The organism is Pseudomonas sp. ES3-33, from assembly GCF_000952175.1.
GTDB classification, from domain to species: domain Bacteria; phylum Pseudomonadota; class Gammaproteobacteria; order Pseudomonadales; family Pseudomonadaceae; genus Aquipseudomonas; species Aquipseudomonas gregormendelii.
Genome location: NZ_JZRI01000114.1, coordinates 1 through 52,769 on the forward strand (window position 1 = coordinate 1; position 52,769 = coordinate 52,769).

At 59.3% G+C, this 52,769-nt stretch carries 74 protein-coding genes and 1 pseudogene (1 of these 75 running past the window's edge); 49 read left to right on the forward strand and 26 right to left on the reverse strand.

Annotated features, from left to right (window positions below; all coding sequences use genetic code 11):
* Positions 1 to 401 precede the first annotated feature (401 nt).
* The 11 genes from UB23_RS19145 to UB23_RS19195 form a co-directional block, all read right to left on the reverse strand.
* A complete protein-coding gene (locus UB23_RS19145) occupies positions 402 to 1,553 on the reverse strand; it encodes an MFS transporter (RefSeq protein ID WP_045060872.1) in 1,152 nt (383 codons plus the stop codon).
* A 107-nt stretch (positions 1,554 to 1,660) separates the two neighbouring features.
* Entirely contained in the window at positions 1,661 to 2,905 is a 1,245-nt protein-coding gene (codA, locus tag UB23_RS19150; RefSeq protein WP_045060873.1) for a cytosine deaminase, read from the reverse strand.
* A gap of 13 nt (positions 2,906 to 2,918) precedes the next feature.
* Positions 2,919 to 4,190 (reverse strand): cytosine permease, encoded by a 1,272-nt coding sequence (gene codB, locus UB23_RS19155; RefSeq protein WP_045060874.1) that lies wholly within the window; start codon positions 4,188 to 4,190, stop codon positions 2,919 to 2,921.
* A gap of 71 nt (positions 4,191 to 4,261) precedes the next feature.
* On the reverse strand, positions 4,262 to 5,086 hold the full coding sequence (locus tag UB23_RS19160) for an alpha/beta fold hydrolase (RefSeq protein ID WP_045060875.1): 825 nt from the start codon (positions 5,084 to 5,086) through the stop codon (positions 4,262 to 4,264).
* 223 nt (positions 5,087 to 5,309) lie between these two features.
* Positions 5,310 to 5,666: a 6-carboxytetrahydropterin synthase QueD gene (queD, locus tag UB23_RS19165; protein ID WP_028621713.1), complete on the reverse strand. Its 357-nt coding sequence runs from the start codon at positions 5,664 to 5,666 to the stop codon at positions 5,310 to 5,312.
* A gap of 63 nt (positions 5,667 to 5,729) precedes the next feature.
* The gene (locus UB23_RS19170) at positions 5,730 to 5,942 is read right to left on the reverse strand and encodes a helix-turn-helix transcriptional regulator (protein ID WP_045060876.1); all 213 of its coding nucleotides are present in this window, start codon (positions 5,940 to 5,942) and stop codon (positions 5,730 to 5,732) included.
* A 37-nt stretch (positions 5,943 to 5,979) separates the two neighbouring features.
* The gene (locus tag UB23_RS19175) at positions 5,980 to 6,714 is read right to left on the reverse strand and encodes a metallophosphoesterase (RefSeq protein ID WP_045060877.1); all 735 of its coding nucleotides are present in this window, start codon (positions 6,712 to 6,714) and stop codon (positions 5,980 to 5,982) included.
* Positions 6,715 to 6,763: 49 nt separating this feature from the next.
* The gene (locus tag UB23_RS19180; protein WP_045060878.1) at positions 6,764 to 7,117 is read right to left on the reverse strand and encodes a hypothetical protein; all 354 of its coding nucleotides are present in this window, start codon (positions 7,115 to 7,117) and stop codon (positions 6,764 to 6,766) included.
* A gap of 52 nt (positions 7,118 to 7,169) precedes the next feature.
* Complete coding sequence (locus UB23_RS19185; RefSeq protein ID WP_045060879.1) at positions 7,170 to 7,631, reverse strand: hypothetical protein; 462 nt, start codon at positions 7,629 to 7,631, stop codon at positions 7,170 to 7,172.
* 54 nt (positions 7,632 to 7,685) lie between these two features.
* Positions 7,686 to 8,354, reverse strand: coding sequence for a hypothetical protein (locus tag UB23_RS30355; RefSeq protein ID WP_236695872.1), 669 nt, complete (start codon positions 8,352 to 8,354; stop codon positions 7,686 to 7,688).
* Positions 8,351 to 9,274 carry a DNA cytosine methyltransferase gene (locus UB23_RS19195; RefSeq protein ID WP_045060880.1) on the reverse strand — a complete coding sequence of 308 codons (924 nt, stop codon included), beginning with the start codon at positions 9,272 to 9,274 and terminating at the stop codon, positions 8,351 to 8,353. Before UB23_RS19195 ends, UB23_RS30355 begins: the two co-directional genes overlap by 4 nt.
* A gap of 88 nt (positions 9,275 to 9,362) precedes the next feature.
* Here UB23_RS19195 and UB23_RS19200 point away from each other — a divergent pair, with 88 nt between their 5' ends.
* Positions 9,363 to 9,680: a hypothetical protein gene (locus UB23_RS19200; protein ID WP_045060881.1), complete on the forward strand. Its 318-nt coding sequence runs from the start codon at positions 9,363 to 9,365 to the stop codon at positions 9,678 to 9,680.
* On the opposite strand, the gene UB23_RS19205 is transcribed toward UB23_RS19200, so the two are convergent.
* The gene (locus tag UB23_RS19205) at positions 9,677 to 10,534 is read right to left on the reverse strand and encodes a phosphoadenosine phosphosulfate reductase domain-containing protein (protein WP_045060882.1); all 858 of its coding nucleotides are present in this window, start codon (positions 10,532 to 10,534) and stop codon (positions 9,677 to 9,679) included. The genes UB23_RS19200 and UB23_RS19205 overlap by 4 nt on opposite strands.
* Positions 10,535 to 10,827: 293 nt before the next feature.
* Between UB23_RS19205 and UB23_RS19210 the strand changes: the two genes are divergently transcribed.
* Positions 10,828 to 11,109: a hypothetical protein gene (locus UB23_RS19210; RefSeq protein ID WP_152644300.1), complete on the forward strand. Its 282-nt coding sequence runs from the start codon at positions 10,828 to 10,830 to the stop codon at positions 11,107 to 11,109.
* A gap of 116 nt (positions 11,110 to 11,225) precedes the next feature.
* Here UB23_RS19210 and UB23_RS19215 read toward each other — a convergent pair whose 3' ends face one another.
* The 11 genes from UB23_RS19215 to UB23_RS19265 all read right to left on the reverse strand — a co-directional run bounded on the left by UB23_RS19215 (position 11,226) and on the right by UB23_RS19265 (position 16,682).
* A complete protein-coding gene (locus tag UB23_RS19215) occupies positions 11,226 to 11,564 on the reverse strand; it encodes a hypothetical protein (protein WP_045060884.1) in 339 nt (112 codons plus the stop codon).
* Between the two features lie 72 nt (positions 11,565 to 11,636).
* The gene (locus UB23_RS19220; RefSeq protein ID WP_045060885.1) at positions 11,637 to 12,161 is read right to left on the reverse strand and encodes a hypothetical protein; all 525 of its coding nucleotides are present in this window, start codon (positions 12,159 to 12,161) and stop codon (positions 11,637 to 11,639) included.
* Between the two features lie 7 nt (positions 12,162 to 12,168).
* Entirely contained in the window at positions 12,169 to 12,732 is a 564-nt protein-coding gene (locus tag UB23_RS19225) for a siphovirus Gp157 family protein (protein ID WP_045060886.1), read from the reverse strand.
* Positions 12,729 to 13,442, reverse strand: coding sequence for a hypothetical protein (locus UB23_RS19230; protein ID WP_045060887.1), 714 nt, complete (start codon positions 13,440 to 13,442; stop codon positions 12,729 to 12,731). Before UB23_RS19230 ends, UB23_RS19225 begins: the two co-directional genes overlap by 4 nt.
* 169 nt (positions 13,443 to 13,611) lie before the next feature.
* On the reverse strand, positions 13,612 to 13,806 hold the full coding sequence (locus UB23_RS19235) for a hypothetical protein (RefSeq protein WP_045060888.1): 195 nt from the start codon (positions 13,804 to 13,806) through the stop codon (positions 13,612 to 13,614).
* Positions 13,803 to 13,997 (reverse strand): hypothetical protein, encoded by a 195-nt coding sequence (locus UB23_RS19240; protein ID WP_045060889.1) that lies wholly within the window; start codon positions 13,995 to 13,997, stop codon positions 13,803 to 13,805. Before UB23_RS19240 ends, UB23_RS19235 begins: the two co-directional genes overlap by 4 nt.
* The gene (locus tag UB23_RS19245; protein WP_045060890.1) at positions 13,994 to 14,407 is read right to left on the reverse strand and encodes a hypothetical protein; all 414 of its coding nucleotides are present in this window, start codon (positions 14,405 to 14,407) and stop codon (positions 13,994 to 13,996) included. The genes UB23_RS19240 and UB23_RS19245 overlap by 4 nt, the downstream gene beginning before the upstream one ends.
* Positions 14,408 to 14,429: 22 nt before the next feature.
* On the reverse strand, positions 14,430 to 14,690 hold the full coding sequence (locus UB23_RS19250) for a hypothetical protein (protein WP_045060891.1): 261 nt from the start codon (positions 14,688 to 14,690) through the stop codon (positions 14,430 to 14,432).
* Positions 14,691 to 14,939: 249 nt separating this feature from the next.
* Complete coding sequence (locus UB23_RS19255) at positions 14,940 to 15,212, reverse strand: hypothetical protein (protein ID WP_045060892.1); 273 nt, start codon at positions 15,210 to 15,212, stop codon at positions 14,940 to 14,942.
* Positions 15,213 to 15,642: 430 nt separating this feature from the next.
* Positions 15,643 to 15,936, reverse strand: coding sequence for an outer membrane protein assembly factor BamE domain-containing protein (gene bamE / locus UB23_RS19260; RefSeq protein ID WP_045060893.1), 294 nt, complete (start codon positions 15,934 to 15,936; stop codon positions 15,643 to 15,645).
* Between the two features lie 44 nt (positions 15,937 to 15,980).
* Complete coding sequence (locus UB23_RS19265; RefSeq protein WP_236695873.1) at positions 15,981 to 16,682, reverse strand: LexA family transcriptional regulator; 702 nt, start codon at positions 16,680 to 16,682, stop codon at positions 15,981 to 15,983.
* Between the two features lie 67 nt (positions 16,683 to 16,749).
* Between UB23_RS19265 and UB23_RS19270 the strand changes: the two genes are divergently transcribed.
* The 43 genes and pseudogenes from UB23_RS19270 (at position 16,750) to UB23_RS19475 (ending at position 48,028) form a co-directional block, all read left to right on the forward strand.
* Positions 16,750 to 16,968: a helix-turn-helix transcriptional regulator gene (locus tag UB23_RS19270; protein WP_045060894.1), complete on the forward strand. Its 219-nt coding sequence runs from the start codon at positions 16,750 to 16,752 to the stop codon at positions 16,966 to 16,968.
* A 31-nt stretch (positions 16,969 to 16,999) separates the two neighbouring features.
* Positions 17,000 to 17,200 (forward strand): hypothetical protein, encoded by a 201-nt coding sequence (locus tag UB23_RS19275; protein ID WP_045060895.1) that lies wholly within the window; start codon positions 17,000 to 17,002, stop codon positions 17,198 to 17,200.
* Between the two features lie 19 nt (positions 17,201 to 17,219).
* Positions 17,220 to 17,432 (forward strand): hypothetical protein, encoded by a 213-nt coding sequence (locus tag UB23_RS19280; RefSeq protein ID WP_045060896.1) that lies wholly within the window; start codon positions 17,220 to 17,222, stop codon positions 17,430 to 17,432.
* 70 nt (positions 17,433 to 17,502) lie between these two features.
* Positions 17,503 to 18,276: a phage antirepressor KilAC domain-containing protein gene (locus UB23_RS19285; RefSeq protein ID WP_442963635.1), complete on the forward strand. Its 774-nt coding sequence runs from the start codon at positions 17,503 to 17,505 to the stop codon at positions 18,274 to 18,276.
* Positions 18,273 to 19,058: a YdaU family protein gene (locus UB23_RS28735; protein ID WP_082069216.1), complete on the forward strand. Its 786-nt coding sequence runs from the start codon at positions 18,273 to 18,275 to the stop codon at positions 19,056 to 19,058. Before UB23_RS19285 ends, UB23_RS28735 begins: the two co-directional genes overlap by 4 nt.
* On the forward strand, positions 19,048 to 19,854 hold the full coding sequence (locus tag UB23_RS19295) for an ATP-binding protein (protein ID WP_045060898.1): 807 nt from the start codon (positions 19,048 to 19,050) through the stop codon (positions 19,852 to 19,854). The genes UB23_RS28735 and UB23_RS19295 overlap by 11 nt, the downstream gene beginning before the upstream one ends.
* Positions 19,854 to 20,354, forward strand: a complete 501-nt coding sequence (locus UB23_RS19300) for a hypothetical protein (RefSeq protein WP_045060899.1) — start codon at positions 19,854 to 19,856, stop codon at positions 20,352 to 20,354. Before UB23_RS19295 ends, UB23_RS19300 begins: the two co-directional genes overlap by 1 nt.
* Before the next feature lie 82 nt (positions 20,355 to 20,436).
* A complete protein-coding gene (locus UB23_RS28065; protein WP_052673013.1) occupies positions 20,437 to 20,907 on the forward strand; it encodes a hypothetical protein in 471 nt (156 codons plus the stop codon).
* Positions 20,908 to 21,031: 124 nt separating this feature from the next.
* Positions 21,032 to 21,502, forward strand: coding sequence for a hypothetical protein (locus UB23_RS19310; protein ID WP_045060900.1), 471 nt, complete (start codon positions 21,032 to 21,034; stop codon positions 21,500 to 21,502).
* Positions 21,499 to 21,777 carry a hypothetical protein gene (locus tag UB23_RS19315; protein ID WP_045060901.1) on the forward strand — a complete coding sequence of 93 codons (279 nt, stop codon included), beginning with the start codon at positions 21,499 to 21,501 and terminating at the stop codon, positions 21,775 to 21,777. Before UB23_RS19310 ends, UB23_RS19315 begins: the two co-directional genes overlap by 4 nt.
* Entirely contained in the window at positions 21,777 to 22,373 is a 597-nt protein-coding gene (locus tag UB23_RS19320) for a recombination protein NinG (RefSeq protein WP_045060902.1), read from the forward strand. Before UB23_RS19315 ends, UB23_RS19320 begins: the two co-directional genes overlap by 1 nt.
* The gene (locus UB23_RS19325; protein WP_045060903.1) at positions 22,358 to 22,939 is read left to right on the forward strand and encodes an HNH endonuclease signature motif containing protein; all 582 of its coding nucleotides are present in this window, start codon (positions 22,358 to 22,360) and stop codon (positions 22,937 to 22,939) included. The genes UB23_RS19320 and UB23_RS19325 overlap by 16 nt, the downstream gene beginning before the upstream one ends.
* A gap of 73 nt (positions 22,940 to 23,012) precedes the next feature.
* On the forward strand, positions 23,013 to 23,594 hold the full coding sequence (locus UB23_RS19330) for a hypothetical protein (protein WP_045060904.1): 582 nt from the start codon (positions 23,013 to 23,015) through the stop codon (positions 23,592 to 23,594).
* Positions 23,595 to 24,013: 419 nt separating this feature from the next.
* Positions 24,014 to 24,337, forward strand: coding sequence for a phage holin, lambda family (locus UB23_RS19335; protein ID WP_045060905.1), 324 nt, complete (start codon positions 24,014 to 24,016; stop codon positions 24,335 to 24,337).
* Entirely contained in the window at positions 24,334 to 24,711 is a 378-nt protein-coding gene (locus tag UB23_RS19340) for a hypothetical protein (RefSeq protein WP_045060906.1), read from the forward strand. The genes UB23_RS19335 and UB23_RS19340 overlap by 4 nt, the downstream gene beginning before the upstream one ends.
* A gap of 13 nt (positions 24,712 to 24,724) precedes the next feature.
* Positions 24,725 to 24,874: a hypothetical protein gene (locus UB23_RS29525; protein WP_177328576.1), complete on the forward strand. Its 150-nt coding sequence runs from the start codon at positions 24,725 to 24,727 to the stop codon at positions 24,872 to 24,874.
* 16 nt (positions 24,875 to 24,890) lie between these two features.
* Positions 24,891 to 25,085: a DUF7940 domain-containing protein gene (locus tag UB23_RS19350; RefSeq protein WP_045060908.1), complete on the forward strand. Its 195-nt coding sequence runs from the start codon at positions 24,891 to 24,893 to the stop codon at positions 25,083 to 25,085.
* A 57-nt stretch (positions 25,086 to 25,142) separates the two neighbouring features.
* Positions 25,143 to 25,277, forward strand: coding sequence for a hypothetical protein (locus tag UB23_RS30530; RefSeq protein WP_269082910.1), 135 nt, complete (start codon positions 25,143 to 25,145; stop codon positions 25,275 to 25,277).
* Positions 25,277 to 25,465 carry a hypothetical protein gene (locus tag UB23_RS19355; RefSeq protein WP_045060909.1) on the forward strand — a complete coding sequence of 63 codons (189 nt, stop codon included), beginning with the start codon at positions 25,277 to 25,279 and terminating at the stop codon, positions 25,463 to 25,465. Before UB23_RS30530 ends, UB23_RS19355 begins: the two co-directional genes overlap by 1 nt.
* Positions 25,466 to 26,083, forward strand: a complete 618-nt coding sequence (locus UB23_RS19360) for a phage protein (RefSeq protein ID WP_045060910.1) — start codon at positions 25,466 to 25,468, stop codon at positions 26,081 to 26,083.
* Position 26,084: 1 nt separating this feature from the next.
* Positions 26,085 to 27,572, forward strand: a complete 1,488-nt coding sequence (locus tag UB23_RS19365; protein WP_045060911.1) for a terminase — start codon at positions 26,085 to 26,087, stop codon at positions 27,570 to 27,572.
* A 7-nt stretch (positions 27,573 to 27,579) separates the two neighbouring features.
* The gene (locus UB23_RS19370; RefSeq protein ID WP_045060912.1) at positions 27,580 to 29,046 is read left to right on the forward strand and encodes a DUF4055 domain-containing protein; all 1,467 of its coding nucleotides are present in this window, start codon (positions 27,580 to 27,582) and stop codon (positions 29,044 to 29,046) included.
* Positions 29,039 to 30,082 carry a phage minor head protein gene (locus UB23_RS19375; protein ID WP_045060913.1) on the forward strand — a complete coding sequence of 348 codons (1,044 nt, stop codon included), beginning with the start codon at positions 29,039 to 29,041 and terminating at the stop codon, positions 30,080 to 30,082. Before UB23_RS19370 ends, UB23_RS19375 begins: the two co-directional genes overlap by 8 nt.
* 82 nt (positions 30,083 to 30,164) lie before the next feature.
* Entirely contained in the window at positions 30,165 to 30,860 is a 696-nt protein-coding gene (locus UB23_RS19380; RefSeq protein ID WP_045060914.1) for a hypothetical protein, read from the forward strand.
* A gap of 14 nt (positions 30,861 to 30,874) precedes the next feature.
* The gene (locus UB23_RS19385) at positions 30,875 to 31,903 is read left to right on the forward strand and encodes a hypothetical protein (RefSeq protein WP_045060915.1); all 1,029 of its coding nucleotides are present in this window, start codon (positions 30,875 to 30,877) and stop codon (positions 31,901 to 31,903) included.
* Positions 31,904 to 31,963: 60 nt separating this feature from the next.
* A complete protein-coding gene (locus UB23_RS19390; protein WP_045060916.1) occupies positions 31,964 to 32,176 on the forward strand; it encodes a hypothetical protein in 213 nt (70 codons plus the stop codon).
* Positions 32,177 to 32,216: 40 nt separating this feature from the next.
* Positions 32,217 to 32,606: a hypothetical protein gene (locus UB23_RS19395; protein WP_045060917.1), complete on the forward strand. Its 390-nt coding sequence runs from the start codon at positions 32,217 to 32,219 to the stop codon at positions 32,604 to 32,606.
* Between the two features lie 3 nt (positions 32,607 to 32,609).
* Positions 32,610 to 32,990: pseudogene (locus UB23_RS19400) on the forward strand (glutamate 5-kinase).
* Between the two features lies 1 nt (position 32,991).
* On the forward strand, positions 32,992 to 33,381 hold the full coding sequence (locus UB23_RS19405) for a hypothetical protein (protein WP_045060918.1): 390 nt from the start codon (positions 32,992 to 32,994) through the stop codon (positions 33,379 to 33,381).
* Positions 33,378 to 33,776, forward strand: coding sequence for a phage tail terminator-like protein (locus UB23_RS19410; protein WP_045060919.1), 399 nt, complete (start codon positions 33,378 to 33,380; stop codon positions 33,774 to 33,776). The genes UB23_RS19405 and UB23_RS19410 overlap by 4 nt, the downstream gene beginning before the upstream one ends.
* Positions 33,777 to 33,810: 34 nt before the next feature.
* Positions 33,811 to 34,980, forward strand: coding sequence for a phage tail tube protein (locus tag UB23_RS19415; RefSeq protein ID WP_045060920.1), 1,170 nt, complete (start codon positions 33,811 to 33,813; stop codon positions 34,978 to 34,980).
* Positions 34,981 to 35,025: 45 nt separating this feature from the next.
* Positions 35,026 to 35,541, forward strand: a complete 516-nt coding sequence (locus tag UB23_RS19420; protein ID WP_052673014.1) for a hypothetical protein — start codon at positions 35,026 to 35,028, stop codon at positions 35,539 to 35,541.
* Positions 35,542 to 35,576: 35 nt separating this feature from the next.
* A complete protein-coding gene (locus UB23_RS19425; RefSeq protein WP_201777875.1) occupies positions 35,577 to 35,807 on the forward strand; it encodes a hypothetical protein in 231 nt (76 codons plus the stop codon).
* Positions 35,808 to 35,858: 51 nt separating this feature from the next.
* Entirely contained in the window at positions 35,859 to 36,215 is a 357-nt protein-coding gene (locus tag UB23_RS29960) for a hypothetical protein (RefSeq protein WP_045060921.1), read from the forward strand.
* 57 nt (positions 36,216 to 36,272) lie between these two features.
* Complete coding sequence (locus UB23_RS19435; RefSeq protein WP_052673015.1) at positions 36,273 to 39,179, forward strand: phage tail length tape measure family protein; 2,907 nt, start codon at positions 36,273 to 36,275, stop codon at positions 39,177 to 39,179.
* A 10-nt stretch (positions 39,180 to 39,189) separates the two neighbouring features.
* The gene (locus tag UB23_RS19440; RefSeq protein ID WP_045060922.1) at positions 39,190 to 39,684 is read left to right on the forward strand and encodes a DUF1833 family protein; all 495 of its coding nucleotides are present in this window, start codon (positions 39,190 to 39,192) and stop codon (positions 39,682 to 39,684) included.
* The gene (locus tag UB23_RS19445) at positions 39,681 to 40,064 is read left to right on the forward strand and encodes a hypothetical protein (protein ID WP_045060923.1); all 384 of its coding nucleotides are present in this window, start codon (positions 39,681 to 39,683) and stop codon (positions 40,062 to 40,064) included. Before UB23_RS19440 ends, UB23_RS19445 begins: the two co-directional genes overlap by 4 nt.
* Positions 40,061 to 43,132, forward strand: coding sequence for a host specificity factor TipJ family phage tail protein (locus tag UB23_RS19450; protein WP_045060924.1), 3,072 nt, complete (start codon positions 40,061 to 40,063; stop codon positions 43,130 to 43,132). The genes UB23_RS19445 and UB23_RS19450 overlap by 4 nt, the downstream gene beginning before the upstream one ends.
* 9 nt (positions 43,133 to 43,141) lie before the next feature.
* Positions 43,142 to 43,597 (forward strand): hypothetical protein, encoded by a 456-nt coding sequence (locus tag UB23_RS19455; protein ID WP_045060925.1) that lies wholly within the window; start codon positions 43,142 to 43,144, stop codon positions 43,595 to 43,597.
* Between the two features lie 49 nt (positions 43,598 to 43,646).
* Positions 43,647 to 45,773: a hypothetical protein gene (locus UB23_RS19460; protein ID WP_045060926.1), complete on the forward strand. Its 2,127-nt coding sequence runs from the start codon at positions 43,647 to 43,649 to the stop codon at positions 45,771 to 45,773.
* Between the two features lie 19 nt (positions 45,774 to 45,792).
* Positions 45,793 to 46,047, forward strand: coding sequence for a hypothetical protein (locus UB23_RS19465; protein WP_045060927.1), 255 nt, complete (start codon positions 45,793 to 45,795; stop codon positions 46,045 to 46,047).
* A 129-nt stretch (positions 46,048 to 46,176) separates the two neighbouring features.
* The gene (locus UB23_RS19470; protein ID WP_045060928.1) at positions 46,177 to 47,328 is read left to right on the forward strand and encodes an acyltransferase family protein; all 1,152 of its coding nucleotides are present in this window, start codon (positions 46,177 to 46,179) and stop codon (positions 47,326 to 47,328) included.
* Between the two features lie 274 nt (positions 47,329 to 47,602).
* Positions 47,603 to 48,028 (forward strand): cell wall hydrolase, encoded by a 426-nt coding sequence (locus tag UB23_RS19475; protein ID WP_045060929.1) that lies wholly within the window; start codon positions 47,603 to 47,605, stop codon positions 48,026 to 48,028.
* Here the strand turns inward: UB23_RS19475 and UB23_RS19480 are convergent.
* From UB23_RS19480 to UB23_RS19490, 3 genes are all read right to left on the reverse strand, one after another.
* Complete coding sequence (locus UB23_RS19480; protein ID WP_045060930.1) at positions 48,012 to 48,347, reverse strand: hypothetical protein; 336 nt, start codon at positions 48,345 to 48,347, stop codon at positions 48,012 to 48,014. The two genes, UB23_RS19475 and UB23_RS19480, sit on opposite strands and share 17 nt — an antisense overlap.
* Positions 48,348 to 48,427: 80 nt before the next feature.
* Positions 48,428 to 49,600 (reverse strand): tyrosine-type recombinase/integrase, encoded by a 1,173-nt coding sequence (locus UB23_RS19485; protein WP_045060931.1) that lies wholly within the window; start codon positions 49,598 to 49,600, stop codon positions 48,428 to 48,430.
* A gap of 257 nt (positions 49,601 to 49,857) precedes the next feature.
* A complete protein-coding gene (locus tag UB23_RS19490) occupies positions 49,858 to 50,937 on the reverse strand; it encodes a hypothetical protein (protein WP_045060932.1) in 1,080 nt (359 codons plus the stop codon).
* Between the two features lie 149 nt (positions 50,938 to 51,086).
* Between UB23_RS19490 and UB23_RS19495 the strand changes: the two genes are divergently transcribed.
* The 4 genes in view from UB23_RS19495 to UB23_RS19510 are tightly spaced (at most 3 nt apart) and all read left to right on the forward strand, a layout consistent with a single transcriptional unit that may run on beyond the window.
* A complete protein-coding gene (locus UB23_RS19495; RefSeq protein WP_045060933.1) occupies positions 51,087 to 51,395 on the forward strand; it encodes a PepSY domain-containing protein in 309 nt (102 codons plus the stop codon).
* Complete coding sequence (locus UB23_RS19500) at positions 51,395 to 51,718, forward strand: PepSY domain-containing protein (RefSeq protein ID WP_045060934.1); 324 nt, start codon at positions 51,395 to 51,397, stop codon at positions 51,716 to 51,718. Before UB23_RS19495 ends, UB23_RS19500 begins: the two co-directional genes overlap by 1 nt.
* 3 nt (positions 51,719 to 51,721) lie before the next feature.
* Complete coding sequence (locus tag UB23_RS19505; RefSeq protein ID WP_045060935.1) at positions 51,722 to 52,390, forward strand: response regulator transcription factor; 669 nt, start codon at positions 51,722 to 51,724, stop codon at positions 52,388 to 52,390.
* Positions 52,387 to 52,769: the 5' portion of a sensor histidine kinase gene (locus UB23_RS19510; protein WP_045060936.1), read on the forward strand. Its footprint extends 931 nt past the window's final position; only the first 383 of its 1,314 coding nucleotides appear in the window; the start codon lies at positions 52,387 to 52,389; its stop codon lies beyond the right edge, outside the window. Before UB23_RS19505 ends, UB23_RS19510 begins: the two co-directional genes overlap by 4 nt.

The following is a 52,769-nucleotide window of genomic DNA, read 5'->3' on the forward strand; positions in this document are numbered from 1 at the left end:
CACCGAGCCTAGGCGAGGTGCCGAGTGGTGGGGCAGAAAGCGCTTGGTTACTTGGCGCTTTTCCAAGTAACCCGCTGTAAGAGCGGAACCATAACCCGCCGTTACCGCAGCAACGGATATGTACGCAGAGCAAGATCAAAAGATCGCAGCCTCGTTTCACTCGACAGCTCCTACAGAAGAAACGGTGTAACCCGCCGTAAGGGCGGAACCATAAGCCGCCCTGACCGCTTCAATGGATATGTACGCAGAGCAAGATCAAAGGATCGCAGCCTCGTTTCACTCGACAGCTCCTACGACAGCTCCTACGACAGCTCCTACAGGAAACATCAGATGCCGTAGGCGCGGAGCCATGAGCGCCGAGACCGCAGAAACGGATATGGGCCCAAACCTGAAAACAGCAGTCAAACCTTCAACACCTTCCCGCCAATAGCCACCGCCACCAGCAACACCGCCATCAACCCAAACGCAAAGCTCAAACTGCTGCCATGGGCGATAAACCCGATCACCGCCGGCCCCGCAAGGATCCCTGCGTAACCCAGGGTAGTGATAGCCGGCACCGCGACGCTCTCGGGCATCACTGTCTGCTTACCGACCGCGGTGTAAAGCACCGGCACAATGTTCGAACAACCCGCGCCCAGCAGCGCATACCCCACCAGGGCAAACTCCCAGTTGGGTGCAAAGGTCGCCAGGAACAACCCCGCTGCCGCCGTCAGCCCGCCAAACACAATCACCCGGGTGGCGCCCAGATGCCGGACAATTCGGTCACCGGTCAAGCGGCCCACGGTCATGGTCAAGGCAAACGCCGCGTAACCCAACCCGGCATAGGCCGTGTCGATGCCGCGCTCCTGCGCCAGGAACACCGCGCTCCAGTCCAGCGCCGCGCCCTCGGCGAGGAACACGATGAAGCACATCCCGCCAATGAACAGCACGATGCCATGAGGAATGGCGAACGCCGGACCGGAGCTTTCGCTGCCGTAAGGCAGCATGTGAGGGGCAGCCTTGCACAGCGCGACCAGCAGCATCACCACCACCACCAGCATCGCCGTCAGCGGCGTAAGGCCAAAGCCGAGCAGGGCACTGACCCCTGCTGCGCCGACGATCCCGCCCAGACTGAACAACCCATGGAACCCCGACATCATGGTCTTGCCGCTGGCGCGTTCGACGATCACCGCTTGCAGGTTGACCGTCGAATCCACCGTGCCCAGGCCTGCGCCAAACATGAACAGGGCGGCGATCAGCGCCGGTATCGACGTCACCGTTGCCAGCAATGGCAGCGCCGCACAAATCAGCAGCGTGCCGCCGACCGCCACTCGCCGACAGCCGAAGCGCGTGGCCAGGATCCCGGCCATTGGCATCGCCAGGATCGAGCCCACCCCCAGGCACAACAGCAGCAGCCCCAGCGTGCCCTCATCCAGCCCGGCCCTGGCCTTGGCATAGGGCACCAGGGGCGCCCAGGCGGCGATGCCAAAACCGGCGATGAAAAAAGCGACCCGCGTGGACATCTGCTCCAGGCGTCCGGGGATGAAGGTGGTGGGGGTGTTGAGGTTACTCATTGCAATCCTTGGTTAAAACGTCGCGTCCCCAAGGGACAGCGACTGTCCTGTGAGGTTCGGTCAGGCAGGGGCACATCGTGGCGCAGGCGTTGCAGTCAACCCATCACTCAACGCGGACCAAACAACTCAACCTGCGGCATCGTCCGCTTCATCAGCACCTTGCCATTGCGCACCGAATACAAAGGCAAACCCTGGCTGCGAATCACCTCGTAGTCGCTGTCTGACGACAGGATCAGCAGGTTCGCCGGCCTCCCGCGTTCCAGGCCGTAGCGGTCACCCAGGGCCATCGCTTTAGCACTGTTGTCGGTCACCAGGTCCAGGGCGCTTTGCAGGTTGCGGTAGCCGAGCATGTGACAGATGTGCAGCCCGGCCTCCAGTACCCGCAGGATGTTGCCATTACCCAGCGGATACCAGGGGTCGACGATCGAGTCCTGGCCGAAGCACACGTTCATGCCCGCTTCGAGCAGTTCGTTGACCCGTGTCACCCCGCGACGTTTCGGGAAGTTGTCGTAGCGGCCTTGCAGGTGAATGCTTTCGGTCGGGCAGGAAACAAAACTGATCCCCGAATGGCCCAGCAGGCGGAACAGCTTGGCGCAGTAGGCATTGTCGTAGGAGCCCATGGCCGTGGTGTGACTGGCCGTGACGCGCGACCCCATGTCGCGGCTACGGGCCTCTTCGGCCAGCACTTCAAGGAAGCGCGAATGCGGGTCGTCGGTTTCGTCGCAGTGCACATCCACCAGGCAGCCGGTGCGCTCGGCCAGGTCCATCAGGTACTTCACCGAGCTTACACCCTGGTCCCGGGTGTACTCGAAATGCGGAATGCCGCCCACCACGTCGGCGCCCATGCGAATGGCTTCTTCCATCAACTCGCGACCGTTGCGATAGGACTCGATGCCTTCCTGGGGGAACGCGACGATTTGCATGTCCACCAGGTGCCGGCTTTCCTCGCGCACTTCGAGCATCGCCTTCAGCGCAGTGAGCTGCGGATCGGTGACATCGACGTGGGTGCGCACATGCTGGATGCCATGGGCTGCGAGGGCCTGCAGGGTTTTGCGGGTGCGGGTCTTGGTATCTTCTTCGGTAATGGTGACCTTGCGCTCGCTCCAGCACTCGATGCCTTCGAACAGCGTGCCACTCATGTTCCAGCGCGGTTCGCCGGCGGTGAGGGTGGCGTCGAGGTGAATGTGCGGTTCGACAAAGGGCGGGATCACCAGGTTGCCGCCAGCGTCTAGGTCTTCGGGGCCCAGGGTCGGGGCTTCGGTCTGCCGGGCGATATTGCTGATCAGGCCGTTTTCCAGGTGCAGCTCATGCAGGCCTTCTTGGTTGCGCAGGCGGGCGTTGATGATATGCATCAGGCGAATCCTTCTAGAGATCTTGTAGTGGTGCGTTGGCGACTCGGGCGCCAAGTACACTGGTCATTAGCACATACGTTAGCGCGGCAGCGGCAATCCCTACCAGAGGCGCGACCCACGGCGAACTGAAAGCGGCCACGGTGCCGACCGCATAAGCGCCCAGCCCGGGCCAGTTGAACGCCGGCAGGCGCGCTTCGGCCAGTCGTGGATATTGACCGCGATAGCGGAAGAAGAAGTCCGCCATGATCACCCCGCCTATCGGCGGAATCACCGTGCCGAGCAGGATGAGGTAGGGCACCAGCATGTCGTACATGCCCAGCAGGGCCAGCGCCGTACCGATCACTGCGCCGGCCAGGGTCACGCTCTTGCGTCGACCGGTGCGCAGCAGGTTGCAGCCGGCAACCGCGAAGTTGTAGATGGTGTTGTCCTGGGTGCTCCAGATGTTGAGCAGCAGCATCGCCATTGCGGCCATGGCAAAACCTTGCAGCAACAGCACTTCGACCACGTCCGGTTGCTGGTAGACGATGGCCCCGTAGGCGCCGATCAACACCATTAGACCATTGCCGATGAAAAAACCGATCAGGCTCGCCAGCACCGCCACTCGCGCCGAGCGCGAGAAGCGTGTCCAGTTGGTCGCCTGGGTAGCGCCGCTGACGAAGGTGCCGAACACCAGCGTGATGGCGGTCGACCAATCCAGCGTGCCCGTGGGCACGACGGCCAGCAGGCCGTCGATGCCGCCAACTTCCACCGTGGCCACCCACATCGACAGCATCAGAAGCAGCATCATGGCGGGCACGGCGATGTAGGAAAGAATTTCCAGGCCGCGATAACCCACATACGCGGTGGCGCAGAAGGCCAGGCCGAACAGCACCATCAAGCCCAGCACGGGGCCGTCGCCCAGACCGAAGTATTTGCCCAGCACCACGGCGGCGGTCGCGGTGCCCCAGGCGTACCAGCCGATCTGGGTAAATCCCAGGATCAGGTCGCTGAGCTTGCTGCCCACTTCGCCAAAACAGAAACGCCCCATCAGCACCGAATTGAGACCGCTCTTGAAGGCGATGTATCCCAGGGCTGCGGCGTATAGCCCCAACAGCAGGTTACCGACAAGAATCACCGCCATCATCTCGCCGAAACTGAACGCCACGCCAAGCTTGCCGCCGGCGAACATGGTAGCGGTGAAAAAGGTGAAGCCCAGTAACACCATGGCGGTGGAGGCCAGGCCTTTGCGCGCGTGCAGGGGGACTTCGCTGAGGGGATAGTCGTTGCCGGGGGCGTTTTGCGTCATGAGGCGTTCCTTTGCTGGAGGGAGGACGCGAGGAGGGTTGCAGTGGTCGTGCCAATGTCGCGGGTCTGGGCTCAGGGGAGTAATGGCAGGAAACGTAATAGCGCCGCGACGATGGCCTCCGGGGCATCTTCCTGCATCAGGTGCCCGGCATCGGCGATCGGATGAAACTGCGACCCTGGAATCATCTGGTGCAGCGCACGCCCGCGGTCGATGGGGATCCACTGATCGTCCTCGCCCCACAGGATCTGCACGGGACACCGAACGTTCGGGTACTGGTTTTCGACTTCTTGGGTATAACGCTCGTCCATCTGCGCTATTTGTCGATAGAACGCTGCCTGCCCCGGATCGCCCAGCCACGGCTTTACATAGGGCGCGAGTTCCTCATCGGGGATATCACGCTTGATCGCTCCACGGATATAAGCCGGCACGATGGCGCGCTGGATGTAATCGGGCAAGCCACTGAACGCTGCTTCATGCTGGCGCACGTGCTGCACGAAAGGTGAGCCCCAGGGCGTGAGCGCCACCGGGTCGATCAGCGTCAAGCTGCGGTAATCCTTGCCGTTGAGCAAGTGCGCGCGCAACGCGGTGGCGCCGCCGAAGTCATGGGCAACCACATCCGGGCGGTCCAGCCCCCAATGTTCCAGCAGTCGCGCCAGCAGCTCGTTCTGAATGCCCAGTGACACATCGCCGTCGATCTTCTCCGACTGCCCGTAGCCCATAAGGTCGAAGTAGTGCACACGGTGGGAGGCAATGAAATGCGGCGCGATGCGGTGCCAGACATGGGACGAGAAGGGCGTGCCATGCACGAACACCAGCGGCGGGCCGTCGCCGCGTACGGCGAAGCGGATGGCGTGTCCGTTGAAGCGATAGGTTTGGGGCAGCGGCCAGTCAGTCATGCCCATGTCCTCCTGGTGGGAAAGAGGCCAAAAGCATAGGCATAAAAAAACAGCCCAGGGGGCTGTTCGGGTGTTTCACTGACGAAACGCATGTCGTCAATCTGTAGGAGCGAGCTTGCTCGCGATGGTCTTCAACGATAACGCTGGAAGCCTGGCACCCAGCGGCGCTCTCAGGTTTTTCGCGAGCAAGCTCGCTCCTACAGCAGGGATGTGTTGGTCGGGGTTATTCGCCGCGATAGATGCAGCCACTGGTACAGGTTTCATGGATGCGGATCGCGCTGAGTTCCGGCAGCAATGGCTTCAACTCACCCCAGATCCACTTGGCCAGCACTTCACTGGTCGGATTCTCCAGGCCAGGAATGTCATTGAGGTAGTTGTGATCCAGTCGCTCATACAGCGGCTTGAAGATCGCCTTGATCTCGGAGAAATCGCGAATCCAGCCGGTATGCGGATCAAGGTCGCCACTGAGGTGAATCGCCACCTTGAACGAGTGACCGTGCAGGCGGCCGCATTTGTGGCCGTCCGGGACATGGGGCAGGCGGTGGGCGGATTCGAACGTAAACTCTTTGAAGATTTCCACGGTATGACCTGTAGGGCTTGATATACGGGGGTTTTGTTGGATGGTCAGTCGCTGGTGTACTGATCAATGTACTGATTGGTCGTTGCTGGGGGTCACAGCGGTCATCCATTGCGAGATTGCCGACTGGCGCCAAGCGACCGAGTTGGGTCCTATTCTAACCTGTTTTGGGAAGGTGCCCTCCCTGATGCGACGATAAACCGTGTTACGGCCCAGGCCGGTGGTGTGAAGCACCTCGTCGAGGCGCAGGAAGCGATCAATTTGTTCTGCTACTGCCATGATGATGCTCCGGGCCGCGCGTGGCGGCAGAAGGTGGTTAATCCCAGTCGTGACTGAGTTCGGGGTTGATTGGCGGGATGCACTCGAGCGTGGCGAGATTCAGCAGGGTGAAATGGCCGTCCATCCATCCAGCTGTGTCTATGTGGTGGACGTTTCCGAGCACAGCAGGCTGGCGCAGCGGCGTATGGCCGACCACAAGGGCGCGCAGGCCTTCGACGCCGCATGTGTCGCCGTCCTGAATTCGGCTGCGCGACCACATGCAGCTGTTCTGCACCTGCTTCAGCCGCTTGCCGCTCTCGGGTGATTCAAGTTCAGCGCGCAACTGGCCCCAAGACTGGAAGGGACAATCTGCGTGGACGATGCCGATCAGGCCCTTGGCCGTCTCAACCTCGATCGCAATCGGCAAGTCCTGGAACATCACCTGGTAGTTCTGTTGCTCGGTCAGTGGCAGACCGACGAACCACGTCCCGCCGTTGTACATCCAGTTGCCGATGTCGCAGGTATCGAACCGGCAGACGTAGTCGTCATGGTTGCCGCGCACCGGGTGAAACCATGGCTTGTTCAGCCACTTGATGACGTCCTCGCACTCAGGCCCGCGGTCGACCAAGTCGCCGACGCTGAACAGTCTGTCAGCGGCAGGATCAAAACCTGCAGCATCCAGCGCCGCCTGAAGCCGGGTGAAGTGGCCGTGAATGTCGCCGACCGCGAAATCCCGGCCAGCCGTGTTTGCGGCGAAGCGCTTCACGCGCGACACCTCGATAGTTTCGAGCATGGGTAGGCCTCGCCCGCCGTTCACCGGCAGGCTGGTAGGTGGAGGAGGGTTAGGCTGATGCTTTAGATATCAGCTCGCAGTCGGCGGCCAATTTCAGGAGGTTGCGAGTGGTCGGCCTGAATCGTCCGGTATCCGGATAGCACTCGAACTCATGGCCTTCGGGGAATGCTTCGAAGGGTCCATGCCAGGGCCAGCAGCTTTTCCAATCAGCCCATACGGTGTATGCGTCTTGGCCTTCGCCCCAGTAGTCGGTGCCGCCGCCCACGCTCGGGCAGTGGCGGACGGAGGAATTCTGCTCATAGGCCAGCTCGGAATGGTCGTCATCGATCCATGCGCGGCGATACAGCGATGGGTGCAGGCGAACCAGGCGCTTGCTGAGCTTCTTCTCTATGCGAGCCTTCATCACCGTGGCCCCGAGTAGATGAGCCAGGCCATGTAGGCGAGGGCGGGGATGATCATGGCGCAACCTCGCGATTGCCGAAGCGTTCCAGCAACTCCTGCTCAAGCTGAACAGCCAGTTTGTCGTAGTCGCTCAGGCGAATGGTCCTCATGCGTTTGTTGACTTCATCGAAGCCGCTCGGCACCCCACGGTCTGCCCACCAGTTCCGTGCATAGCGGAAAACAGCCATGGCCGTTTCGGTTCGGAACTCGTAGGCGTTCCCGGGGCGGCCGCACCAGTGCAAGGTGTCGCCGTCGATCAAGGCTTTGAGGCGTCGCGCCAACTGGCCCTTGCTAAGCTGGATGCCGAGACCTCCGCGACTGATCATGCTCTGGTACTGGGCGAAGTGACGATCTTGGTCGCGCTCGCCTGTGAGCCCCTTGCTGCCGCCGACGTAGTTGGTGATCACGCCACGGGCTGTTCGCCTCACCTGAGCGAGCCAGACGGCTTGCAGGATTTCTGCATCGGTTACTTTCATCAGGCAATACCTGTCCTTTACCGCTATAGCGGCTGACTTTGAAGTGGGAGGGAGTTACGGCTTCGTATGAACTTCGAGAAGGTGCTCGACTTGATTCGACATCTGTCCGCCGTCCTGCGCGGCCTCGACAAGTTCAAGCGCCCAGTCTTCCAGCCAGTTGCGCGGAACGCCGATAATTTTCGTGTCCGGTGCGTCGGAACAATCCAGCGGCCAGGCCCTCAGGACTTTGTCACCGCGATAAGCCAGCAGAGCGTCACCAGATTCTTTGTCAGTCCATTTGCCGTCGGCGTCCAGCATGGCGAAAGTCAGCGCTACATCGCGCTCGCCATCCCAGTTGTCGATGTGGCGCACGGCGTAGAGGCCTGGCTTGTAGGTCGGCGGTTCGCTCTCGGCGCCGTTCTGCGCGATAGCGGTCAGCTGATCAATCCGCTGATCCGCTGCGTTCAGTCGTTTCTGCAGTTCGTTGATCTTCAACTGCTGAGTGTTCCAGGCCAAGTTAGCGTTATCGCATTCCTCCGGATCTACTTGATCGCAGTGGGGGCAGCGGGCGTCCTCGTAGTCACCGGTGTCGGCTATCTGTCCACCGCCAAGGCAATGGAAGCTGGGGTAGACCTCGCCGCAACCTTGGCACTCGACGACGAACGGGCCGCCGGTGTTGTCATGCGTCACTAGGCCCAGGTTCTTGCGCTGTGGCAGGGTGTTGCAATGCGCTTCGCTCATCATGCCGCCTCCATCATTGCTTCGATAATTCTCTGGCCCGCCAGCGGCGGTACCGCGTTGCCAGCCATGTGCATGGTTTGCCGATGGTTGTCTGGGCGCTTGGTGTCCGCCGGAAACGACATGGCGGCAAGCGCTTCATTCGCCGAGAGCATCCGCATCTCATCGCCGCGCACCAGGGCCCAGCGGTCAAGGGTGGTGATGGTCCCGATCGGCCGCTCCAGGCATCGCCCGGTCAGGCCGGAGCCCGATCCGTAATAGGGCATGATGAAGCGATCGCCGAAACGCTCCCGGCCATTCTTCACGCGAAGCAGGGTCGACTGGGCGCGCCCAGGCTTAACAACCTTGCTCCACTTGCCGGCGTCGAAGTCGATGAAGGATGAGGCCGGAACATGCCGGCGCTGGTGCAGTTGAAGGTTCAGCGGGGCCTTGCTTCGAGTGCAGACCAGGAACAGGCGCACCCGGTGCTGAGGCACGCCGAGGTCAGCGCAGTCGACGACGTGCGGCGCGATCATGTAGCCGAGCGCCGCCATTGCCTGTGACCAGGCCGGGTACAAAGCCCAGGCCGTGAACTCTTCAACATTCTCGACCAGCACCACTTCCGGCCGGTGGAATTCCGCCGCAGACACAACGGCCCAGGCTGTGGACCGGGATGCATCGTGCTGCGCGTTGCCCGACGCTTTGCCGCGGGCTTTCGAATGCCCCTGGCAGCATGGCGAGGCCAGCATAATGTCGTGTGCCGGAACCTTCGACCAATCCGCTTGGTGCAGGTCCTGGCAGATGTGAATCGCTTCCGGGTGGTTGGCGCTGTGCCACTCAACCGCAACAGGCCAGTGGTTTGCGGCCCAGAGAACGTCGATGCCGGCATTGCGGGCACCGGTTGACCATCCGCCGAGACCGGCGAACAAATCGATTGCTGTAGGCATGGGTAGACCTTGCCGGGCCATGCCCGGGTGGTGGAGTGTGGTGAGAGATCAGCTACAGTTCAGCGATCAGCCAATGTAGGAGGTAGTGATGTCCGAATGGAGTGAAGTTATTGCAGGAGTCGCGGGTGGGGGGCTGGTGTTGGTGTACGAATCGCTGAAGTCGAAATTCGTCGACCGCCGGGACCGTAACAAGATCTTTGAGTGGCTAGATGCAGAATCCAAAAAGGCCGGAAAGTATGAGCATCGATCGACCAGGGCGATTTCTAAAGCCGTCAGTCTTATGCCAGACCGCGTTTACTACCTTTGTCACACCGATATCCGTATTAACCCTGCGCTTGGGGAGCGAGATGATTTGTGGAATCTCAGCGGTGAAGACCAGGTGAAGCAGAAAGGTTTATGGGGTTAGTCACCACAGAAGCAGTCGATGGCTTCGTCGTGGTCGGCGAACATGTCGAATTGGGTGTCGGAGTAGTCGAGCATCTGCTGGTAGCTTGGCCGGTCACTGCGGAACCTAGCACCGTCACCGGTGAACTTGCCGCCGGACACTACTGAGCTTTCCATGCGTGCCCACCACTCAGCCTTAGGCCGGTCGCTGGCGATAATTGAGTAGACCTGCTTGGCTCCCTTCAAGAAGCAAAGGTCGCAGTTGCCTTCCAGCGTTCGCCCGTTGATGGTTGGAAGCATCAGGTCGAATGGTTGGTCGCCCCAGAAGGCCGTCACGTCCTGCACGCCAACACCTGCATCTGCCAGCGGCATCACCATCGTGGCCCACTTGCTTTCGCTGGTGCTCTTCCGGTGTCGTATCTTCACCACCCTGCGCGGCTCATCGGCGCGGATGCCGGTCATCATATCCACCGGCGTTTCTTCGGTCGACAGACCCAGGCTGCGGAGATACTTGTGAATGATCCGAATCTTCAGGTCTATGGTGCAGAACCTGGTCACCGGGTTGGGCAAGTATTTCCGCTTGCGGATCAGCGCCTCGAACGGTTCTCCATGGCGGCTGGCGCTGGCGAAGTCCACGACCTCAAATCCTGTTTCGTTGTCCCGAAACTCAAGCCAGATGATCGGCACCGCCCAGCGCTCAGCGCACTCCCGGACAAACTCCAGGGTGGCTGGATGTTCTTTTCCTGTGTTGGCGAAGGTGACGACCAGATCGCTCAGGTCATCGTTGGTGTCCAGCACCTGGCGCAGCATGTAGGCGCTGGTGCGACCGCCGGAGAAGCTGACGACCGTCGTCCCGGACAATTGGTAGGGAGACATAGAGGATCCTCGCCGGCTGGCGTGATTCGGTGAAAAGGGGTATTTGTGTGACCGGCATAAGCCGACCAGGGAAATCAGCGATGTATCAGGAGCAGTATTGGAATGAAATGGTTGGAATCAGGGCTCACCAGAATTACCTGGTGCTCTATCAACTGAGCTCCGAACGGTGGGATCTTGGCTTCAGGATATTTTTGGCCTTAGTCTCCAGCGGAGCGATAGGTGCGTGGGCGGTATGGAGCGAGTAGCCCAAGGTATGGGCCTCACTTATCGCGTTGTCTCAGGTCATCTCTGTCTTGTCTTTGCTGATGCCGTTCAAGGCTCGCATTAAGGCTTTGGGCGCCTCAGCTTTGGCAATGGGCGCGCTTGCTGATAAAGCAGAACGTGGTTGGTTTGACGTCGCAGAAGGCGCCTTGTCGGATAAGCAGGTAAACAAGGCCAGGCACGACATAAAGGAACAGAAACAAAAAATCATGACCGATAAATTCGGAAGCATGGTAATACCGGTGCGCAAGGGCAGGATGCTTAACGCATCGACCCAGGCAGCCGAATATTTCTCAGCCCACTACGGAGTTTGATATGACCGATAAAGTAAATCGTCCTACAGGCACAAAGCCAGACGGGCGCCCGCAAGTGAACGAGCGCAATCTGCCGCCCATGCAGATCAAAGTTCCTATGCCGGCCGTGAAGCCTACTAAAAAGGACTGATCGCCGGGTTGATGACCTCATCCCCTGGATCCTGCTGAATCATCTGCAGGCTCTTCCGGTGAAAAGCCAGCGACACGTTTTGGGATACCTCAATAACGTGTCGCGGCGGATCAAGCATCGGCAGGCACTTTTGAGGCCCTAACTCATGTAGCCGGTGAATCATCAGCGTGATCGCCTCGCCCTGTTCCTCGATGCCGCTCCAGGCCATCAGCTCAGCGAGTGCTTGGCGTGTTCCGGCCATGCAGTGCAGCCTGATTTCTTCCTCGCCGCGAGTCTTTCGCCTCGCCGCAGTCTTTGCCGATCGTTCTTTCTGCGCGGCTGCCATGGTTTACCTCTTCTATTCCGCTGGCCGGGATCGCCATCCAGGCTTGTCGTTTCCGCTGCTGGACTCGGTGCTTCATCGAAAGGCGGGCTTCATCTTCGGATAGTCGATGCTGTAGTCGTTGATCAGCCTGAGGAGCAGCGTGGTGCTGATGCTCAGGGCCTTAGCGCACTGGCTCCGGTTGATGCCCTTAGCCATGCAATCCTTCACTCGAATGACGAGCAAGGCCTCTGACTCAGCCGTTGCCTTGTTCGGCGCGAAGGCCTTCTTCGGCCCGACCTTGAATTCGATGTTGTAGCGCCTACCGATCCCGCGCAGCACGCCGAGCGATATGCCTTCCTTCTCGCAGATCTCGCTGCGATTCAGGGTCTTGGCCAGCGCTCGAATGCGCACCACTTGCTCGCCGGAAGCGACCTTTGCTGGCTCGCCCTGGAAATTCGGCGTCATGCTTCGGTTGTAATTCGGCGGGCGGTGGATGATTCCGAAACTGGGAAGCTCCTCAATAGTCCCGCCTTTGAGGATGAAGGCGTCTTGAAGCATTGCCAGCTCATGACGGAGCGGGTTGAGCATTTCAATCATGCTGAGTTCGGTACTGATCATGAGGGCCTCACTTAATCCTGATTGAGCTGTCGCCGCGCTCGAGGTGAGCCCAAACAGGCTCTTCCAGCAGTTCGGCTTCGGCGTCTTCGCCTGCTTCCATGCGCTTGCGAACGGCAGCGTTATGGTCGCGAATCTCTTTGAGCTTTGCGGCAATGGCGGTTTTGTCCGGCGCGATGCTGGTTTTCACCGCTGTCAGCTCGTCCGGCACCGCGTCCTCGTTGTCCACGATGACTTTCTCTTTGCCCAGCGCCAGGGTGATCGTGAACAGCGGCCGCTTGATCGACTTCAGATTGGCGGCTTCCATGTTGCGGCGCAGGTAGTCGCTGATTTGCGCAACGCTGTTGGTCTTGATGCGCTTGAGTTCAGCCAGCCGCTCGATTTCATTCTCGATCGCGCTTACGTCGCTTTCGATGTTCCGGCGCAGCATGACGATGTTGTCGGCTTTCACTTCGAACTCGCCATGGATCTCGTCCATAGCGTGCTGGAGGGCCTCCTTTAGGCCCTCATCGTCGGTGTCGGCCATTTCCTGCAGTTCTGCCAGCTTCCCGGTGAGTGCGTAGAGTTGCGTCATGCTGCTGACTCCTGTTTCGGCTCAGAGAGTTTTTTCCATTCTAGGGAGATTCGCGCCGCGCCTTTCTCATCCTTGCGCAGCGTGAGCTGACGGACCGCGACGTCGTGAATCTTCTTGAGTTCGTGCGGGGTTTGGGCGCCCTGCATGTTGTCGATGACTGACTTGATGTAGTCGAGGCGGTCCTGCTGCTGCTTGGCGATCTCGGCGTCCTTGTCGACTGCCTGCTCAATCGCCTGCTCTTCTTGGCGCTGCTGGACGTAGTCGCGATCGTCGAACATGCCGAGGAACACGTCAGCGCTGAAGCCAAGCATCGATAGGGACTTCTTGATGGCATCCGTCAGCGACTTCTTAGGCGCCTCGCCGTCGGTGGTCGTTCCGTACTTCGATTTGTACAAATAAGGCGTGCACCCGTACTGCTCGAATTGGCCTCGCTCGCCGTCGACCTTCGCCCAGAACAGAATTTTCACGGTGTGATTTAGTTCGAACCCCAGGCTCGCGCGCTTATCGCCTTCGCCAACGAACATCTCGGCACCCTTGTCGAAGCGTTCTTCGATCACGGTCCAGCCGAAGCCAAATCCTGCCGGCCCGAACACCTCGGTGGCCTTCATGATCATGGCCGTGCCGTTTAGGCTGGTTATCTGCTGGCCGCCGACCTTGGCGTCTTTGGTGTAGCGGGTGTCAGTCTTGTCGACCTGGTCCCAGATCCGCATATTCGTGGACACGAAGAAATCCTTGCCGCGATGCACGCAGCGTTTGAAGGTGTGGGTTATTGGGTGAGCTGAGAGCAGTAGGAGCTGGCGAGCATCACGAATGTGGCGCCGATCAGGACGAGGGCTGATCCGCGAAGGATGTAGATGCGCTTGGCGCGCTGGTACCCGGTCAAGGCCGAACCCTTACCGCGATGCGACCGCCTTTCATGGTTGCCGCCAGGCGCCGAGGGAGGCTGGAGACCAGTGCGTCCCGTGGCCTGCCGATGACCTCGTTGAATGGCAGCCCGAAGCCCAGCAGAACCAGCTTCGATTCGATCTCGTCGAGCTGATCATCAATCAGCGATTTCACGATTGGCGTGCTCATGCAGATCTCCTTGGCCGACGCGCAACAACGTCGTTCAGCCTTTTGCAGTAGTGGTGGAACTCTTCGATGCTGATTTTCTGGGCCTGCAGGAAGGCGGTGATGTTGCGCAGCACCAGCACTTCGTAGCCTTCGGGACATCCAGCATGTGAAAGCTCGTCGAGGTCCTGGTCTATCAGGATGTGAGGGCTCATTGGCCGGCCTGGGCCTTGATGGCGTCGTCAGCCATCGGTGCGAGCAGTTCCTCGGCAATCTCACCAAGCTTGCCCAGCGGGTGGTCGCTTCGGCCCAGCAGCTCGGCGGTGGACGTCTTGTCTGCCTGACCGCGCTCGGCGGAGATAAGCAACCAGCCCAGCGCCGAGGTTTCAATCTCGCAATCCGCTAGGCGCCTGTTGACGTGCTCATCAACCGCCAGGGCGAACTGTGCAGCGGTCACGCCTTGCGGCTTGCGCATACGGCGCTGGAAAGACACACCACAGCCTCTGAGCAACTCTTCGGCGGCGTTGTACAGCCATTCGGCCCGCACCTCATCCTTAGGGCTCTCGCTCACTGGAGGCGGCGTCCGGCTTTCGTAGTTCAACTGAGCAATCAGTGCTGCGTTCATGGTCGCCTCCAGAGTGGCGGGGTTAGTCGAAGTAGTCTTGGTCGGCCAGATACTCGGAATGCTCATTCACAAGCCATTCCTCCATCGAGGAGATCTCGCCTTCGGTCATGTGGCTGGTGTCTTCCTCTGCTTTCCACTCGATTTCGCAGCCGCCGTAGTACTCATCCGGGTCGGCTGCCTGAGAGCTGAAGGTTCCTTTCGAGCCAGAGAACGACACAACGGTCAGGTTGATGGAGACGTCCTCGCCATCCTTGACCATCCAATACTCATAGGTGCGGGCCATGCCGACCTCCAATCTGTGGTTGATCCAGCAAAACTCGGCTGCACTCATCCATTCCGCTGGTTGCCGTTGGGCGCGGAGGGGAGTGCATGCGAGCTGTGTCGGTGGGTAATGTAGAAAGCAGTGAGCCTTAAATTTCATAAGGCTCACCGTGATGCGTTTAATCGTTGATGCAGGGGGCCGCGTTGCGCGGTGCAGAATCATCCACATCCTTCTGCCCACTCATTGAATGGGCAGAGGTGATGCTTTCAATCAGTCGTCTTCGCCCTGGGCGAGCATCTTTTCAATGTCCGCTGCAGCAGGCTTCTTCCAGTTTTTGATCTGGCCGGTTGCCAGATCGATGTTGAGGATCAGGTAATCGCCGTAGTGCGTACCCGGGAAGAAGTCCGGAACGTAGCCTTCGTAGTCACCCACTTCTTCGCCCTGCGCATCCTTGAGGCCGGCCGTGAACTGGTCGCGCACCTTGATGTGCAGGTGCAGTTCGGTCACGTCGACCTGCACCGTCTTCTGCTGATTGATTTGCATGCTGTTGTCTCCGGTTGATTTCCCGTCTGGCCCTGTTGCCAAGGCCAGCCAGTGAAATCTGTTGTCTCCACCACGCGCATCGCCGGATTCATATCTCTGGCCGGGTCACACATTTCGTGTTCGGTGTTCTTCCCGGCTGGCTTGCGTGGTTTCGCGTACTCACATGAGGGAGTACGGCAGCTGTCCAGAGGCTGCATGGACGACGGTTTAGCTTTCTCACCACCGGGTTGGCCGGTACGTCGTTGGGTCACGTCAAGTTGTGTAAAGAGCGGCGGGCTCTTCAGAGGCCCTTCGCAGGGACTGTGTCGCTGCGATGGGTGAACATTACGAAATGTAATTATCACGGTCAATACTTACCGTAATATATTTTTCGGCGGGCACAAAAAAACCCGCTCAGTGGCGGGCTTCCTTGGTGCTGCTTGGTCAGGGCCTATTCGGTAGAAGACTCAGGCAGGAAGGATTTCGGGATGGTAGGGAGGGTGGCCACCTTGCCATCCTTGAACTCGAATGAAACCGACTTGGCCCCGCCAAACGCCGTGGCATGGCTCCAGACCCACATCTGAGAATCCGGCTTGCTCACCACGGAGTAGGGGTTTCCCATGATTTCGTAGACCTGATCCTCAGTCATGCCGATCTTGACCTTGTTGGCCTGACCGAAAGTGAAAGGGGTTCCTGCGCACGCGGCCAAAAGCAGTGCGGCTGCGATGATAAGTGCTTTCTTCATTATTCGTCCCTGGTGTGATTTTCCGCGTTTCAGTATTACAGATATTACCCGACGCCGCCGCCACGCCATATGACGCGCCCGAGGATAGGCATCGAGTGAATCGACGTATCGGAAACTGGCTCGTCCGGGTTCTCTGCCTTGTCCGGACTGTCGCTCCGAATAAGCCAGGCGCCCGAGAGCTGCTGGATTAGGCGCTTGATGCTGTTGCCGCCATCCGGGCGCCGAATCACATAGACCTGCTTGTCTCTCGGCTCTGTCTCGGAGGTGTCGAAGAGGACCACGTCGCCCTGAAATATATAGGGCTCCATGCTGTCGCCGTCGGCGTATATGACATACAGATTTTCAGGCTTGGCGCCAATGCGTCGTAGCCAATCCCTTTTGAAAACAAGCCCATCAGTCAGTTCTACGTGATCGTTGAGGTAGCCGTCACCACACGATCCTCGAGCCTTGAATTGAGGTATCAGCGCGTAATCCTTTTCGTTTGGTGAGCCCGGCACATAGCTGCTTGGCTCGTAACCAACGCCCAATAAGGGCAGCTGCAAATAGGCAAGCACCTTATTGATGGTTTCAAGGTCCGGCTCACGCCTTCCGCTGAACCAATGAGCGATCGCCCCCTGGGTAATGCCGAGGTGCTCGGCAAGTTTTTCCTGGGTGATCTTACGCTCTTTCATCCTGGCTTTAGCCAGCTCATACCATTTAGTCATCCCGAGAATATTACGCCGCGTATTTTCTGCATCCAGTGACATATCGTAATTTTCCTTGCTGGATAAAATTACTATGCGTAATATCCGGATAAGTAAATGGAGAACCGCTATGTCCAACATGAAGACGATTCGCGAAAAGATCGGGATTACCCAATCTGAGCTGGCTAAAGCCGTAGGCCTGACCCAAGGCGCTATCGCTCATTACGAGAACGACCGCCGCAAGCCTGGCCTGGATGAGTGCCGTCGCATTGTTGCTGCGCTCAACGCCAGCGGCGCGACCGTCACTCTGGACGACGCGTTCCCGCCTGCACTCATTCAAGCCGCTTAAACCAATTTCATCAGCCGCAAGGAAAACAAGCATGTACATGGATCCCAATCAAAAGCGCGCCATTCCGGTGAAGGTTCGATTCGAACCAGTGCTGGATCGGATTCTGCGCAAAGCCGCCACCAAAACCCGCATGCAGCACGCGACCTATCTCTACGAAATCATCGAATGGGCGGTCGCCAATGGCGTCATCCAGGAACTGATGCAGGACAAACAAGAAGATATCGCGGGCTGACGGGCCTATGGAGTCCCGAATGACCATTGAGCTGGAAAAACTGCCTCCGCTAACACGGAAAAGGGTTGAGGAGTTGATGCGTCATAACGGTTGGAGTTTCAACCAGGCAGTCAACGAAATGATGGAGAGCGCTATCGCCAGCGGTGCGCTCTCGGAGGTTGGCAGGAAGAAGGCACAGGTCCTTCAACTGGTGACCCCAATGAGGGCCTCAGGCAGGGACTCTTCCGGGTAACCGAGAGGGCCTCTGCCAAATCCCAGACGAAAAAAAGCCGGGGTAGTGACCCGGCTCTCTTAATAACGCTGTGGAGCAAATCATGCACCATCCCAACCAAACGATCAATACCCCGGCCAATGTCGCGACACATTTTGGCAATCGAGAAAACGTGTCGCGCACTATGACCAGCGTCGAACTTCGAGACATGATCAACGATGCGCGACTACATGCTGGAGAGCCGAAGGTTCGTAATGACCAGTTCCTTTCTCGAGTCGAGGATGAGCTGGGTGACGAACTGGAGGGGGTGCAAAAATATTGCACCCTTGTTCACGGCAATCAGGTCGACACCTACAGCCTGACTCTCGACCAATGCATGTTGGTGGGGATGCGCGAATCGAAGGCGGTCCGCCGCTCAGTCCTTCAAAAGCTCAAAGAGCTTGAAGGCCCGCGGGTAATTGCAACCCTTCCTGACTTCTCCAATCCAGCAGCTGCTGCCCGTGCCTGGGCAGAGCAATTTGAACTCCAGCAGATCGCCAGCCAGGCCCTCATTGAGGCCGCGCCGAAGATCGCCTTCGTGGACAACTACGTCGACTCGAAAGGCCTCAAGGGTTTCCGCCAGACCGCGAAGCTTCTCAAGGCCAACGAGTCACGGTTCCGCGAGTTCCTGATCGACAAAAAGATCATGTACCGCATGGGCGGTGAGTGGCAGGCCTACCAGCCTCACATCGACGCAGGGCGCTTTGAAGTGAAAGCCGGTACCAGCGACAGCGGTCACGCCTTCAATCAGTCCAAATTCACTCCCAAGGGCGTCAACTGGGTTGCTGGCTTGTGGGCTCAGTACAAACTTCAGGAGGCCGCATGATGGCCGCGCTCCCTTACATGCAGTTTTACGTTGCCGATTACCTGGCGGACACCACGCACCTGACTGCCGAGGAGCATGGCGCATACATGCTCCTGCTGTTCAGCTACTGGCAGACAGGCAAGCCGCTGCGCATCGATCGCCTGGCTACCGTTGCACGGATTCCCAACGAACGTTGGCCTTCTGTTGCCGATACGTTGAGCGAATTCTTCCATGTGACTGAAACGCACTGGGTCCAGTTTCGCGTTGAGGCAGACCTTGAGGCGGTCAACAGCAAAGTAGTGACTGCCTCCAACGCTGGGAAGGCTTCTGCACGCGCAAAGGCCCTCAAAAAGCAACAGGAACTCAACGACCGTTCAACGACCGTTGACGATCCGTTGCAACGGAATGGCAACCATATAGATACAGATACATATACAGATAAGAACATAAAGAACACTCCACCGATGGCGGAGGACTTGTTCCCTGTTTTCTGGAAGCTCTACCCGAACAAGGTAGGAAAGGCTGCAGCGCAGAAGGCCTGGGCAAAGCTCAAGGTGACTGACGAGCTGTTCACCGCGATCACCGATGGCCTCGCCAAGCAGGTCATGTCGGAAAGCTGGGTGAAGGACGGCGGCAAGTTCATACCGCACCCATCTACCTGGCTTAACGGCAAGCGCTGGGAGGATGAGGTCAAGCAGTCAAGCAACGTCCACCAATTCCCCGCATCCCGCCACACAGGCTTCGCTGACCGCGACTACACCGCCGGCTTGATTGCGCGGGAGGACGGCACCTATGCGTTCTGAAAAAGTCGTTTCAATGCCAACCGCCACCCCGGCACCGCAGAAAACCACCGGCATCTGCGATGACCACGGGCAATTCCCTCAAACGGTCAATGTGATCTTCGGCAAGGAGTTCAAGACGGCTTGCCCTGAGTGCCAGCGCATTCGCAGCGAGGAAGAGGCCGCGCGCACGCAGGCTCACAACGCCCAGGTCCTTCGCATGCGCATGGCTGAAAAGCTGGGCTCCGCACTGATCCCGAAGCGATTCGCGGGCAAGACGTTCGCGGGCTATGTGGCCACCAATGCTGAGCAGCACAAGGCGCTGAATACTTGCCGCCGCTATGCCGCCGAGTTCTCGCAGATCGCCGAATCGGGCCGCTGCCTGCTGCTGCTGGGCAAGCCAGGAACAGGGAAGACCCACCTGTCCGTGGCGATCGCCAACGAGATCATGGCCAAGTCCAGCTCGACTGCCGTGTACCGCACTGTCGGCTCCGTCCTGCAGGCGATACGCGCTACCTACGACCGGACCAGCGAGCAGAGCGAAAGCCAGATCCTGTCGAGCCTCATCAGTCCGTCGCTGCTGATCCTCGATGAGATCGGCGTCAGCAAGGAAAAGCCTAGCGACTTCGAGCTGACCACTCTGTTCGCAATCATCAACGGTCGTTACGAGGAGCAGCGGCCGACGGTGATCGTCTCCAACCTGGACGCGAAGGCATTGCCGGCCGCCATCGGCGAACGCTGCGCAGATCGTCTGCGGGAGGGAGGGGTGATCGTCATTCCGTTCGAGTGGGAATCTCAGCGCGGCAAGGAGGGCTTCTGATGAACGAGTCCAGACAATCTCAGATCCTCGCCGGCCAGACCGCCCTGGCTGGCAAGGTTTTCGATTTCGTTCCCATCCAGACCAACTGGAGCAGCCAGAACATTCACGCGAGCATGGTCGGCTCCAAAGCAACCGGATCAGCACTGCCAGCAATACGGCGCGCCCTGCACGAACTGAAAGACGCGAGCCTGATCCGCGAGCCGGTCAGTGGTTGTTTCCAGCGCTCCATCGCCACCCCAAAGCCATCGAGAGAGCCACTTATGAAAGCCGTGAGCGCCGTACCAACACTGAAGAAGCCAGAAGTCGGCGCGCTGGATGCCTTGGCCTCCCTTTCTGCCGAAGTGATGGGCCTGGCCGATGATCTGCATCGGCGCATGAAGTCGCTGGCCGGTCGCATCGAGGAGGTGGCGCTGTCCGTGGCTGCAGAGCAGGAGGTCAACGCCGAGTCGTTGGGCAAGCTCAAGCAATTGCAATCGCTGCTGAAGGGGATCGCACAATGACCATCCCAATCACAGCAGCCTGCACCCTTGCTGGTTTCTCCGTCGGCGTGTTCTGCGTCCTGATCACAATGGCGGTGACGGCATGAGCGATCACAGCGAACTGAAGAAACTGGCCGAAGCTGCGCCTGAGGGTCCGTGGTTCGGACCTGAATATGCTCCGGGAACAAGCTACGTGTTCGACGTTGATCTCGGAACCCTCTTGGCATACGAGAGCATCGACTCGGAGAAGGATGCATGCCTCCGCTACGTGGCCGCCGCGAACCCTGCCGCTGTCCTGGCCCTGATCGCCGAGATCCAGCTTATTCGATCTGGCGATCTGTTCGCTGCTGGCGTGAAACATTCCGATGAGGCTGCACAGAAGTACATCGACGAACACTGGCGGCCTCAGCGCGACCAGCTCAAGGCTGAGAACGAGGCGCTGCGCAAGGATGCGGAGCGGTATCGCCGGATGCGAACTGCAGCCCTAAAGCAAGCTGACGTGCTCGCCGATGAATTCGACGCCGAGTTCGATCTCCAGCTCGACGCGGCCATCGGCAAGGAGGCGCAGTCATGAATCGCGCAAGCATTTGCATAGTCGTGATGGGGGCCTGCCTGATCTGTGGTCCTTGTTTGCCAGGCACATGGCTTGGACGGCCAAGCTATTGCCGTCCGGCCAGCGCATTCGCAGGGTGGTGTGTATGACTGACAAGATCAGCGTCAACTGCCAGGCGAAGCTCACGGAAGCCATCACCTGCCTCAACACGATGTTCCGCGAGAAGAAGTTCGTCGTCGTGTCGCTGCGCCCAGGCAAAGACCGCACGCTCGACCAGAACGCCCTGTGGTTCGCCCTGTACCAGCGCATCGCACAAATGACCCAGATCGGCGACGTGGACGATGCACGCAAGTACTGCAAGTTGCATTTTGGCGTGCAGATCCTGTTGAACGAGGACGACGAGTTCCGGAACGGCTGGTACCGGACCATGCGTCACCTGACCTACGCGGAAAAGCTGGACCTGATGGGGGGCTGCTCGCTGTTCGGTCCGGATGGGTTCCCGGTCACCCGCCTGTTCAGTCGGGCCCAGGGCATCGCTTACACCGATCGCATCGTGGCCGACTTCACAGAGCGCGGCGTGGTGTTCACGGATCTGCTGGGCGAGGTGGCGGCATGAGCCAGAAATTCACCATGCGCTACATCGCTTGGCAGGTAGCAACCGGGATGTTCGACCGCGACATGTACCGGGAGGCTTGGAAAGGTCTCTGCCGGCTGGCATTCGCCGTAACCGCGTTCGTTCTTCGGCTGCTGATGCTTGCCACTTTACCCGTGTCAGTGCCATTCCTCTGGGGCTTCTTTCGCGTGATGGAGCCAATCAACCAGAAGCGGCGCAAGGCCAGAAACGAGAAAGCCATGCAAGCCTACCGCCAGCGCTTGCAGGAGGAGGACTGATGCTCGCCACCAAGCAGCCCAAGCCCAAGACCTGCAGTAACCAAGCATGCAGGGCCTCATTCGCGCCTCAGCGCCTCGGGCAGAAAGTGTGCAGCCCGGCGTGCGGACTCGCCACCAAGGACGTGAACCAGGAGAAGGCGCGCAAGTCGCTGGCCCAGGTCGAACGCCGCGAGATCAAGGTCCGCAAGGAGAAGCTGAAGAGTAGGGCGGATCATGCCCAAGAGGCGCAGGCCGTCATAAACCGCTATGTCCGTCTTCGCGACGCTCATCTCGGCTGCATCAGCTGCGACAAGCCGGCCAGTTGGGGAGGGCAATGGCATTGCTCGCACTTTCGCAGCGTTGGGGCCGCCGCCCATCTGCGCTTCAACCTCTGGAACATGAACAAGTCCTGCTCCCAGTGCAATGCCCACCTGAGCGGAAACATCATGGTTTACCGGCCACGACTGGTCGAGAAAATAGGTTCGGAGAAGGTGGAGTGGCTGGAGTGCAATCAGGAATTGGTTCGCCATGAGATCGACTACCTGAAGCGCGTCAAGGCAATTTTCACTAAAAAGTGCCGTCGTCTGGAGGTTCGAATCCAATGCAATGCAGCGTAGAAGATTGCGGCCGCGCCGCCATGTACAAGACCGCCCAGCTTTGCCAGAAGCATTACTTCCGGGTTATGCGGAATGGGACAACCGACAAATTACCGACAAGCCGGCAGCAGCGGGTAATTACCCCTAACGGCTATGTCCGAGTCTTCGAGCCGGGGCACCCGCTCTCGGACAAAGGTGGCTACGTTTTCGAGCATCGCCATGTCATGTGGGCCGAGATTGGGCCGGGCGGCAGGGATTGCGAGCTGTGCGGGAAGCATGAGACCTGGCTTACCTGTCACGTCGATCACATAGACGAAAACCGCCAGAACAACGTCCGGAGCAATCTCAGGATTCTCTGTCGCGGCTGCAACGTGAAGCGCGGAGTCACGCCAGAAAGCCATGCGCTTCGCAGCGGCCTTGAGCTGGTCGAGTTCGAAGGGAAGCGGCTTACCGCAGAACAATGGGCTCGTGATCCTCGGGTTCTGGTCAGCGGAGCAACGATCCGGGCAAGGAAGAGGGCAGGCAAATCAGACTTCGACGCGTTGTTCGCAGCCAAGATCACCCATAACGGGAGGCGCCGGGCATGAGCACCGTCGAAGAGCTGAAGGCGATGACCGCCGACTACCGGGCAAAAACAAGAGAGCTGAAGGGGAGAGCAGCATGAATATCAACTCTGCACGTCAAGCGTGGCACGACTGCACCTACAACCCAGCACCAGGCCAGACATCTGACGTTGTCCAGCTTGGAGTGGTTGTTCAATCGACGGAGCGCGGCCCGACAGCGAACCATGCAATGCATAGCGCACTGGCTGGGCACATCCAGTCGGCAATCGCCAGGCTCCACCCGCAGGTCCGCCTGTTCGGCGAGTACATGTACGCCGCAAATCGCGACGACGATATCCGGGAAGCCGCCGAGGAGATGATCTTTGGCATGGTGATTTCGAAGTCCAAGCGAATGACCGCGGCGAAACGAGAAAAGCTCGAGTACGTGGTGAAGGGCGTTATGCGCCGGTACCGGTACATGCACCAGGGCGGTCAGTCGGCAAACGATGACCCAATGATCAAGCCGGAATCGTTCCGCGCCTGGCTGCTCGCCGAGTACGGAGTGCGTCTCGAATCGTTCAATTGGGATCGCGACTGGGAGACGGTTGTGCGCCTCACTTTCGACTGCTGCGAAGACGTCGACAGAATGGCTCTAAGCCCAATTGGTGCGGTTATCTACGAGATGAAAAAGGCCGCTTGACTTCCCGTGCGGCTGAGGGCATCATTTTGCCATATTGAGTATTTTGCCTACGGCAACTTGCTCCACAAACCCGGCCTCGCGCCGGGTTTTTTCGTTTTCGGCTCCACCACACCCATCGCTCTGAGCTGGGAGTGCTGCTGGAGCTGACTCATTCACCGCAGCCAGGGCGGCCTCACGGAAGGACTGGACACTGATAAGCCGGCAAGTGCAGTGCTACGAAAAAACACCGGCAGCCCGCGTACCCCGTCCTCACCATGCTTACGGGGTGGCGCGAGACTGGATCTGCGAGATCGATGCATTAGGGCGTCGACGTGGAGAGGGTCTTTGGCTGACAGCGTGGAAAGACATGCGCACCTATTCAGGGCCTCAGAATGATCTGGGGCCTTTTTTGTTCATGCTCCCCAAGGGGAGAACACCGGATGCCTGCCATGCCAGACAGACCTGAGAGCTGGGCCAAGTTCTGGGAGGCAATGAGCAATCCGCTCCTACAGGGCGCAATCATGGCGATCCTCATCTGCCTCCTTCGTGTCTTGTACGACGCCAAAGAAACCAGCAAGCGCCGGATCGTCTTCGAAGCGCTGATCTGCGGAGGTCTGAGCTTGTCCGCCAGTAGCGTTATCGCCTGGATGGAGTGGCCCTCGAATCTTTCGGTTGCTGCCGGAGGGGCTATTGGGTTCCTCGGCGTGACAGCCATCCGCGAAATGGTGATCCGTTTCCTGGGCCGCAAGGCTGATGCGCTATGAAGGCATTCGCAGTCGCCGGAATCATCGCCCTGTTCGCCTTCCTCCTGGTGGGCATTCAGCATTATCAGGTCGTGGCCCTGCGCGCTGACGTCAAGTTCGAGGCCGGCGAGAAGAAGAAGGCCGTCGACGCGAACGCTGTCAGCCTGGCCACCATCACCACCCTGCAAGCCGAAGCTGCCCGTAACGCGGCCTACAGCGCAGACCTGGCCAAGCGCATCAAGGTCAGCGAAGACAAAGCCAAGAGGGCGGAGCAGAACTTTGAAAACCTCAAGCGCAACAGCAAGCCTGTTCGTGATTGGGCTGCTCAGCCTCTCCCTGACGGCCTGCGGGGCAAAGCCCGGACTGGTAACAAAGACGTCCACCCTAAGAATTGAAGCGCCTTCACTGGTGCCATGCGAGCGAATAGACGCGGCAGAAGCTGAAGCCGGTCTGCGCCTGAATGGCGATGTGTGGGAGCTGAAAGACCAAGCCATCAAGCTGCTCGACACCTGTGCCGACCAAGTCGACGCGCAGATCGTACGCAGCAAGAGCAAATAAACCCGAGGTGTTCGCAATGCAGCTTATCGACAACTGGAAACAAGCACTGAAGATGCAGAGCTTTCAGGTGGGCGGCGCTATTGCTGTCCTGGGTATCGCTGAGCAGCTGATGCCATCGCTACAGGCCATCCTGCCACCACTGGCCTACGCATTGCTGGGCGGCCTGGTGATGATCGCCCGGGTGATCCTGCAGCCGAAGCTGACGAAGTAACCGAATCCGCGACACGTTTCGCGAGCAAGCAAATTGTGTCGCGCATTGGAGATTGGCATGGCCAAGCGCAACTGGTCCGTATCGGTCGAAGGCTACAAGCCATTCCCGATGCTGACCCTGGATCAAGCGCTGAGCCATGACGATGCATTGGCGTTCGCCCGGTCGATCTGGCCGACATGTGAGGTTTCCTGATGAGCAACGTAACGAACATCCGCCACGCAATGCCGCTCAGCCCGGATATCACCAGAGCCATTGTCGAGCTCGATAGCGTCATCGCCAAGGCGGTTGATGCAGCCAGAGCGGCCGGCCTTCCCCAAGGCTTTGTGGTCTCCGTCCTGCATGGGCACGCACACGCACAAACCCACATCATGGTGACCTGAATGGCAGTGAAGCAACCCGACTGGGAGCGCATTGAACAGCTCTTCCGGGCTGGTCTGCTCTCGGTCCGTGAGATCGCCTCTGCATGTGGCGTGTCTCACACAGCAATCAACAAGCGATCAAAGACCGAAGGCTGGGATCGCGACCTGAACGCCAAGATCAAGGCGAAAGCGGACTCACTGGTTTCCAAGCGGGAGGTTTCCACAAAGGTTTCCACGGAAACGCTGGCAACCGAACGTGGAATCGTGGAAGCGAATGCTGAGGTCATTGCTGACATCAGGATGGCTCACCGGACAGACATTGGCCGCTCCCGTCGTCTGGCCAACAAGCTGCTGGATGAGCTTGAAGGGCTGACCGATGAGCAGGGCACCTTGAAGGAGCTTATTGCTCAACTCAAGGATAGCGACGATGGTGATGGTCCAGAGATGAGCGATGTGCTCGCCCTGGCCGGCAAGATGGCTTCACTGCCATCCCGCACCAAGACCATGAAGGAGCTAGCGGAGACGCTGAAGACGCTGGTTGCCCTGGAGCGCCAAGCCTACGACCTCGACACTAAATCTGGCGGCAACGACGCCGACGAGCTATCCAAGCTGATGGACGATCTATCGAAGGACGCCTGATATGAAGCCCGAGCACTTGAAGCTGCTCCGGGATAAGTTCTGGCGGCTGAACAACCTCTACTTCATCACGGACAAGCAGGGCAAGAAGGTCCGCTTCCGGATGACGGACGAGCAGGTCGAGTACTTCCAGGGGATGCACACGCGGAACCTGATCCTCAAGGCCCGCCAGCTTGGCTTCACCACCGAGTGCTGCATCATCCAACTGGACGCAGCCCTGTTCGAGTCCGCCAAGTGCGCCCTGATCGCTCACACCCTGAACGACGCCAAGCGCCTGTTCCGGGAGAAGGTCAAGTATGCCTATGACAACCTGCCTGCCGAGATACGCGCTGCCAACCCTGCTTCTAACGATGCTGCTGGTGAGCTTGTGTTCAGCAAGGGCGGATCGCTCTACGTGTCCACGTCCTTCCGGGGCGGGACTCTACGGTATCTGCACGTATCCGAGTTCGGGAAGATTTGCGCCAAGTTTCCCCACAAGGCCAGAGAGATCGTCACCGGCGCCTTCGAGGCTGTCGCCACCGATTGCTTCGTCACGATTGAATCGACGGCGGAGGGGCGGGCGGGCTACTTCTTCGAGTACTCGCAGAGCGCAGAGAAGCAGCAACTGTCTGGCGTGGCCCTGGGCCTTCTGGATTGGAAGTTCTTCTTCTTCAGTTGGTGGAACAACAAGGCCTACTGGCTCGACCCGGCCACCGCGATCATCCCTGATCGGCTGACCGCCTACTTCGATGAGCTGGCAGCCAAGCACGGCATCGTCAGCAACCCTGGCCAGCGCGCCTGGTACGCGGCCAAGGAGAAGACACTCGGCGACGACATGAAGCGGGAATACCCGTCGATACCGGCCGAGGCGTTCCAGCAGTCGATCGAAGGCGCCTACTACGCCAAGCAATTCACGAAGCTCTACGGTGCCCAGCGCATCGGCGTGCTGCCCGACAACAGCCACCAGCCCGTGCACACGTTCTGGGACATCGGTGTCGGCGACTCAACGTCCATCTGGTTCGTCCGGATGGTCGGCGAGGAATACCACGTCATCGACTTCTACCAGAACAGCGGGGAAGGCCTGCGGCACTACATGAAGGTGCTGAAGGATCGCGGGTACGTCTACGGCGAGCACTGGGGCCCCCACGACATCGACAACCGGGAGTTCAGCAGCGATGCCAAGACTCGCCGTGAGATGGCGCGTGAAGGCTACGAGATCGACGGCCAGCATTACCGCATGACATTCCAAGTGGTTCCCAAGATCGGCGTCGACGACGGCATCGACCAGGTGCGCGAGATCCTGCCGCACTGCGCCTTCGATGAGGCCAAGTGCGAAGAGGGCATCACCTGCCTGGAGAACTACCGCAAGGAGTGGGACGACAAGAAGGGCTGCTGGAAAGACCGGCCGCTTCATGACTGGTCATCCCACGCTGCTGACGCCTTCCGCTACTTCGCTGTCGCCAAAACGAAGCGCGCAGCAATGACCCATATCCCTGTCACCTTCACCTTCTGAGGCCAATATGCCCAACTACAGCGCCAAACGGCAGGAGTACGACGACGCCTTGCCCGGTTGGCAGCTGGTCAAGCGTTGCGTAGCTGGCCCGCGAGAGGTTCGCAAGTACAACGAATACCTGCCCATGCCGGACCCGCTCAACAAGTCGGAAGAGAACATGGCGCGGTATGAGCAGCTGAAGAAGCGAGCCATGTTCCTGAACGTGGTTGGTCGCACGCGCACCGGCCTGCTGGGCGCCGTGTTTCGCAAGACAGCAGAGAGCGCGCTTCCATCTGCTATCAACTATCTGCTGGAAAATGCTAGCGGAGACGGATCGAGCCTTGAGCAGCTGAGCAAAGAAGCGACCGGCGAGTGCCTCGACACGGGGCGCGGCGGGCTGCTGGTGGACTTCCCGAAGGTCAAGCTGCCAGAGGGACAGACTGCGCTCACCGTTGCTCAGGCAGCGAATGCGCGGGCCTACGTTCACTTTTACCCAGCAGAGAGCATCGTCAACTGGCGCGAGGACGTGATCGATGGCGTCCGTCGCCTGGTGCTGGTTGTCCTGCACGAAAAGATTAATGAGCCAACCGAGGACGGGTTTGAGTTCACCGCGAAGGACCAGTACCGCGCGCTGATCATGATCGACGGCCGGTACGTTCAGCGCGTGTACAGCGAGGACGTTCCAGATGGCGAAGAGGCGGAGCCGAAAGACAAGGCCGGCAAGCCCTTCGATCACATCCCGTTCCACTTCTTCGGTTCCCAGAACAACGACGCCAGTATCGACAAGGCGCCGCTGGAAGACTTGGCCGAGGTGAACATCCTTCACTACGGCAACAGTGCCACGGTGGAAGAGTCGGGATTCATCAGCTCCCAGCCGACCCTGTTCCTTACCAGCGATCTTGACCCTGACACCTTCAAGACTCACAACCCCAACGGCGTGCAGATCGGGTCGCGAAAGGGTCACCTGCTGGGCAAGTCAGGCACAGCGATCATGCTGCAGGCCAACGAAACTCAGCTGGCCCGCGAGCTGATGAAGGACAAAGAAGAGCAGATGCTCATGATCGGCGCCCGTATCGTCCAGCAGGGCGGCGGCGCTGAGACGGCAGAGGCTGTTCGCATCCGATACAGCTCGGATAACTCTGTGCTGGGCACGATCGCCGGCAATGTCAGCGAGGCTATCCGCCTGGCTCTGTTCGATGCCCAGCGCTTCATGATGGGTACCGTGGACGAGACCGGGACGGTGTTCTGGCTCAACCAAGAGTTCTTCGATCAGGTCATGGACGCTCAGGCGATCCTGGCTCAGATGCAGCTCTGGCAACAGGGCGTCATCGCCAAGAAGGACTTGCGCACCAACCTGCGCCAGGCCGGTGTTCTGGAGTCGGATCGCACAGACGACGACATCGACGCCGACCGCGAGGACGAAGCGCCGGTGGTGGGCAGCGAGCTTGGCCCTGTTCCACCAGCCGACAAGAAGCCCGAGGTGATCGATGAGTAGTGAAGGCTATCTGTCGGACGCTACGACCCGTCATCAGATCTACGTCCAGCGATACGCCGGCGGAAACCTGAAGCGGGTCGCATCGTTCATCAGCAAAGCCATCAACACGGCAAAGGCTCGCGTTTCAGCGGGCTTGAGCGCATACGGGACTCAACGGTACACCTCGCAGATAGAAACGCTCCAAGGCGATTTGCGGGGCATCTATGACGATCTGAAGGGCAGGGCGCAGCTCGACCTCGGCGAGTTCGCGGTCTACGAGGCCGAGTTCAACGCGACGATGCTGGGCAAGGTCGTGAAGGCCGTTGTTCAGCTCAGCGTGCCGTCGGCGGAAATGGTTGCGGCTGCTGCCCTGGCTGATCCGCTGCAGCTCGAAGCCCGCAAGGGTGTGCAGCGCATCAGCATCGCCGGAGCACTCGACCAGTTCGGGACCAAGAAGGCAGCCGAGATCATCGGCGAGATTCAGATTGGTTCCAGCCTGGGAGAGACCAGCCAGCAGATTGGCCAGCGCCTCGCCAGCATCCACCAGCTGCATCAGGATCAGGCTACTTCGCTCGTCAGGACCATGACCAACCATGTCGCCAGTTCGGCGCGCATGCAGACGCTCAAGGCCAACGACGACATCCTCAAGGGTAAGCGCCGCATCGCCACGCTGGACGGCAGGACATCGCCGTTCTGCCGATCCATCGACAACCAGGTTGTACCGCTCAATGCGCCTTCGCCGCCATTCCACTGGAACTGCCGAACCTCAGAGATTCCGGTGCTGAAGGATGAGTATGCGCGGGAGATTCCTGGCTCAACCCGGCCCTCAGTAGGGCCTGACGGTGTAGCGCAGGTGTCGAGCAAGACAAGCTATCAGGAATGGCTTTCACGCCAGCCTGCGGCCTTCCAGCGCGACGTGCTCGGGCCGAACCGGTACGCCCTGTTCACCAAAGGCGACCTGACGCTCGACAAGTTCATCGACGACAACGGCAAGACGCTCACCCTTCAGCAACTGAAAGATCTGGAGCCGCGCGCCTTCGAGCGAGCAGGGCTCTGACAACGACTCATCAAACGACCGGCCATGAGCCGGTTTTTTTACGCCTGCGGCTGAGCCAACGGCAAATCATCCGGGGGATGAAATGAAATATCTGATCGACAAGGCTGCATACGACGCGCTCGAACCATCCCTGCAGGCTTTCTACAAAGCCCAGGGCGAAGACTACGTACTGGCTGTTGAGGGGCTGCCCACTGGTGGTGGCGACCTCGAAGGCCTGAAGCGCCAGAACCAGGTGCTGCTCGACGAGGCAAAGGAAGCCAAGCGCCTGAAGCGTGAGGCAGACGACAAGCTCGCGAAAGAGCAGCTGGACGCCGCCAAGGCGAAGGGCGACTTCGAGCAGCTGTATGCCAGCAGCGAGCAGGCGCTGGCTATCGAGCGTGCACGACTGGTGGAGCTGACCACCAGCATTGAACGCCAGGGCATCGCGGCTGCCGCCAGCAAGATCGCCACCGGCATCGCCGACGGCGAGAACGCCGAGATCCTGGCCGAGTTCGTAGAGCGCCGCCTGAAGATCGTAGAAGGCCAGGTCAAGGTCACGGACGCCGCCGGCAACCTGACCATCGCATCCCTCGATGACCTGGCAAAAGAATTCCAGCAAGCTCCGCGCTACGCCTCACTGGTGCGCGGCACGCAAGCAAACGGTGGCGGGGCTGCCGGAGGTAAGGGTGGCGGGGCCACCAAAACGTGGGACCAAATGACCGGTATGGAGCGCGTTGAGCTCCGCCGAACCAACCCCGCCGAGCACGCGCGCATGAAAGCCGCTGCTGAGGCCAAGTAAAAGGATATTCCGCAATGCCAACCATTCTCTCGGACGTCGTGTTTCGCGACGAACTGCGCGACTACATCACCGTCAACACCGCTGAGCGCACCGCGTTCTTCCAGTCGGGCATCCTGACCACCAACTCGGACATGACCACTCTGCTGGCCAGCCCGTCCAACACCTTCACCATTCCGTGGTGGGTTGACCTGGATGCGTCCATCGAGTCGAACTACTCGAACGACGTGTACACCGATATCGCGGTACCGCTGTCGGTCACCAGCGCTTCCATGCAGGCGCGCGCCGCGTACCTCAACGAAGGCTGGAACTGCATGAACTTGGTGAAGAACATCACCAAGCAGGACCCGCTGGAGTTCGTTGCTGGTCGCCTGATCTCCTACTGGCAGCGCGTGGCCCAGCGCCGCACCATCGCTACTGCCGTGGGTATCTACAACGACAACATCGCCTCCAATGGCGGCGACATGGTTGTTGACGCTGGCGGCATCATCAACCCTTCCGCAGTGATCCGCGCGCGCGGCACCATGGGCGACTACACCGGCCAACTGGGCGGCCTGAGCGTAATCGCCATGCACTCGGCAGTTCACACTGAGCTGTCGATCCAGAACCAGATCGACTTCGCCCCGATGGCAGACCAGACCCCGGAGTTCGGTCGCTTCCAGGGTATGCCGGTTGTCTTGGATGACGGCCTTCCAGTAATTGGCACCGGTCCTACCGCCAAGTACCTGTCGATCATCTTCGGCCCTGGCGCTATCGGTTACGCCGAACAGCAGCCAGAAGGCGAAGACGGTCTGGAATACGGCCGTGCGCCTGATCGCGGTAACGGTGGCGGTGCTGAGACCCTGTGGACCCGTCGCAACTTCGTTGTGCACCCACTGGGCTTCTCGTTCGACAGCGTGACCATCACCGGCACCCCGACCACTAGCCGCCCTATCTCGGCGAACTGGTCCGACCTGGCCCTGGCAACCAACTGGAGCCGCAAGTTCGCTCGCAAGCAGGTGCCAATGGCGTTCATCACCTCCCTCGTAACCGCACCAGCACCGTAATCACGAACACGGCAGGGCCCTCGCGGGCCTTGCTGTGCCGCACTGATTCAGGAGAACACCATGACTGTTAAGAAAGATAACCACATCGACCCGAACCTGAAGGCCCGCTGGGGGTTTGCCGGTACCGAGGGCAACGTCACTGTTGGCCCGCAGACCGTGGGCGAGACCGGTGGTGTGGATTCCGCGCGCACCGAATCCGACGAAAAGGCTGCAAGCAACAACGGCGGCGGTGAAAACACCGAAGCAGCCAAGGCCACCAAAGCCTCGAAGTAACACCCGGGGCTTAGGCCCCCCTCATTCAAGCGGAGGCCTGATGGCTACCTACATCACCGTGGCGGACGTTGACGCCATCCTCGGGCCGACATGGGCTGCCGATGACAAGAAGGCGCGCGCGGTCATGCAGGCCAACGCGTACATAACTTCGCTGAACTTGGCGTGCATCGACATGGATGCCATCCCGGTGGAGGTGAAGCAGGCCGGCGCTGAGCTCGCCAAGACGGCGGCGGAGGGAAAGCTCTACCAGCAGAAGACCGAAGGGTCGCTGGAAGCCAAGACCGTGAAAGCCGGATCGGTGAGCACCAGCAAGACGTTCGCCTCGATCGACACCAGCAGACTCATCGCGCAGCCGGGTGATGTCCAGTTCGCGCTGGCACTCCTCAACCCATGGATGCGCAGCGCATACAGCTTCGACGTGTACAGGTGACCCATGGGATTACGTGACGAGATCCAGACCGACTTGGCCGAGGCCTTCGACACTGACCTGGCCGATGCGGTGTAGGCATTCACAGGCGAGTACCTGGGACCCGGCGTTTACGACCCAGTGACCGAAGAGACGACCGCCCAGCCCGTTACCTACACCGGGCGCGGCGTGCTGGACAACTACGACAGCCGGCGCATCGACAACGTGAACATCAAGGTCGGTGACGTGCTGCTGATCTGCCTCGCGAACGAAACCACCGACAAGCCTGCCATCGGCCACAAGGTCACGACCATCGACCTGCTGACGGGCGAGCCTGCGGTTTACACCGTCGTCAACCCCGGCGTGGATCCGGCAGTTGCTCATTACGAGATCCAGATGAGGAAGTGACATGGCCAAGAGCAGAGGGTGGAGCACGCCGCCGAGCTTGTTCGCTGAAGTGGTCGAGGAAGACCTGGTGAAGCGCGTTCGCGTGATTGCCCTGGCCCTGCTCAATGAAATCGTCCTGCGGTCGCCGGTTGATACCGGGCGCTTCCGGGGGAACAACATCGTCAGCGTCGGCGCGCCGGTCTACAGCAGCACGGCGAACATTGACCCGAGCGGCTCGGACACGATCAGCCGCGGGCTTTCTGCGATGACCGGCCTGGAGCCGTTCACGCAAGTGTTCGTCCAGAACAACCTGATTTACAGCGTGCCGCTCGAGAACGGCCACTCAGCCCAGGCACCGGCGGGCATCTACGGTGTCGCCTTCGCAGGCGTCTCACAGGCCTACAGCACATGACCTTCGAACAGATCCGCAGCATCGTCATCACCCGCATGACGCAGTGGACCGGCATCCCGGCTACCAGCGTCGACTACCCGAACAACAACGTGCCATTCGACCCGGCCGGCAAACCGATCTGGGCGCGACTGGCGAACATCCCCGGTCTGTCCAGTACACCAGAGATCGGCCTGACGCCGCATGTGCGCAAGACCGGGATCATCGTAGTTCAGCTGTTCGTTCCGACCTACAAGGGGACGCTGGCCATTACCAAGGCCGCTGACACGCTGGTCGAGCACTTCCAATTCTTCAGCCAGGGAGCCTTCGGGTGCTTCGAGGCATCGGCGGCGCAGATCGGTGATGACGGCCTGGGCTTCTGGCAGGTCAACGTTTCAATCCCATACCGGGCGCACTGAGCCCAGCACCACATCCTTTCAGGAGAGCTACCCAATGAGTTCAGGCGCCAAGAACAGAACGGCCTACGTCGAAGAAGTGACGCAGGGCGTGACCCCAGCCACCGGCTGGAAAGAACTGATCCGCACCTCGTATGGCCTGGGCCCAACCCAGAACACCGCCGAGAACAACGAGATCGCACAGACCCGCATGTCCCAGGGCACGTCAGCGACTACCGTTGATGTCGCTGGCGAGATCGGGCAGAAGTGGCGCTACGGCGGCGCGATCGACGATTTCCTCGAGTCCTGCTTCGGCAGTCGCTGGAACAACAACGTCCTGACCATGGGCGATGAGCGCATCAGCTACTCACTGGCATCGTTTGCCAGTGACGTGTTGGTGTCCTCAATCGCCCGCGGTGCCCAGGTCGCCAGCATGGCCTTCACCTTCGGTACCGACGACGACATCACCATTGCCACCAACCTGACGGCGATCGGCTGGGAAGGCAAGGTAGACGCAACCCCGTATTTCGCCAGCGCCGCGCCCGAGGCAAATGCCGACCGGTTCAACTTCAAGAACTTCACAAGCCTGACCTTGGACGGCGTTGAAGCCACTCCGGAAAGCGGCACCTGCATCAGCGCCATGGACCTGACGTTCGACAACAACGTCCAGACTCAGCGCTGCATCAACAACGGCGCGTTTGTTGGCAACGTCATCCCGACGATCTTCGGCGCTACAGGCTCGATCACCATTGCGTGGTCCGCCGCCTCGTACGCCCTGTGGATCAAGCAGCAGACGGGCGGATCGGTGGCGTTGAGCTTCACGCTTGAAAACAGCGACGGTCGTTACACGTTCAACTTGCCGGAAATGGAAGTGAACGGTGACTGGCCGGACGGTGCCGCTACCGACGTGATCGAGGTTGAGCTCAATGTGGCTGCACGCCGCACGCCGCCGACCATCACCCGGGCGCCGTATGTGGCACCTACCAGCGTGTCGGTTGCCCCGGCCTCCGTGTCGATTGCCGTAGCCGCAACCCAGCAGCTGACCGCGACCGTAAGCCCGGCCGGCGCGAATCAGGCGGTCACCTGGTCGATCAGCGATCCGACCAAGGCAACCATCTCGCCTTCCGGTCTGGTCACTGGCATTGCCGCCGGCTCGGCCGTAGCGACCGCCACCAGCGTGTCCGATCCGACCAAGACGGTAACCCGCAACATCACCGTCACCGTTTAAACCTCACGACCGCCGCCCTGCACCGGGGCGGCAACAAGGATTCGTATGACCTTTATTCTGCAGAAGAAAGAACTGCTCGACACCGTCAGCACCCGCTGGATTGAGCCGGTCGCGGGCCTGCGCATCAAGGTGGCCTCGGCGGCGAAGGAAGGCTACAAGAACGATTACCGAATCATCATGCGCCATGTGCAGACCCTTTCGGGCCAGCACGGCATCGGCACTGAAGAGTTCAGCGTCCTGAAGCTTGGCGACCTGCCGCCGCTTGACTCGGACAAGCTGTTCGTCGAGCTGGCGTGCAAGCACCTGGTTATCGAGTGGGAAGGCGTGGCCGAGTTCGACGACCCAGGCAAACCAGCGCCGTACACACCGGAACGCGGCGTGCTGCTCATGGAGCAGTTGCCCCAGATCTACTTCGTCGTCATGCAGACCGCCCAAGCCATCGCCTTGCGCCAGAAGGAGCAGGCAGCGGAAACCCTGGGAAAGCCATCGAAGCCTACCGATGGGCGATCGAGTGGGCGGGCGAGTCGAACGACCGCAAAAGAAAAGTCCGCGAGCGCCTGAGGGTAGCGGTACCGGATCAGCCAGAGATCGATGTGGTGGGCGACGAGTTGCTGACCGCCTACTACATGATCAGTCGTGGCCGGCAGTATGTCGGCATGGCCGCTGCGCCCGCTCCGATCTCCCTGGGCACCATCACCGAGTACTTGCTGGCCTACGGATCTTCAGTCGACCGGCGTGAATTCGACGAGGCGATCTTCGCCCTGGACGATGTATTCCGCAAACACTGGGAAGAAGAGCAGGAAAAGAAGAAGGACAAGGAGAAGTAGTTCGCCCGTTGCGGTCGGTGATAGATTGCCGTCATCAACAGGGAGGAATCTATGCAACCGATTTGGGGCTTCATCTTTTTCGCGCTCATCTGCTGCCTGGCGGCGATCATTGCCGTCAAGCGCGGAAACAGCGGCCTGCTTCACGCTGCCATTACCGCAGCGCTGGGCTTCGGGTTCGTCATGGTAGTGGTTCAAGCTACTGGCGGGCGGGATGCGTTTTCTGCGGCCCTGGGTGGGTTCATCGGCGGCGCCGCTGGCGTGCTGTTCGCCTGGCTGCGCAAATCCGACGCCCAGCAGGCAGAACGTACAGGGTCATCCGCAGGCCACAAGACCTGCCGTTTCTGCGCCGAGGTCGTAAAGATCGAGGCGCTCAAGTGCAAGCACTGCGGATCTGACCTGTCCGGGTGACTCATCATTGAATAAGAAGCCGCCTACGGGCGGTTTTTTTACGCCCGGAGAAAAGCAATGGCGCAAGAATCACGCCTCGTCATAACCATTGATTCGCGAGCCGCCGAGAAGAATGCCGACGGCCTGAGCGATGCCCTGAAGCGAGTAGACAAAAGCGGGGAGACTGCCGCCGCATCCGTTGGCGGCGCTACAACAAGCGTTGAGCAGCTTGGCAAGGCAGCAGGGAAGACGACAGCACCGCTTGATAAGACCTCGCAAACTCTGTCGAAAACCGGCATGTCCGCTGCGCAGATGTCGAACAACTTGCGCATGCTGCCGGCGCAGATCACTGACATTACCGTGGGCCTTGCCACTGGACAGGCGCCATTTACGGTGTTTCTCCAGCAGGGCGGACAGCTGAAGGACATCTTCGGCGGCGCGATTCCGGCCCTGAAGGCGGTTGGCGGCTACGTCGCTGGCCTGGTCAACCCATTTACTGTAGCTGCAGCCGCAGCTGCGGCGTTGGGAGTGGCCTACTACCAAGGATCCAGCGAGGCCGAGCGCTTCAACAAGGCGCTGATCACCAACGGCAACGCAGCCAATACCAATGCCAACGAGCTGATCAATGCCGCCGAGCAAGCCTCGCGCATGGGCGTCACGGTCGGCGCGGCAGCAGAGGCGCTGACCAAGCTGGCAGCTACCGGCAACCCCGTAACGATCATGTACGCCGGCATGGCGGCCGCTGCGGTCAAGTGGTCGAGCGCCACTGGCGAATCAATCGACGACGTGGTCGCGAACTTCAACAAGATCGCCAAAGACCCAGTCAACGCCATCCGCGAACTGGACAAAGAGCTGAACATCCTCACCGCTACGCAGTACGAGGAAATCCGGGTACTGCAGGATCGCGGCGACAAGCAGCAGGCCGCGATGGTTGCGGAAGAAGCCTACGCCAGTGCGATCAGCCGTCGCGCTGACGAGATCAAGGGAAACCTTGGCACGCTGGAAAGCGCCTGGAACGCGATCACTGGTGCCGCCAAGTCAGCATGGGATTCCATGCTCAACGTCGGACGCCAGGACACACCCGAACAGCAGCTCGCCAGCGCCTATGAGGCCCTGGCCAAACTGAACAAACAGGGCCAGAACTCCATCGTGGGGAGCTCGGCCGACTTCAAGAAGCAGATGTCGGAAGTCGAGAAGGAGATCACGAACCTCCAGCTGAAGATCGCCAACACCGGCGCCCAGTCCCTCGACACCGCTTACAAGAACACCCGTGAGACAGCTGCGAAAGCGGCGATGGATACTCTTCGCTCCGCCACTGCCGAATCCATGTCCGAGATGGACAGGCTGCAGAAGAAGCTGAAAGAACTCGACATCGCCAAGAAAACCGCCACCGAGGCGGGCGCGTTCGGAGAAAAGCAGCAGGCGGAATATGCCAAGGCCCGGGCCGGGTACGAGCAGAAGATTGCCGATATCAAGGAGCGGGAAGGCAAGAAGAACAAGCCGAAGAGTGACACTGGCGCGCTCAGTGCTGCCGAGTCCACGTTCGCCAGCCTTTATAAGCTGGCGGATCCGGCCGCCGCCGCCGCGCGCGAGCTGACCAAGCAGCAGGAGCAGCTCGAGTTCGCACTCAGCAAGGGCAAGATCACTCAGCAGCAGTACGGCGAGGCGCTGGCCCAGGCATCGCGCAACTATTCCGCAGTGATCTCCAAGACCGGCGAGCTCACTCAGGCCGAGCAGTACCGCCTGCAGATCCAGAAGCAACTGCAGAACCAGCAGGACGCCGCGAACGCACAGGCCGCAGCTGTTGGTATGGGTGGCGAGCAGGCAGCCCGCGCACAAGAGCGGCTGAAGCTGGAGAAGGAAACCAATGACCGGCTTCTGCAGCTGCGCACCGAACTAGCCAACGCTCAAGGCGAGAAGCAGCGCCAGGCCCTGCAAGCGCAGATCGACATCACCAACGAGATGTTCCCCCAGCAGATCGCCATTATGGAGAACGGCTGGGCCCAGGTGGATGCGGCCCAGGCCGATTGGATGAACGGGATCACGGCCGGGTGGGATAACTATCAGGCCAAGGTCGCGGACGTGGCCTACCAAACCGAAACGATCATGACCGACTCGCTCGACACGATCACTTCGGGCTACGGGAGCGCCTTCACCAAGATGGCGCTGGACGGACAAAGCTTCGGCGAGGTGACTCGGGGTGTTTTCGACAGCCTTGCTCGAACGGTTCTCGATGGCCTCGGCCAGATGGGCGCCCAGTGGCTTGTGCTCCAGGGTATCAAGCTGGCTTTCGGCCAAACCGAGCAGGCGATGCACCTAGCCAAGATGGCAGGCATCGCCACTGAGACAACCGCTGAAGTGGCATCGACCAGCACCATCACGGCAGCCAAGGTCGCAGCAGACGGCATCGCGACGGCGTCATCGCTGACCGCAACCGCCACAACAACCACGGCACAGGTCGCGGCAGCAGGCACCACGCTGGCGTCTTGGCTGCCTGCGGCGCTGGTCGCGTCTATCGGTTCGTTCGGTGCGGCAGCTGTGGTCGGCGGCGGCGCTTTGCTGGCGGCCTTCGCGCTGATCAAAGGCTTCTCCGAGGGCGGCTACACCGGCCCCGGCGGAGTCAATCAGCCGGCCGGCATCGTCCACAAGGGCGAAGTGGTTTGGTCTCAGGCGGATATCAATCGATCTGGCGGCGTTGCAGCAGTCGAGGCTATGCGCCGAGGCGATGCGATGCCTGCCGGTATCAGCGGAAGCGGTTCCAAGTCGTCATCCAGTGCAGCCGGTACCAACGGCGCTCAGGTCCAGCCGGCGGCAGCACCCATGACCGTTCAACTGGTCGAGGACGCCAGCAAGGCCGGGCAAGTCAACCGAACGCAGCTCACCGAAGGCGACGTCATTCGGATCTACGTCGCAAACATCTTCTCGGAAGGTGATGCGCATGAAGCCAACCGGGCCAAGTACGGGCTCAGCTCGCAGGGAACATAGGAGGTAACGCATGAGCAACCCAATCGCCATCTGCTACGCCTCTGCGGGTAGCGACATGATCATCAACTCGATCGAGGCGATGTGCAGCATCTGGCCTGAGTCGATCCGGTTCTGCGCCGGCTATGACGACTACATCTTGGGCACCGAGGATGGGCGGGCGGTGCTTTTCACAGCCATGGGGTTTGAAGAGGCGCTGCCGTCCCGCGACAACAGCGCATTTCAAAACCTGCTTATCGGTCTGGACAACACCAATGGCCTGGTCCAGCAAAAACTGGAAGAGGCAAAGAGAGCAGATGCTCGAGTGACGATCGCATATCGCCGGCACCTGGAAAGCGATCTGAGCTATCCGCAAGAGAAGATGCATCTGTCGCTGCTCAATCGGCAGTACGAGGACAGTCCAGTGAACACAGCAACTGTCACTTGCGGCCTGTTCAACCTGCTCGATACCGAATACCCGCGCCGAAAACTAACCGCTGCGATCGCACCGGGAATCATCTTTATATGACTGACCTCGCCAACTACATGCGTGCCCCATACGTGGATGGCGCACGCGGTCCGCTGGCCTTCGATTGCTGGGGCCTGTGCGTGGCAATCAGGACCGGCGTGTTCGGCCTGCCATTGCTTCCAAGCCTGGGCAGCGTTGGGCGCAACCGCCTGCGGGATAACACCATGGCTTACCGCGAGCTGAAGCAGGGCATGAAAGAGTGCTCTCCCGAGCCCGGGGCGATTGCCGCAGTGTTTCGCGGGCAACTGATGGCTCACGTCGGCGTGGTGGTCGAGATCGAAGGCCGACTGAAGGTCATCGACACCAACCCGGGCGGCGTGCGAGTTCGCACCGTGCGCGACTTCGAATCCGATTATCCGAGAGTGGTGTATTACAAATGATCGAATTTTACCCCAACAAGATCGCCGACTCGGCGCCGATCGCGACCTTCAAGACCAATCGCCGCATGTCCTTGGAAGAGTGGCTGATGTCGCAGGCGCCAGCGTACGAGCGCCGCGAGAGCGCACCGATCAGCATCGAGCTCAACGGCGAAATCATCGAGCCGCACTTGTGGCACAAGGTGAAGTTCAAGCCTGCTGACCATGTGCAGATCTGGCGCGAGCCGAAAGGCACTGACCCTTTCTCGATGGCCATCGCGCTGTTCAAAGGCGTGCAAGCCGTCGGCAAATGGCTCATGCCCAAGATGCCCGGCATGCCATCGACGGCTGGCACCCAGCAGGGCGATCCGCTCCGCGAAGCCAGTGCCCGAGGCAACAAGGTAAAGCTTGGCGAAACCATTCGTCACGTTGCCGGTCGCCAGAAAATTTACCCGGCCTACCTGGCTGAGCCGTGCCCACGATTCGTTGCTCCTCGCGAGCAATGGGTTGAAATGCTGCTGTACGTCTCTGAGGGTGAAGTCGACATCCCAATCAACACCATAAAGGTTGGCGACACTCCGCTGATCTCGCTGGGCGCCGATGCGCAAGTGACGGTCTATCCACCCGGTGCAAGTGTGCTCGGCGATACCGCCTCGATGCTCTGGTACAACGTCGGCGAAGTTGGGGCCAGTTCCAGCGGTTCGGCAGGCCTTGAATTGACTGAGTCGAAAAGCATCGCGCCTTCTTCGACAGCATCTGCCTACCAGTTCAATGGCGACTCGATATCGATCCCTGCCGGCGCCGGGACATTCCCGGATGACTGGGAAAGCGGCCTGGTGATTCGCGTCCAAGCACCTTACAACTACACCGTCGTGGATGGCGTGGCAGGGCGTGACATCGTGCAGGGCCCGCTTGAGATGCTCAACCCAACGCCGGGTATGCTGATTGAGGTGGCTGGAGCGAATGCTGGCAACTACGTCGTCAACAGCTATACGCCTTACGCGCCGGCGGTGCCGCCGACATCGGGCACCGCGTCGACCATCCTCGGATCGAGCATTCCAGCGCGCTACGACTTCAACGTCACACCGCTGTCGGTAACAGTGACGCTGGGCGGCACGCCGTACGCTGTCAACCTGAACACCGCAACCACGAACCTTGCCGGGCTGGTCTCGGCATTCAACACCGCTAAGGGTTCCGCACCGTTCATTGCCAGCGCTTCATCTGGTCGCCTGCTCATCACCCAGTTCGGCACCTTCGGCGGCGAAACAATGGTAGCCACCGGCGGCGCCGATATCCTCGGCAGCAGCCCGACCAACACCACTGGAACACCGGCCAGCACCGGGACGGCTGAAGTTCCGGCGCAAATGACCTTGGACTACGACGGCGGGACGCCCGTTGTCGGACTGGCCCTTGGTTCTGGCTTGGCAACCATCGGCCCGCGCGGCCTGCGATACCGGATCACGGCCTTCAGCTCAACGCTGATGGTTGTGGATCGCCTGACTTCGGCAGGCCCGGTTGATGCAGGCTGGCCGGGCTTCAACCTGATGGAGACGGTGAACGGTACCATCACTCTTGATCCTTCAAACCTTGAGGGCGGCTATCGCGGGCCTTTCAAATCCAGCCCGGACGGCGAGCTTGTCACTCGCCTTGAGTGGACTGTGTTTCACCCGAATGGGCTTTGCGGCATTGGGCGTGAAGGCCAGATTTACGAGGTGCGCTCATTCCACACCTTTGAATTCCGCGACGGTGATGTAGCCGGCCCCTGGACCGTGATCGAGAAAGATCACGCGGGTAGCAGCCGTGATGCCCAGGGGTTTACCTACTGGACAGACCTTCCATATCCGATGAGGAATCCGGAGTCACGGATCAAGAAGCGCTTCGTCAGCCAGCCAGGGCGAATCGATAGCGAGAAGCAGGACGATATCAACTGGTACAACCTCCGCGCGCTGCGCCAGGTGCGACCTGCGAGCTATCCGGGCATGACGGTTATGTCGGTCAAGATTCGCGGCGGTGATCGCCTGTCTTCGCAATCAGAGAGCCAGATAAGCGTCGAGGCCACACGCAAGCTGCCATTGCGATACGCCGGCACTTGGCTGCCGCCAGAGCCTACACGCGAGATCGTGCCATGGTGCTTGTACGTGCTGAAGTCATTGGGCTACGAGGATTCGGACATTGATCTGGCGGAGTGGGATCGGCTGCACGGTGTTTTCTACGGTGCCGGCCAGACCTATGACCGAACGATCGACGCCGGTAGCACGGCGAAGGATCAACTGAACGACGCACTGGCCTGCGGCTGGGCTGAGCTGACCATCACCAACGGACTCGTCAGCCTGGTGCGAGATGAGCCTCGGGCAGCTTTCGATCGCGAATACGGCCCGAAAACTCAGACCTACTCGCCGCAGAACATGACCGAGAAGCCACTGACCATCAGCGGACCTCACTCATCGGTCAATGATTTCGACGGTGTGGATGTCGAGTTCTACTCGAGCACAACCTGGGCATGGGAGACCGTGCAATGCCGGTGGCCTGGCGACGTAGGGCAGAAAGTCGAGAAGCTCAAGCTGCCAGGCGTGGGAGATCGAAACCAGGCCTACCGGTTCGGAATGCGCCGGCGCGGTCATCAGAAATTCCGGCAGGACGTGTACAGCTGGGAAACGACCATGGCCGGCATGAACTCGGGCTACCTGAGCTTCTGCGCGGTGGCCGGCAATGCGCCGGGCACGTGCCAGAGCGCGCAGATCGAGGATGTCCAGTCGGTTGCCGGTGGATTCGTCATCACCTCAACCGAGCCGCTGGATTGGTCAGCAGGAGGCGCTCACAAGATCGGTTTCAGCCGGCCTGACGGCACGCTTTCGGGGCCATATCCCGCGACTCAAGTTGATGAGTACCAGGTGCTCATCGCTGATCTGGATTTCGATCCGGACACCAGCCACGACATCAACCTGCCGCAGATCCTGTTCGGACCCGACGGCAAGTGGGCCTACCCGGTGCTGGTCACCAAGTCTGATCCATCAAACGGAAACGTGGCCATGAAGGGGATGCCCTATGACGCCCGCGTCTACACCTACGACAACGCCACTGCACCCGCATAAGGATTGGCCATGATCGATTACCCGGAAGGCCTGCCGTATCCGCTGCGGGAGAACTACGGGCTTGAGCCGGTCAGCCCCATGACTCGCTCGAAGCTCGGCAACGGCCGGAGCGAGGCCAGGCGCAAGTTCAAGAACGTCCCGGTGCTCGTCAATGTGATCTGGGAGCTAGACGCCGGTCAGGCGCAGATATTCGAAGCCTTTTTCGAATACACGCTTGTCTCTGGCGTAAAGAAGTTCGAATGCCCGCTGCTCACACCTTTGGGCCTGGATAAGTACACCGCCGAGTTTGACGACATCTATAAGGGCGGCTATCTGACCAAGCTGAATCACTGGCGCTACACCGCCCAGCTTTGGCTGCTCAAACGTCCGCTGATCGACAAGGAATGGCTGGATTATGGTCCTGAGTACGTCCTGCACTCGGACATCATCGACATCGCCCTGAATCGGGATTGGCCTGAAGCATGAAAACCAAATTCAATCCGTCCCGGTATCGGGCGCCATGCTGGAGAAAGGCATGACAATTTTTGCAACGATGAACCCCGTCGGATCGACCAGCCCGAAAGACCTGAAGGACAACTCGCAGAATCTCGATTACTTGTCGCTTGGGCCGGCGCTGAGCTACCCAGATCGGAGAGGCGTCAACCGACTGTCATGGGCTGGCATTGAGGCTTCGTTTGCGGCGGCCCAGGCTAACAAGCAGGAGGTATTCGATGCCTCGCAGGCTAACAAGCAAGCAGTGTTTGATGCCTCCCAGAGCCTCCGCGAAGATGTGTTCAATCAGTACCTTGAGGGTTCCGGCTGGACTTCCCTGGGCAACTACGCCTCTGGTATTTCGATTGTTTCGCACAGCCAGACGGTTGAGTACGGCGGTCAGCCTTATTCGCTGAAGCCATCGGTACCTGCGTCCATTTCAGCTCCGTACGTTACGGCGGGCAACTGGGCAACCGAAAGCGTCAATTTCAAGCTGGTCGGGGATAACTCCCTGCGTCAGCAACTGGCCTTGCCGCCAGGCTCTAGAATGTTAGGGCATCAGCGGGCGCCGGTTGTCGATACAATCGATGATGTTGGCGGCATGCTGGACGCCCAGCCCGTCAACCCCTGGGAGTACGCGCACCTTGTCACCGTAAAGCCTACACCTTCAGATCCGTCGACCTGGGATTGGAAGCCCGCATTGTTGGCGGCCGCCGCATCTGGCCCGGTTGTTGACCGCTCCCTGCGGTTCTACCGAACCAGCCCTGTCGTGTTCCCGAGCACTGCGCACATCGAACTAAACATCCGCCCGTTCGACTCCATAGGTCGTGTTGTCACCATCGGGGGTGACGCTTCATACATTCAACTGAACATTGATGCTGAGGGCAAGGGCGTAACAGGCGTATACGTCCCGGCCAGCCGTGTAATTGGTCGCGCTTTCGTTAACAACATCACGGGGCAGCCGGTTGGTGTAGGCGGCAACCAGGCGGGTGTGAATATCACCGGTACAGGTTGCGAGATCACTGTCGTAGGCCGAAACCACCTGAAAGGTACTTCGGATAACGACTCCGTACCTCGCCTTGTGGCGGTGGATGGTTCAGGTGGCGATAACATCGTCCGCGTGATCGGTCGCAGCATCAACTGCGGCCTGGTGAATAACCATGCCCTGCTGAGCGTTCCGGACATCAACATCAATGGCGCGACTGACAACGCAATCTACAATCTCGCAGGCGTCATGGATGTGGATCACGGCGTCTTCATCGGCTGTATGGATGAGATCGTTGTGGGTGGCGGCAAAGTGAACTTCGGCTCCAAGTCTGTCATCGACTGCAATGGCAGTTCTGGCGTGTCCGATTGTCAGATCACCATCGGCAAGTACAACATCATCAGTGATGATCCAGCCCGCGCATTCGTTCCGTTCCGGTCCCGTACAGGTAACACCTCCAGTTCGGTCACTATCTCCGAACTGACCGGTACCCTAAACCTGACTGCTGCAGCTAACGGTGGTGGAATCTTCCAGTTTGAGGTTGGAACTATAGCCGTGTCCGTTGGGCGTATAGACCTAAAACTTCGATACAAGACAGGATCCACAAAGGCGCTGGTAAAACACACCACTGGCAGCTTCACGTACGGCAACGTAAAGATAGAGCTGATCGACGACACTGCAACCCTAACAGGTTCGGATAAGTTTGATTTCACACTTCCCGCCGCTGTTGCTGCTCCATCGTATCTTGGTGATTGCCAGCTTATTAGTGCGTCTGGCGACGTGCGCGTCAGCAACTCCATCCAGGCGTCCGTCCGCATCGCGAATGGCGTCGAGGTAACTACAACTTCCGGCCCTTATGTGGCAATGGAGAACGCAAGCTTTCCAAAGCCTCGCCGTGTAGTAGGCAGTGGCGTTCCAGTGGGGCCAGGATGGGTGAGAGGCGACTCTATTGTTGTAAAAAACATATCAGATGGCGGCGCTGGAGCGTATAGATCGCTTACCACTGGGTCTGGTAGCTGGAGGGCAACTGAATGGCTGGTTAAGCGAGGAACGACTGGCGCTCGCCCAGCCCTTACGGCAAGCGAGCCAGGGGTTATGTATTTCGATACCACATTAACCCCAAACGGCAAGCCTATTTTCTGGACCGGAACACTCTGGGTCGACGCGACTGGCGCATCGGTCTAACTCATAAAAAGGAATCAACATGGCTATTTTGGTGAATATTGAATACCGAGGGATCAAAATCGACGGCGCCTACGCCAGTGTTTGTGAGCCCTCTATCTCAACAAGCAAGGACAGCGTCTCGTTTTGCGTGGTCTACAGGGCTGGTCCAGATCACGACCAGTTCACCAGCGAAATGATGGAGTGCTTTTATGATTTGAAGGGGGAAAATCCATACTCTCAGGCTTATGGGTTCCTCAAGACTCTGCCTGAGTTTGAAGGCTGTTCTGACTGCTAACCGCTTCCCCTCGGCCGCCCAACACTGCTCCGCTAGCGGGGCAGCCTCTCCCCTTGATCATTTAATGCGTTATCAGTTTCAAAACTGTTCGCGCTGGTGATAAAATGATTCATTTTAAGGAGGGTTGTTGTGAAGGATAATAAGCGATTTTATGCGTTAGATAGTTTCAGGGGTGTATGTGCTCTTTTTGTGGTTGCTTTTCATACTCATATTTCAGGGGCTTTTACTGAGTTTGGTTTCTTTCGAAGGGCAGACATATTTGTTGAATTCTTTTTTGTATTAAGTGGATTTGTATTGGCTCACGCCTACGGGAAAAAGAAAGACGTTAGATTTATGGATTTTTTCATATCTAGGACATTCAGGCTTATCCCTCTCCATTGGTTTATGCTGTTTATTCTGATTGTGCTTGAACTTGGGAAGTATATTGCCAATCAAAAAGGACTCTCCTTTGTTCATGAGCCGTTTACCGGAATGTACGATCCGTCTGGGATAATTCCAAATTTATTGTTGGTTCAATCATGGACCAAATTCACGGAAATGTTTTCATTTAATTACCCTTCGTGGAGCATAAGTATTGAGTATTATATGTACATGATATTCATGGTTGTTTTAATATTTGGTGATAAGTTGAGGGTTCTGGCTTGGTGGTCGATCTCGCTAATAGCATTTTTTCTTCTGTTTTTGGGTGTTGGTTTCTTAACTGAGGCCTCGCTTCGAGGGTTATCTTGCTTTTTTGCAGGGTCGTTATCGCACATTGCTTATTCTAAATTGTCTAACAGAATTAGAGTTGACTATAAATATTTTACGGCTCTTGAGGCTTTGCTGATATTTCTAGTATTTGCAGTGGTCCTGTCTGATTTTGAATATCAGAAAATTATTTCTAGCGTTCTCTTTTGTTGTGTTGTGGTTGTTTTTGCGTTTGATCGCGGGGCGGTTTCAAAGTTGTTCGGGTGTGGCGTGTTTTTATTAATTGGGCGGCTCTCTTACTCGATTTATCTGACTCATGCAGCAATTTTGATTTGTGTTATGTATTTGTTTCTTGCGCTGCAAAAAGTATTTGGAGTGAATCTTACTCCATTAGTCGGCGGTGTCCGCCACATTCAAACTGGCAGCGATGCACTGAATAACATGATTGCTGCGTGTTTGTTTCTTTTGGTTATTGCTGTCTCGGCATTTACATATAAGCACGTAGAAGTTAAAGGCCAGATGCTAGGAAGGCGGGTTATCCAGGCGTGGAACGTTTCGCGTCAGCGGCGCCAGCCTGGCTATATTGGTCAGTAGGCAAATATCATTCGCGGCGAAGGCGTATTTTCTGCCAATTGTCTTCGCTGGTGCATGACCCAGTGTCGCCGCGAAGGAAATACAAGGTTGCTCTATAGGAGGATGTTCGGCGAGAGCAGTGCCGGTCGCGAAGTTTCCGATAGGCCCATAACCATCCATGATTTCCTGGGTTGCGCATGTCTTTCTCCGATTTATGTCTTTCAATGAATAATTGTACCAGCACACAAAATTCCACAGCCCGCCGATGCGGGCTTTTTTTCGCCTGGAGAAAAGTATGACCACAACCGACAAAGACCGCGACATCCTTGCCCGCACCCTATGGGGCGAAGCCCGCGGCGAAAGCGTGGCCGGCCAGATCGCCGTCGCTTGGGCGATTCGCAACCGTGTATTCGACGGCAAGACCAAATCATGGTGGGGGGAGGGCTACGCCGGCGTCTGCCTGAAGCCGTGGCAATTCAGTTGCTGGAACAAGAACGACCCAAACTATGCCTACCTGAGCGGCGCAAAGCCTATACCGGCTGCGCAATACGCTCAGGCTTTGAAGGCTGCTGATCAGGTCATGGCGGGCACGGCGCCAGATCCAACAGGCGGCGCGACACACTACTACGCGACCACCATGCCGAAGCCACCGACCTGGACGAAGGGCGCCAAGCAGACGCTGAAGCTTGGCCAACACATCTTTTTCAAAGATGTCCCTTAGCGCCCGCCTTATCCATCGCCTGAAGCTGTCTGCGCAGGCTTTCATTTTGATCATGGACCAGCGACAAGCTGCGGATCTGCGCCAGCTGCGCCGAAGTTTCCGTTTCGAGATTTGCCATCCAGACCCTGGCCTTCTTCAGCTCAATGGATAGCTGATCGTTCATTTCTACCAGCCCTGAGATAGTTTCCTTCGCTGAGCGAAGCTGATCCCTCACGCCTTGAAGGTCTTCCTCCAGCATGCCCGCGTAATGCTTCAGGGTTTGGAGCTCAGTAGGGCTTCCCAGCCAGTCGCTGGTGTCTTCGATGTCGTACGGGTCCACGGTGACGCCTTTTCGAATACTGTTTGGATATACAGTAATCGAGGCGAAGAGTTCGGGCGAGGGGTAGGTGACGAGCTGCGCTATGGAGGCGACACCAGGTCAGCCCACTCCTGCATCATGGCTCTGCGCTGCTCCAGGTATGCCGCGTGGTTATACACGTCGCGGATGAAGCTGCTGTCAGCGTGGGCCAGTTGCCGCTCGATCCAGTCGCGGTTGTGCCCGCGCCCGTTCATCTCAGTGGAGAACAGGTGCCGGAACCCGTGTGGCGATTGCTTGCCGGTGAGCCCGCAGGCGTCCATGACGTTGTTTGCGTAGTTGGTGCCGATCGGGATTGTCGAGTCGCTGCGGTTGATGAAGACGTAGCGCAGGTGGCCGGTGATGGGCAGCATGCTTTTCAGGACTTCAACCGCCTGGCGCGACAGCGGGACGGAATGGTCCCTGCGCATTTTCATCTTGGCAGCCGGCGTGGTCCAGATGGCGGCATCGAGGTCGATCTCCGACCACTCGGCGCGCCTGACTTCCCCTGGGCGGGAGGCGGTGTAGATCATCAGCATCAGCGCCGCCCTGAGTTGTTGCCCGGATGAGCACTCCTGAATAGCCGCCATGGTCTTTGGCATTTCGCTGAACGGAAGGAAGGGGTGCGGCTTGTGCTGCCCCATCCTTTCCGTGACGGCGTGCATCTCGGCGGTCGGGTTGACCTCGATCAGGCCGACGGCGATTGCATAGCTGAACACCTGGCCGGTTCGTTGCCGCACCTTGACGGCGGTGGCCACGGATCCTCGCTTCTCAATCTTTCGAATCAGGCTGATGACGTCGGAGCGCTTGATTGCGTCGATCTGCCGTGTGCCGAAAGTCGGCAGCACATCCAGCTCCATCAGGTTGCTGATGATCCGGTAAGTCCCTGGCGAAATACTTCCCTTCCTGAATGCCAGCCATTCGTCGTACACGCGACGGAAGGTTCGGCCCCCGGCCTCGATCATCTCGGCCTTCTTCTCCCTCCTCGAATTGCGCGGGTCAATCCCGTTCGCAATGTCTTCGCGTGCCTCGTCTCTGCGTGAGCGCGCTTCCTTTAGGCCGGTGTCCGGGTACGTCCCGAACGAAATTCGCGCCTGTTTTCCAAGCCAAGTAAAACGGAAATGCCAGCTCTTGATGCCACTGGTGGCTATATAGAGGGAAAGCCCGAGCGAGTCAGCAAGTGTGTATGCCTTGTCCTTCGGCTTGGCCTGCCTGGCCGCTGTGTCGGAGATCGCCACTAGTACATCCTCTGCTTTCAACTTTCAATGTACTGGATGATGTACTAACTCGGCGCCACTGGGAAGGTATCGCGTGGTACGCGGTGATACTCCGATGTGGCGTAGTGCGTGGGTTGTGGGGGTGTTCGTGAAACGGAGGGGTTTTCGGCGGGAGTCTACCGTGGAATCTTTGAAGATTTCCACAGTGTCTTGAGCTCTGTCAGGTGGCGATCGCCGCAGCGATAGGGGCTGGCGGCGAGTTTAACAGCTTGTCCTGACTAAAGGGTCAGCAAGCGTTCGCCGAGGCGACCGTTGGCGGCCAGTTCGAGGAACTCGTCGCCCAGGCGACGGCTTTCGTCCATCGCCACGCGCCAGTACTTCTGCCGGCTTGGCGCATCGCCCATGAAGCGCTTGAAGTCATTGCGGTCGGGCAGCTTGCCGAAGGGCAGGCGCGCCAGATATTGCCTTGACGGTGCCAGCAACAGCACGTCCTGCAGCCGCGTCGAACAGGCGCGGCGCCAGGGCAGGGGCTTGTCGAACCAGCCGGGAATGATCCGGTCGGTGAAGTGCGGGTACAGCACGATGTCATTGCCGCTGTAGGGCAGGTCGAGGTGGTAGTCGAGCAGGCCGCCGTCGCGAAAGGTTCCGGCGCCAGCGCCCGGCAGGTCCCGAACACCTTCCATCACCATGGGGATCGAGCCGGATGCGAGCAGTGCCTGGCGCAGGTTGGCGGCGTTCAATGCGACGAAGCGCGAGGGGAAATCGGTCAGTGGGTGCACCGGCGGGGGGAGACGTGGATCGTGGATGATCAGACGTTCAAAATGCCGCGACAGGCGCGAGCGGTTGCGCAGGTTGTCGGCGATCACCGTCGACAACCCCAGGCCCAAGTGACCGCGATGGTCTTGCGCAAGCCGGCCGTGGCTTTTGACCACCATGATGTTCAGCCGATAATGCGCATTATCGAGAATCGCCGAGTCGCGGCCGTCGAGCAGCTCCTCGAGCATGCGCCGCGAGCTCTGGCTGATCTGTGCCATGGTCACGCCTTTGTTGAAATCCTGCTCGGTGTACAGCCGGCCGAGACGCCGGATGCCCTCGGCGGCGTCCGGCAGGCAGGCGCTGGCGAAACGCCAGGAGCCCACCGAGGCGCCGATCAGCGAGCGCTCCCGCGGGGCGGCCGGCAGCCACTCACCGAACAACGCCAGGTCCAGTCCCTGAATCCCCAGGGCTTTGGGGCCACCGGCGGCGCCGGGCAGCGTGCCGACATCGGCGGCGCTCAGCCCTTGTTCACGGATGCGCGCAAAGGCGCGGGGGCCGGCTTTGAGGGTCAGGGCGGGGAACTTGATGTGGATGGCGGTCATACCGGATCTCGATTCTGGCAAGCGGGAGCGATTATAAGAGATTTCAAAGGCAAACCCTTGCGCAATGCATGATGGCCATTCAGTTTCAGTTAAGTTCGAATCGTTAAGGTAGCTCCCGTAAGCAACACCCAAAAAATTCGGAGACACCGATGAAAACCCTGACTGCCCTGTTCACTGCTTCCCTCGTCGCCATGACCGCCAGCCTCGCCCATGCCCGGGACCTGGGCCCTGATGAAGCCCTGCGGCTGCGCGACGCTGGTACCATTGTGTCTTTCGAGAAGCTCAATGCTACAGCTCTGTCCAAACACCCGGGCTCCACCATCACCGAGACCGAGCTGGAAGAAGAGTACGGCAAGTTCGTCTACCAGGTGGAGATGCGTGACCCACAGGGTCTCGATTGGGACATGGAATTGGACGCTGTCAGCGGGCAGGTTCTCAAGGATCAACAGGATACGTAATGAAGGTGCATTTTTTGTCCGGCACGCGCGCCAGCCTCCGAGTGGGGCTGGCGCTGCTGGTCTTCTGCTCTGTGGTGATGGCCCGCGACCTGGATCAGGACGAAGCCCTGCGCCTGCGCCAGCAAGGGGTGATCATGCCCCTGGAGCAGCTGCTGCAGCAGGCCCTGGATCGCTATCCAGGGGCCAAATTGCTGGAAGCCGAGCTTGAAGAAAAACACGACGTCTACATTTATGAAGTCGAACTGTTGACCGCCGAAGGCGTAGTCCGCGAGCTGGACCTCGACGCCACCACTGGCCAGTTACTGAAAGACAAGGAAGATTGACCGATGCGCTTGCTTCTCGTGGAAGACCACGTGCCCCTGGCCGACGAATTGATGGCCGGTCTGAACCGCCAGGGGTATGCCGTGGACTGGCTGGCCGACGGCCGCGATGCGGTGTACCAGGGCAGCAGCGAGCCTTATGACCTGATCATCCTCGACCTTGGCCTGCCTGGTTTGCCCGGGCTTGAGGTGCTGGCGCAATGGCGCGCCGGTGGTCTGTCGACACCCGTGCTGATCCTGACCGCGCGCGGTTCCTGGTCCGAACGCATCGAAGGCCTCAAGGCCGGCGCCGACGATTACCTGACCAAACCCTTTCACCCCGAAGAGCTGCATTTGCGCGTCCAGGCGCTGTTGCGCCGCTCCCACGGCCAGGCCAACCAGCCGACGCTCAAGGCGGCGGGCCTGCATCTGGATGAAGGCCGCCAATGTGTGACGCGGGACGGTGCCGACATCTTGCTCACCGCTGCGGAATTTCGCCTGCTGCGCTATTTCATGCTGCACCCCGAACAGATCCTGTCCAAGAGCCACCTGGCAGAGCACCTCTACGACGGTGAAACAGAGCGTGATTCCAACGTGCTGGAGGTCCACGTCAATCATCTGCGACGCAAGCTGGGCCGCAGCGTGATCGAAACCCGTCGCGGCCAGGGTTACCTGTTCGGCGGGCAAGCCAAGTGAGGTCGATCCAGCGCCGCTTGAGCCTGGGCCTGATCAGCGTGATGGTGATTGTCGGCCTGGTATTGGCGCAGACCAGCCTGTGGCTGTTCGAAATGGGCTTGCAGCGCTACCTTGAGGCGGGCCTGCGCAACGACAGCGAGAACCTGCTGGTGGCACTGGTACGTGGGCCCCAGGGTTTGCAACTGGAGGAGCGGCACCTGGCGCCGGCCTATCAGCGGCCGTTCTCCGGGCACTACTTCCGCATCGACTTCGCCGACAAACATTGGCGCTCGCGATCCCTGTGGGACCAGGAGTTTCCCCAACTCACTGAATCGGGGCTGCACAGCAACCTGCAACTGGGGCCCGAGGGCCAGCAGTTGCTGGTGTTGCGTTCCGACTA

Bases quoted from the DNA above. Each gene is read 5' to 3' on its own strand.
- UB23_RS19475 (WP_045060929.1), top strand. From the start codon at position 47,603: ATGACCACAACCGACAAAGACCGCGACATCCTTGCCCGCACCCTATGG.
- UB23_RS19300 (WP_045060899.1), top strand. From the start codon at position 19,854: ATGAACGAGTCCAGACAATCTCAGATCCTCGCCGGCCAGACCGCCCTG.
- UB23_RS19380 (WP_045060914.1), top strand. From the start codon at position 30,165: ATGAAATATCTGATCGACAAGGCTGCATACGACGCGCTCGAACCATCC.
- UB23_RS19325 (WP_045060903.1), top strand. From the start codon at position 22,358: ATGCAATGCAGCGTAGAAGATTGCGGCCGCGCCGCCATGTACAAGACC.
- UB23_RS19320 (WP_045060902.1), top strand. From the start codon at position 21,777: ATGCTCGCCACCAAGCAGCCCAAGCCCAAGACCTGCAGTAACCAAGCA.
- UB23_RS19275 (WP_045060895.1), top strand. From the start codon at position 17,000: ATGTACATGGATCCCAATCAAAAGCGCGCCATTCCGGTGAAGGTTCGA.
- UB23_RS19395 (WP_045060917.1), top strand. From the start codon at position 32,217: ATGGCTACCTACATCACCGTGGCGGACGTTGACGCCATCCTCGGGCCG.
- UB23_RS19170 (WP_045060876.1), bottom strand. From the start codon at position 5,942: ATGGCAGTAGCAGAACAAATTGATCGCTTCCTGCGCCTCGACGAGGTG.
- UB23_RS19390 (WP_045060916.1), top strand. From the start codon at position 31,964: ATGACTGTTAAGAAAGATAACCACATCGACCCGAACCTGAAGGCCCGC.
- UB23_RS19265 (WP_236695873.1), bottom strand. From the start codon at position 16,682: ATGTCACTGGATGCAGAAAATACGCGGCGTAATATTCTCGGGATGACT.
- UB23_RS19440 (WP_045060922.1), top strand. From the start codon at position 39,190: ATGAGCAACCCAATCGCCATCTGCTACGCCTCTGCGGGTAGCGACATG.
- UB23_RS19200 (WP_045060881.1), top strand. From the start codon at position 9,363: ATGTCCGAATGGAGTGAAGTTATTGCAGGAGTCGCGGGTGGGGGGCTG.
- UB23_RS28065 (WP_052673013.1), top strand. From the start codon at position 20,437: ATGAGCGATCACAGCGAACTGAAGAAACTGGCCGAAGCTGCGCCTGAG.
- UB23_RS19315 (WP_045060901.1), top strand. From the start codon at position 21,499: ATGAGCCAGAAATTCACCATGCGCTACATCGCTTGGCAGGTAGCAACC.
- UB23_RS19280 (WP_045060896.1), top strand. From the start codon at position 17,220: ATGACCATTGAGCTGGAAAAACTGCCTCCGCTAACACGGAAAAGGGTT.
- UB23_RS19235 (WP_045060888.1), bottom strand. From the start codon at position 13,806: ATGAGCACGCCAATCGTGAAATCGCTGATTGATGATCAGCTCGACGAG.
- UB23_RS19410 (WP_045060919.1), top strand. From the start codon at position 33,378: ATGACCTTCGAACAGATCCGCAGCATCGTCATCACCCGCATGACGCAG.
- UB23_RS19220 (WP_045060885.1), bottom strand. From the start codon at position 12,161: ATGATCAGTACCGAACTCAGCATGATTGAAATGCTCAACCCGCTCCGT.
- UB23_RS19240 (WP_045060889.1), bottom strand. From the start codon at position 13,997: ATGAGCCCTCACATCCTGATAGACCAGGACCTCGACGAGCTTTCACAT.
- UB23_RS19435 (WP_052673015.1), top strand. From the start codon at position 36,273: ATGGCGCAAGAATCACGCCTCGTCATAACCATTGATTCGCGAGCCGCC.
- UB23_RS19445 (WP_045060923.1), top strand. From the start codon at position 39,681: ATGACTGACCTCGCCAACTACATGCGTGCCCCATACGTGGATGGCGCA.
- UB23_RS19450 (WP_045060924.1), top strand. From the start codon at position 40,061: ATGATCGAATTTTACCCCAACAAGATCGCCGACTCGGCGCCGATCGCG.
- UB23_RS19245 (WP_045060890.1), bottom strand. From the start codon at position 14,407: ATGAACGCAGCACTGATTGCTCAGTTGAACTACGAAAGCCGGACGCCG.
- UB23_RS19500 (WP_045060934.1), top strand. From the start codon at position 51,395: ATGAAGGTGCATTTTTTGTCCGGCACGCGCGCCAGCCTCCGAGTGGGG.
- UB23_RS28735 (WP_082069216.1), top strand. From the start codon at position 18,273: ATGATGGCCGCGCTCCCTTACATGCAGTTTTACGTTGCCGATTACCTG.
- UB23_RS19270 (WP_045060894.1), top strand. From the start codon at position 16,750: ATGTCCAACATGAAGACGATTCGCGAAAAGATCGGGATTACCCAATCT.
- UB23_RS19340 (WP_045060906.1), top strand. From the start codon at position 24,334: ATGAAGGCATTCGCAGTCGCCGGAATCATCGCCCTGTTCGCCTTCCTC.
- UB23_RS19375 (WP_045060913.1), top strand. From the start codon at position 29,039: ATGAGTAGTGAAGGCTATCTGTCGGACGCTACGACCCGTCATCAGATC.
- UB23_RS19160 (WP_045060875.1), bottom strand. From the start codon at position 5,086: ATGACTGACTGGCCGCTGCCCCAAACCTATCGCTTCAACGGACACGCC.
- UB23_RS19490 (WP_045060932.1), bottom strand. From the start codon at position 50,937: ATGACCGCCATCCACATCAAGTTCCCCGCCCTGACCCTCAAAGCCGGC.
- codB (WP_045060874.1), bottom strand. From the start codon at position 4,190: ATGACGCAAAACGCCCCCGGCAACGACTATCCCCTCAGCGAAGTCCCC.
- UB23_RS19355 (WP_045060909.1), top strand. From the start codon at position 25,277: ATGAGCAACGTAACGAACATCCGCCACGCAATGCCGCTCAGCCCGGAT.
- UB23_RS19350 (WP_045060908.1), top strand. From the start codon at position 24,891: ATGCAGCTTATCGACAACTGGAAACAAGCACTGAAGATGCAGAGCTTT.
- UB23_RS19405 (WP_045060918.1), top strand. From the start codon at position 32,992: ATGGCCAAGAGCAGAGGGTGGAGCACGCCGCCGAGCTTGTTCGCTGAA.
- UB23_RS29960 (WP_045060921.1), top strand. From the start codon at position 35,859: ATGCAACCGATTTGGGGCTTCATCTTTTTCGCGCTCATCTGCTGCCTG.
- UB23_RS19335 (WP_045060905.1), top strand. From the start codon at position 24,014: ATGCCTGCCATGCCAGACAGACCTGAGAGCTGGGCCAAGTTCTGGGAG.
- UB23_RS19415 (WP_045060920.1), top strand. From the start codon at position 33,811: ATGAGTTCAGGCGCCAAGAACAGAACGGCCTACGTCGAAGAAGTGACG.
- UB23_RS19465 (WP_045060927.1), top strand. From the start codon at position 45,793: ATGGCTATTTTGGTGAATATTGAATACCGAGGGATCAAAATCGACGGC.
- UB23_RS19185 (WP_045060879.1), bottom strand. From the start codon at position 7,631: ATGAAAGTAACCGATGCAGAAATCCTGCAAGCCGTCTGGCTCGCTCAG.
- UB23_RS19255 (WP_045060892.1), bottom strand. From the start codon at position 15,212: ATGCAAATCAATCAGCAGAAGACGGTGCAGGTCGACGTGACCGAACTG.
- UB23_RS19385 (WP_045060915.1), top strand. From the start codon at position 30,875: ATGCCAACCATTCTCTCGGACGTCGTGTTTCGCGACGAACTGCGCGAC.
- UB23_RS19370 (WP_045060912.1), top strand. From the start codon at position 27,580: ATGCCCAACTACAGCGCCAAACGGCAGGAGTACGACGACGCCTTGCCC.
- codA (WP_045060873.1), bottom strand. From the start codon at position 2,905: ATGCATATCATCAACGCCCGCCTGCGCAACCAAGAAGGCCTGCATGAG.
- UB23_RS19365 (WP_045060911.1), top strand. From the start codon at position 26,085: ATGAAGCCCGAGCACTTGAAGCTGCTCCGGGATAAGTTCTGGCGGCTG.
- UB23_RS19205 (WP_045060882.1), bottom strand. From the start codon at position 10,534: ATGTCTCCCTACCAATTGTCCGGGACGACGGTCGTCAGCTTCTCCGGC.
- UB23_RS19225 (WP_045060886.1), bottom strand. From the start codon at position 12,732: ATGACGCAACTCTACGCACTCACCGGGAAGCTGGCAGAACTGCAGGAA.
- UB23_RS19360 (WP_045060910.1), top strand. From the start codon at position 25,466: ATGGCAGTGAAGCAACCCGACTGGGAGCGCATTGAACAGCTCTTCCGG.
- UB23_RS30355 (WP_236695872.1), bottom strand. From the start codon at position 8,354: ATGATGAGCGAAGCGCATTGCAACACCCTGCCACAGCGCAAGAACCTG.
- UB23_RS19195 (WP_045060880.1), bottom strand. From the start codon at position 9,274: ATGCCTACAGCAATCGATTTGTTCGCCGGTCTCGGCGGATGGTCAACC.
- UB23_RS19250 (WP_045060891.1), bottom strand. From the start codon at position 14,690: ATGGCCCGCACCTATGAGTATTGGATGGTCAAGGATGGCGAGGACGTC.
- UB23_RS19295 (WP_045060898.1), top strand. From the start codon at position 19,048: ATGCGTTCTGAAAAAGTCGTTTCAATGCCAACCGCCACCCCGGCACCG.
- UB23_RS19230 (WP_045060887.1), bottom strand. From the start codon at position 13,442: ATGCGGATCTGGGACCAGGTCGACAAGACTGACACCCGCTACACCAAA.
- UB23_RS19455 (WP_045060925.1), top strand. From the start codon at position 43,142: ATGATCGATTACCCGGAAGGCCTGCCGTATCCGCTGCGGGAGAACTAC.
- UB23_RS19145 (WP_045060872.1), bottom strand. From the start codon at position 1,553: ATGAGTAACCTCAACACCCCCACCACCTTCATCCCCGGACGCCTGGAG.
- UB23_RS19460 (WP_045060926.1), top strand. From the start codon at position 43,647: ATGACAATTTTTGCAACGATGAACCCCGTCGGATCGACCAGCCCGAAA.
- UB23_RS30530 (WP_269082910.1), top strand. From the start codon at position 25,143: ATGGCCAAGCGCAACTGGTCCGTATCGGTCGAAGGCTACAAGCCATTC.
- UB23_RS19330 (WP_045060904.1), top strand. From the start codon at position 23,013: ATGAATATCAACTCTGCACGTCAAGCGTGGCACGACTGCACCTACAAC.
- UB23_RS19310 (WP_045060900.1), top strand. From the start codon at position 21,032: ATGACTGACAAGATCAGCGTCAACTGCCAGGCGAAGCTCACGGAAGCC.
- UB23_RS19175 (WP_045060877.1), bottom strand. From the start codon at position 6,714: ATGCTCGAAACTATCGAGGTGTCGCGCGTGAAGCGCTTCGCCGCAAAC.
- UB23_RS19505 (WP_045060935.1), top strand. From the start codon at position 51,722: ATGCGCTTGCTTCTCGTGGAAGACCACGTGCCCCTGGCCGACGAATTG.
- UB23_RS19495 (WP_045060933.1), top strand. From the start codon at position 51,087: ATGAAAACCCTGACTGCCCTGTTCACTGCTTCCCTCGTCGCCATGACC.
- bamE (WP_045060893.1), bottom strand. From the start codon at position 15,936: ATGAAGAAAGCACTTATCATCGCAGCCGCACTGCTTTTGGCCGCGTGC.
- UB23_RS19420 (WP_052673014.1), top strand. From the start codon at position 35,026: ATGACCTTTATTCTGCAGAAGAAAGAACTGCTCGACACCGTCAGCACC.
- UB23_RS19215 (WP_045060884.1), bottom strand. From the start codon at position 11,564: ATGGCAGCCGCGCAGAAAGAACGATCGGCAAAGACTGCGGCGAGGCGA.
- UB23_RS19180 (WP_045060878.1), bottom strand. From the start codon at position 7,117: ATGAAGGCTCGCATAGAGAAGAAGCTCAGCAAGCGCCTGGTTCGCCTG.